This is a genomic window from Phycicoccus flavus (assembly GCF_004025965.2).
Taxonomy (GTDB): Bacteria; Actinomycetota; Actinomycetes; order Actinomycetales; family Dermatophilaceae; genus Phycicoccus; species Phycicoccus flavus.
Genome location: NZ_SAYU02000038.1, coordinates 1 through 41,788, shown reverse-complemented (window position 1 = coordinate 41,788; position 41,788 = coordinate 1). Strand labels below are relative to the sequence as shown.

Here is a 41,788-nt window from a genome sequence, read left to right as displayed (position 1 = left end):
CCCGAGGTCGCGGGCCTGCGCATCTTCGCGGGCTACGCCGGCTGGTCGCCCGGCCAGCTCGAGGGGGAGATCGACACCGGGTCCTGGTACGTCGTGGAGTCCGAGCACGAGGACGTCTTCACCGACAGCCCGGCCGGCCTCTGGCGCCGGGTGCTGCGCCGCCAGCCCGAGCCGCTGCGCTGGGTCGCCTGGTTCCCCAAGGACCCCGAGCAGAACTGAGCCCCGTCGGGCCCGGAGCGTGCCGGGCGCCCCGACGTAGGCTGGAGCCATGAGCGAGACGACGCCCCAGGACCCGAACGCCCCCGGAGCGCCGGGCGGCCCGGACGGTCCCGACGGGCCGCAGACCCAGACGGCGGTGCTCGAGCGCACCGAGACCGTCCCCGAGGTCGCCGAGCCCGGCGACCACGAGCGGTTCGCGCACTACGTCCGCAAGGAGAAGATCGTCGAGAGCGCGGTCACCGGCGAGCCGGTCACCGCCCTGTGCGGCAAGGTCTGGATCCCGGGCCGCAACCCCGACCGCTTCCCGGTCTGCCCCACCTGCAAGGAGATCTACGAGGGCCTGCGCGCCCCGCAGGACGGCGGCGACGACTGAGCCGGCCACCGCGGCGCGACGCCGACGCGCGCCGTGGATCCGGGTGTCGCGCAGACCCCCGACGACGTCGTGCCGCTGCCAGGATGTCCGCCAGCGACGTCGAGGGAGGCCGACATGACCGGTGCGTGGAGCGGACGGGCCGCAGGGGCGCTCGCCCTGCTGGCGGCGGGGGTGCTGGCGGCCGGGACCGCGGCGCCCGCGGGTGCGCGGGACCTGCCGGACGAGACCCGCACCATGCCGCCCACCGACTGCGTGGCGCAGGTCGGCTACCCCCAGAACGGCGAGCTCACCGGCTACCGCGTCCGTCAGCAGGGTGGCGAGGTCGTCTGCGTCCCGATCCGCGAGATCCCCCGGGTGGACGCCGCCAAGGGTGAGGACCCCCGCATCGACCGGGCGACCTTCCCGGCCGCCGTCGCGGCGCTGGAGGCGTGCCGGGCCGCCGGTCCCTGCGCGGCCGAGGCCGCCGCCGCCGCGTACGTCCCGAGCTCGTTCCGCAAGACGGGCACCAAGGACCCGGTCGGGCTCATCGACCCGTTCGCCCCCGACGTCGACCTCGCCGACATCCGCCGCCCCGCCTACTTCGCCCAGGCGCCCTACGCCGAGCCGATCGCCGCCGCCGAGGACAGCACCTGGACCCTCGACCTGGCCGTCCCCGCGGACCCCTACGACCGACTGGTGCGCGGCGAGACCGCCGACACCCACCTGCGCGGCTGGTACCTCCGGGGCGCCGGCGTCCGCGGTCCGGACGGGTCGCGCCAGCGGGCCCTCGTCGTCCTCATCGGCGGGCGGACGGTCGAGACCACCGCCACCGACGACCCGCGCGACCCCACGTACGTGCGCACCGCCGACGGCCGCTACGTCTACAACACCGCCGCCCGCGGGGAGGGGCTCGGCGCGCACGTCTGGCGCGGCTACCTCGACACGATGTGGCGGGCCGGCTTCGACGTCCTCACCGTCGACAAGCGCGGCCACGGCATCTCCGGGGGGCGGACCCCCGACGACCTGCTCAACCAGGGCCTGGACATGCTCCGGCTCCTCGACGCGCTCGACGACGGCGACGGCCTGCGGGTGCTCGGACCGGACGGCGCCGAGCGCGCGGGGACGGCGGCCGCCCGGGCCCTCATCCCCACGGCGCAGGAGGCGCGCACCGTCCCGACGGTCCTCGGCGGGTCGAGCCAGGGCTCGGAGACCACCGAGTTCGCGATGTGGGCCAACACCGCGCGCTGGTGCCGCTACGACGAGCCCGGCGCCCCGTGCCACGCGCCGTGGGGCCACGAGAACGTCCGGGGCGCGATCATGCTCTCGGCCATCTACAGCCCGGGCTCGTACGGCGCGCCCGGCCTGCTGCCCTCCATCGCCGCCGGCGCGCTGCGCAACCACATCATGCGGTACCCCACCTCCGAGCCCCTCGCGAGCATCGGCCGGTGGCCGGCCGTCCTCAACGTCAAGGGCCTGTGGGACGACCTGCCCGACGGCACCTTCTCGGTCTACGACGCCCACCGGCGCGCGGGCGACGACGCGCAGCTGTTCCTCGTCCGCGGCCCGCACTCGGAGGTGCAGTGGGGCGACGCAATCATCGCGCGCGTCCGGGCCCGGATGGTCGACTTCGCCACCGACGCCGTCCGGGGCCGCCCGGTGACCCAGCGCCGCTACGCCGACCTCCAGGACGCGGTCGCGGCCAGCTGGCCCGTGTACGAGCCGTCGACCGCGCCGACCGTGCTGCGCCCCGCGCGGGCCCGCTGACGCGGGAGCCCGTCACTCCACGGACAGGGTCAGCGGCCGGTCCAGCAGCCCGGACAGCCGCTCCACCTGCTCCGCCAGCGCGTCCTCGGGTGCCCGACCGCCGTCCGGCCCCCAGGTGACGACGAGCGACCCGCCGCGCACCGCCCACGTCCCGCGGACGACGCCACCGACGACGACGAGGTCCGCCTTGCGGGTCACGGCCTGCCGCAGTCCGGGCGGCACGACGTGCTCGTCCTTGGTGCCCGGCCCCATGACCCACTGGTCGTGCCCGGGCAGCAGGCGCACCGCCTCCGACGGCTCGGCGCGGGCCAGGGCGTCGGCGTGCTCCGCCAGGACCAGCGCCGGCTCGCCCCCCACCTCGACCGTGACCAGCCGGTCGGACACCTCGTCGAGCCAGCGCTCGATGCGGCGGCTCCCGGCGGAGAGCCCGCCGCCGAGCCAGGACCGCACGTGCTGCGCGGTCGCGGGCCCGTAGGCCCCGAGGTAGGCCGTGACGCAGTACCGGCCGGCCTCCTCCACGTCCCAGATCCCGGCCCAGCCCGTCGCCCGGTCGAGCCGCTGAAACGTCGGCCGTCCCGCCCGCCGCGGACCGAAGCCCATCGCGCCCTGCCAGGTGAGCGGCTTCATCAGCGTGCCCGCGCCGTCCTCGAAGGTGGGCCGGAGGTGCCGGAAGCGGCGGTGACGGGTGACGGCGGCCCCGAGCTCGGGGAGGGTCAGCGGCCCGTCCGCCAGCGCGTCGTGGACGGCGTCGAGCAGGGGCGGCCAGTCGGCGGGGCCGAGCCGGTAGTGCTCCTGCCAGCTCCTCAGCTCCCACTGCCGTCCCGCGCCGCGCAGCGCGAGGTAGGCGCCGGCGTCGTCGGGCGCGAGCACGTGGACGGCCCCGCGGAAGGCGAAGACCTGGACGAGGTCACCGGCGTCGACGGCGGCCGCGAGCTCGCCCGGCGCGGAGTCGCGGCGGCGCGTCCGCACGGCGAGCTCCGCCTTCGCCCCGTCCATCGTCGGCACGGCGCCGAGCCGCCGGACGACCTCGACCACAGAGGCGTCCCCGACGGGGTCGAGGAGGTGCCGCGCGAGCCGCCAGGCCAGCGCCTGGGGCCGGGTCACCGCGAGTCCGCCCACGCGGGCAGGGTGGCACACCGGCCGGCCCCGGTCACCCCGGCGGTGCTTTACGCGGCCTTTGCCCGGCTTACCGCTTCTTTGCCCGAACGGGACCCAGGGCTGACCACCCACGCCCTATGTTGCCGTGGAGCCGCACCGCGACGGTGCGGGCCGGACCACCCCTCGAAAGGTCGTCATGCGTTCACGCAGCCTCTCCACCCTCGCCGCCCTCACCCTGGGCGCCGCGGGGGTCGCCCTCCCGATCACCTCCGCCCAGGCCGTGCCGACCGCCGGCGTGGACTCGGTCGCCGCCGCCGAGTGCGTCACGCACACGGACGCCGTCGGCGGTCGCTCCGCGGGCGAGCGTCGGGACCCCCACGAGCTCAGCGACGCCAAGGCCGCGGCCATGGACCGCGCCCTCACGCAGGCCATGAAGGCCAAGGGCGTGCGCGTCACCGAGAGCGGCGCGGTCGCGACGAGGGGCAAGCCGGGCGGCGGCGGCGGTGGCGGGACGTTCGCCGGCGCGACGATCCCGGTCTACTGGCACACCATCACCGACGGCGCCAAGGGCCAGCTGTCCTCCTCGGAGATCAGCGCGCAGATCAGCGTGCTCAACAGCGCCTACGGCAACAGCCAGTTCACCTTCTCGCTCGTCTCCACCGACACGACCAACAACCCGAGCTGGTACAACGGCATCACCAACGGCTCCACGGCCGAGCGCGAGATGAAGACCGCGCTGCACAAGGGCGGCAAGAACGCCCTCAACGTGTACACCGCGGACCTCGGCGACAGCCTCCTCGGCTGGGCGACCTTCCCGAAGTCGACGGTCGACCCGATGGACGGCGTCGTCCTCCTCGACGAGAGCCTCCCGAACGGCAGCGCGGCGAACTACAACCAGGGCGACACCGGCACCCACGAGGTCGGTCACTGGCTCGGGCTCTACCACACCTTCCAGGGCGGGTGCAACGGCAAGGGCGACTACGTCGACGACACCCCGGCCGAGGCCTCCCCGGCCTACGCCTGCCCGACGGGCCGTGACTCCTGCGCCCGCTCGGCCGGCCTGGACCCGATCCACAACTTCATGGACTACACCTACGACTCGTGCATGGACCGGTTCTCCGCCGGCCAGACGACCCGGATGCAGAGCGCCTGGGTCACCTACCGCGCGAGCTGACCTCCGGTCGGCGACGACGTCGTCCACTAGCACGTCCCGAGGGCCCCGGCGAGTTCCGCCGGGGCCTTCGGCATGTCGCCGACCGGCCGCATATCGTGGCGTCCGCCCATGAGTACCTCCGCCGCCGGCCACCTGCCCCCCGCCTATCCCGAGCGGGCCGCCTGGGGTACCGCGGCGAAGCTGCGGGCCTGGCAGGAGGAGGCCCTCGCGGCCTACCTGGAGGGCGAGCGGAGAGACTTCCTGGCCGTCGCCACGCCGGGCGCCGGCAAGACGACGTACGCCCTGCGGATCGCCACCGAGCTGCTCGACCGCGGGGTCGTGCGGGCCGTCACCGTCGTCGCCCCGACCGAGCACCTGAAGACCCAGTGGGCCGACGCCGCGGGCCGGGTCGGCATCCAGCTCAACCCGTCGTTCTCGAACTCGGTCGGCGTCCAGTCCGGCGAGTACGACGGCGTCGCGCTCACCTACGCCCAGGTCGGCGCCAACCCCGGCCTGCACCGGCGCCGCACCGAGACCGTCCCGACCCTCGTCGTCCTCGACGAGATCCACCACGGCGGGGACTCCCGCTCGTGGGGCGACGGCATCCGGGAGGCGTTCAGCGGCGCGACCCGCCGCCTGTCGCTCACCGGGACCCCCTTCCGCTCCGACACCCACCCCATCCCGTTCGTCCGCTACGAGATGGACGAGGCCGGCATCCTGCGCTCGGCGTCGGACTACACCTACGGCTACTCGGCCGCGCTGCGCGACGGGGTCGTGCGGCCGGTGCTCTTCCTCGCCTACGGCGGCGCGATGCGCTGGCGCACCAAGGCCGGCGACGAGGTCGCGGCCCGGCTCGGCGAGCCCCTGACCAAGGACCAGACCGCCCACGCCTGGCGCACCGCGCTGGACCCCAAGGGGGAGTGGATCCCCGCCGTCCTCGCCGCGGCCGACCGGCGCCTCACCGAGGTCCGCCGGCACGTGCCGGACGCCGGCGGGCTCGTCATCGCCTCGAACCGGACCGCCGCCCGGGCCTACGCCCGCACCCTCGAGGCCGTGACCGGGGAGCCCGCCACCGTCGTGCTCTCCGACGACGCCGGCGCCAGCGCCCGGATCGAGTCGTTCGCGGCCGACGAGTCGCGCTGGATGGTCGCCGTCCGGATGGTGTCCGAGGGTGTGGACGTGCCCCGGCTGGCGGTCGGGGTCTACGCGACCTCGACCTCGACGCCGCTGTTCTTCGCCCAGGCCGTCGGCCGCTTCGTGCGGGCCCGCCGGCGCGGCGAGACGGCGTCGGTGTTCCTCCCCTCGGTCCCGGTGATCCTCGGGCTGGCGGCCACGATGGAGGAGGAGCGCGACCACGCCCTCGACCGGCGCTCCGACGCCGAGTCAGAGGCCTCGATCTGGGCCGAGGAGGAGGGGCTGCTCGCCGCGGCGAACAGGACCGAGCAGGCGCTCGGGCCCGAGGACGGCACCCGCTTCGAGGCCCTGGAGTCCGACGCGCACTTCGACCACGTGCTCTTCGACGCCAAGCAGTACGGCCAGCACGCGGAGGCCGGCTCCGAGGAGGAGCAGGACTACCTCGGCCTGCCCGGGCTGCTGGAGCCGGACCAGGTGGCCCTGCTGCTCGGCGAACGGCAGGCCCGGCAGGCCAGGAGCGGCGGCGCCCGCCCGGAGCCCGCCGGCCCCTCGCCGGTGGCGGCCCACCGGGCGCTGGCGTCGCAGCGCAAGGAGCTGAACAAGCTCGTGGCGGCGTACGCGAGCAAGACCGGGGCGGCGCACGCCACCGTGCACCTGGAGCTGCGGCGCACCTGCGGCGGACCCGAGCTCGCCGCGGCCACCGGGGACGAGGTCCAGGAGCGCATCGCGACCATCCGCCGGTGGTTCGTCGGCCGTCGCTGAGCGGACGCTGAGGACGGACCCCGACGCGTCGACGATCCGTCACACGCCCGTGACCTGCAGGACTGTCGACCGGGCTAGGGTCCCACCCCGTGACCGACACGACCCACAGCACCGCGTCCCGCCGACAGCTCCTCACGATGGCAGCCGTCGGCGGCGCCGGCCTCTTCGCCGCCCAGCCCGCCCACGCCACCTCCCCCCGCTCCGCCGGGGCCAAGGCCGGCCCGGACAAGCCGTTCCGGCTCACCGTCCTCGGGACCACCGACCTGCACGGCCACGTCTACAACTGGGACTACTTCGGCAACAAGGAGTACGACGACCGGAGCGGCAACGACATCGGCGTCGCCAAGGCCGCCACGCTCGTCAAGGCCGTCCGCGAGGAGCGCGGCGCCGCGTCCTGCCTCACCCTCGACGCCGGCGACACCATCCAGGGCACGCCGCTCGCGTACTACTACGCGAAGATCGAGCCGATCACCGAGGGCGCGGAGCACCCGATGGCCACGGCGATGAACGCCCTCGGCTACGACGCCGCCGCCCTCGGCAACCACGAGTACAACTACGGCATGGACGTCCTGCGGGCGTTCGAGGACCAGTGCGACCACCCGCTGCTGTCCGCGAACTCGGTGGACTGGGACACCGGTGAGCCGGTCTTCCCGCCCTACGTCCTCAAGCGGGTGAAGATCCCCAACGACAAGACGGTCACGGTCGGCATCCTCGGCCTGGTCACCCCCGGCGTCGCCATCTGGGACGCCGCGAACGTCGAAGGCAAGGTGCGCTTCCCCGGCATCGTCGAGCAGGCGAAGGTCATGGTGCCGCGGATGAAGGCCGGGGGCGCCGACGTCGTCGTCGTCTCCTGCCACTCCGGCGCGACCCCGTCCTCGAGCTACGGCGACGCCCTGCCCTACCCGGAGAACGCGAGCCAGCAGCTGGCCGAGGAGGTCGCGGACATCGACGCGATCCTCGTCGGGCACGCGCACGTCGAGATCCCGCAGCGCTTCGTGACGAACAAGGTCACCGGCAAGGACGTCCTGCTCAGCGAGCCGCTGTACTGGGGCATGCGGGTGAGCGTCATGGACCTCGACCTGGTCAAGGTCCGCGGCCGCTGGTCGGTGGCCTCGGCCGGCGCGACCGTGCTCAACGCCAACACCGTCCCGGAGGACGCGCAGGTGGCCGCCCTCGTCCGGCCGGCGCACGAGAAGGTGCTGGCCTACGTGAACTCCGTCATCGGCACCTGCACCCAGGCGATGTCGGCCGCGACCTCGCGCTACGAGGACACGGCGGCGATGGACTTCATCAACCTCGTGCAGGCGCAGGCGGTCAAGGACGCCCTGGCCGGCACCCCGCAGGAGGGGACCCCGGTCCTGTCCATCGCGGCGCCGTTCAACAAGGACGCCGCGATCCCTGCGGGCGAGGTCACCGTCCGCGACGTCGCCGGCCTGTACATCTACGACAACACGCTCATCGGCGTCACGCTCACGGGCGCCCAGGTCAAGGACTACCTGGAGAAGTCGGCGACCTACTTCCGGCAGGTCTCCTCGGCCGGACCGTTCACCCCGGACCAGGTGACCAACGCCGTCACCCCGACCGCGCCCAACGGCACGCCGGACTACAACTACGACATCATGGGCGGCCTCGACGCCGACCTCACCTACGACATCGACATCGCCGCCGCCCCCGGGTCGCGGATCACCGGACTCGCCTACGGCGGGGCGCCGGTGGCCGCCGGCGACTCGTTCGTCATCGCCATCAACAACTACCGGCAGTCCGGCGGCGGCAACTTCCCGCACGTCAAGGACGCCCCGGTGGTCTACAACCGGCAGGTCGAGATCCGTCAGCTGCTCATCGACTGGGTGAGCGCCCAGGGCCAGATCGACCCGCCGAGCTTCTTCTCGGTCGACTGGAGGCTCACCGCGAACGGCACCCCGGTCGTCATCACCGACTGACCGGCCCGCGGGCTCACCCCTCGCCGGGGTCGCCGCCGGAGACGGCGGCGGCCTCGACGAGCGGGCCGGTGCGGAAGCCGAGGTGGGTGACGAGGCAGATCGCCGTGTTCGCCCGCAGGACGTGGACGTCGTCGATGATCTCGTCGATGACCCGGCCGAGGTCGGCGTTGTCCCGCGCGGCCACCCGCACGACGAGGTCACCGACCCCGGTGATCGAGTGGATCTCCAGCACCTCGGGGATGGCCGAGAGGTGCGCGACCACCGGGGCGTGCCCCTGGCGCTGCGAGATCTCCAGCGTGCAGAACGCCGTCACCGGGTAGCCGAGCGCCCCCGGCTCGACCTGCGGGGCGAACGAGGCGATGACACCGCGCTCCTGCAGCCGGTCCAGCCGCGCCTGCACCGTCCCGCGGGCCACGCCGAGGGTGCGGGAGGCGCCGAGCACGCCGATGTGCGGTTCGGCGGTGAACAGGGCAATGATCCGGGCGTCGAGGTCGTCGACGCCGTCGTGTCTGGCCATGCGACACATCGTCCAGTGCGACCCCCCTCCGAGGCAACACCGTGCGCATCGTGACCACCGTGTCGTGGTGTGGTTGCACATGGTGACGACGGGGGACGACAGTGGCGGGATGACCGACACGACGACGACGTCCGACCGCATCGACCTCACCGACCAGGAGCGCGACGCCGAGCTGGACCTGCACCAGCTCAAGCAGCTCGTGGGCCTCGTCGAGTACGACGAGAGCACCGACCCGTTCCCGGTCACCGGGTGGGACGCCATCGTCTTCGTCGTCGGCAACGCCACGATGGCGGCGCACTACTACCAGAGCGCCTGGGGGATGGAGCTCGTCGCGTACGCGGGGCCGGAGAACGGGACCAAGGACCACAAGGCGTTCGTCCTGCGCTCAGGCTCGATCCGCTTCGTCGTCAAGGGCGCGGTGAGCCCGGACAGCCCGCTCGTCGAGCACCACGCGCGGCACGGCGACGGTGTCGTCGACATCGCCCTCGAGGTGCCCGACGTCGACGTGTGCGTCGAGCAGGCCCGCAGCGCCGGCGCCACGATCCTCCAGGAGCCCGTCGAGCTCACCGACGACTTCGGCACCGTGCGGATGGCCGCCATCGCCACCTACGGCGAGACCCGGCACAGCCTGGTCCAGCGCGTCGTCGACGGCACGACCTACGCCGGCCCGTACCTGCCCGGGTTCCAGGAGGCGCAGTCGACCTTCGTCAAGCGCGACGGCGCCCCGAAGCGGCTGTTCCAGGCGCTGGACCACATCGTCGGCAACGTCGAGCTCGGGAAGATGGAGGAGTGGGTCGGCTTCTACAACAAGGTCATGGGCTTCACGAACATGGCCGAGTTCATCGGCGACGACATCGCCACCGACTACTCGGCCCTGATGTCCAAGGTCGTCGCCAACGGCAACCACCGCGTGAAGTTCCCGCTCAACGAGCCGGCCGTCGCGAAGAAGAAGAGCCAGATCGACGAGTACCTCGAGTTCTACGGCGGTCCCGGCGCCCAGCACCTGGCCCTGGCGACGAACGACATCCTGCGCACCGTCGACGAGCTGCGCCGCGAGGGCGTGGAGTTCCTCGCCACCCCGGACGCCTACTACGAGGACCCGGAGCTGCGCTCGCGCATCGGCGAGGTCCGGGTGCCGATCGAGGAGCTGCAGAGACGCGGCATCCTCGTGGACCGCGACGAGGACGGCTACCTCCTCCAGATCTTCACCCGGCCGCTCGGCGACCGGCCCACGGTGTTCTTCGAGATCATCGAGCGGCACGGCTCGCTCGGGTTCGGCAAGGGCAACTTCAAGGCGCTCTTCGAGTCCATCGAGCGGGAGCAGGACAAGCGCGGCAACCTCTGAGGTCGGCATGCCTCCGGCGCCCGCCCGCGGCGATGCGGGCGGCGCCGGTGCCGCGTGGGACGATGCCGACATGAGCACGCCCACCTCGCCCGGCTGGTACGAGGACCCCGAGGACGCCGACCAGCTGCGCTACTTCGACGGCGTCGTCTGGAGCGCGCACACGACACCGCTGCGCTCGCCGACGGCGGCGAGCTCGACGATCGGGCACGCCCCGACGGTCGAGAGCGCCGCCGAGCGGGCGGCCCGGGCCGAGCGCGAGACCGCCGCCCGGCGGGGCGGGAGCTCGTCCTGGAGCGCACCGCCGGTGCCCAGCGGCACAGCCGCCCCGACCCTCCCCGACGGGGCGGTGCTCGCGCAGTGGTGGCGCCGGCTGCTCGGCCGGGCCGTCGACTGGCTGCTGACGACGGTCGTCTCGGCGGTGCTCCTCACCCCGTTCCTCGGCTCCTTCGCCACCGCCGCCCAGCAGTACTTCGACGACGTCCTCGCCGGCCGGACCGGGGGCGAGGCCGCGTTCCAGGCGGCGGTGGCCGACATCGTGCTGCCGGTCACCCTCGTCACCTCCCTCGTCGGGCTCCTCTACGAGGTCGGCTTCCTCGTCTGGCGGTCCGCCACCCCGGGCAAGATGGCGCTCGGGACCGTCGTGCGGCCGGTCGACGCCCCGGGCGGGGTGTCGCTGGTCGTCGCGCTGCGGCGCCAGGCCATCGCCCTCCTCACGGCCGCCCTCGGGCTCAACGTCCTCCTCGGCTACCTCGGCGCGATCCTCGAGCTGCTCGACCCCGCCTGGCTGCTGTGGGACCCGCGCCGCCAGTGCCTGCACGACAAGGTGGCCGGCACCGTCGTCGTCCTGCGATCGTGACCGACGGGCCGCCGCCCGAGGTCGTCGAGCTCGCCGGGCGGCTGTTCGACCTCGCCCGGTCCGGGTCCGCCGACCTGCTGGCCTACGTCAACGCCGGGGCGCCGGCCGACCTCGCGAACGGCTCGGGCGACACCCTCGTCATGCTCGCCGCCTACCACGGGCACGCCGCGCTGGTGAGCGGCTTGCTGGAGCGTGGGGCCGACGCCGACCGCGCCAACCTGCGCGGTCAGACGCCGCTGGCCGGGGCGGTCTTCAAGGACGAGCGGGCGGTGGTCGAGGCCCTCGTGGCCGGTGGCGCCGACCCCGACGCCGGGACCCCGAGCGCGCGGGACGCCGCGGCGATGTTCTCCTCGACCCTGGCCGACCTCCTGCCCCCGCCCCGCTGACCCCGGCACCGGCGCGGCCGGGCCGGCTCAGACCGCCGGACGGACCGTCCCCGTGCACTCCCCGAACCCGACGACGCTGCCGTCCGGGCCGGGGGCGGTGGCCCGCAGCGTCACGGTGTCCCCGTCCTCGAGGAAGGAGCGCTGCGAGCCGTCGTCGAGGGTCAGCGGCTCCTGGCCGCTCCAGGACAGCTCGAGGAAGGAGCCGCGGGTGCCGGGGTCGGCGCCGCTGATGGTGCCGGAGCCGAAGAGGTCCCCGGGCCGGATCGTCGCCCCGTTCACCGTCAGGTGGGTGAGCATCTGGACCGGGGACCAGTACATGTCGCGGTACTCGGGCCGGGAGACGGCGGTGCCGTTCCACTCGACCTCGACGTGGACGTCGAGGCCGTAGGCGGTGCCCGGCCCGCCGTCGGCGCCGTCCCGGCCGCGCAGGTAGGGCAGGGGCTCCGGATCCTGGCCGGGCAACGGCACCCGGGCGGCGCGGAGGGCGTCGGTGGTGACCACCCACGGGCCGACCGTCGTCGCGAAGGACTTGCCGAGGAACGGCCCGAGCGGCACGTACTCCCAGGCCTGGAGGTCGCGGGCGGACCAGTCGTTGAGCAGCACGACGCCGAAGAGGTGGTCGTCGGCGTCGTCGAGGTCGACGCGCCGCCCGAGCCCGGTGGCCGGGCCGCCGACGACGAAACCGAGCTCGGCCTCGATGTCCAGGCGGACGCTGGGGCCGAAGACCGGCGCCTCCTGCGTCGGGGGCCGGCGCTGGCCGGTGGGGCGCACGACGTCGGTGCCCGAGACGACGACCGTCCCCGCCCGGCCGTGGTACCCGATGGGCAGGTGCTTCCAGTTCGGGGTGAGCGGCTCGGAGTCCGGCCGGAAGATGCGGCCGACGTTGGTGGCGTGGTGCTCGCTGGCGTAGAAGTCGACGTAGTCGGCGACGGTGAACGGCAGGTGCATCGTCACCTCGCCGACGGGGACGAGGTTCGGCTCGACGCAGTCGCGCGCGGCGTCGTCGGAGAGGTGGTCCTGCAGCCAGGCGCGGGCCGCGGTCCACGCCGGGCGGCCCTCGGCCAGGAAGGCGTCGAGGCTGCCGCCGCGCCACACCACCGCCGACTCCATGCCCGCCCGCTCGGCGCAGGCGGCGAGGTCGAGCACGTGGTCGCCGACCCGGACCCCGACCCGGCGCTCGCCGTCCGGGCCGCCGGTGGAGAAGACGCCGTAGGGGAGGTTGTGGAGGCCGAAGGGGTGGTCGGCGGGCAGGTCGAGCCAGGTCATGGCGGTCCTTCCGGTGCGGTCAGGGGGTGAGGCCGAGGTCGGCGAGCTCGCCGAGCGGGTCGGTGACGGTGCAGCAGCCGTAGGCGGTGAACGCGGCCCGCACCCGGCGGACGGTGTCGTCGGTCCAGGCCGCGACGAGGTCCGCGACGGCTCGCGCGTCGCGGACGGCCAGCAGTCCCGCCACCTCGTCGGGGCAGCCGCCGTCCAGCGCGGCGGCCGTCGCCACGAGGACGTCGAGCAGCCCGTGGTTCTCCTCGGGGACCCCGTCCACGGGGTAGGAGCCGCGCACGGCGTGGTGCAGGCCGCCGGTGAGCCGGAACGGCACGGCCGCGGCGGCGGCGCCGACGAGGAAGCCGGCGAGCACGGCCTCGTCCGGCCAGGGCCAGGTCGGCGTCGGGCCGGTGCGGAACTTGGCCACGACGGACCGGCCCGCGGCGACGGCCGCCCGGACCTGCGCGAGGGCCGCCTCCTGCGCGGGGCCCTCGCGGGGCACCTCGAGGGCGAGCGGCGGGTCGCCGGGCAGGTCGGGGACACCCGTTCCCGGGGCCCAGGCGAGCTCGGCGCCGCGGAGGTCGACGCGCGGGTCGGCGCCCAGCAGGGTCAGTGCGCCGTCGAGCACCGCGGGGTCGGTGCCCGGGCGGGCGACGACGGCGACGTCGAGCGGGGCCGCGTCCTGCGTCCCGCGCTCCAGCAGGACGAGGAGGTCGGGGGCGGCCGCGGCCGGCACGAGCAGGGGACCGACGGCGGGGGAGTAGGCCGCGGCGCGGTGCCGCCCGTGGGCGGCGACGGCGTCCCGCAGGGGGCTGTTGCCGGGCGGGAAGACGGCGGCGTCGTCGACGAGGGCGTGGAGCAGCCCCGGGGTCGTCGACGACATGCCGTCAACCTATCGCGGGGGGACGGGGGCACGACGCGACCCCGGTCGGGCCCGGGCGCGGGCGGCGGAGGCCGCCGCCCGCGCCCGGGACGTCGCGGTCAGGACCGGCCCGGGCCGGTCCCCTCGTACCCGGCGAGGAAGCCGGAGACCCAGGACAGCGGGGCGTTCCAGTTCACCGTGATCTCGTTCGTCGACCACGAGCCGATCTCGTCGATGTAGCAGAACTGGTCGACGCAGCCTGCGAGGTTCGCCGCGGCCACCGGGTCGCCGGTGCTCGTCGCCGTGGAGTTCGGACCACCGGCCACCGTGCCGTCCGGCGGCGAGGGCAGGCGCGGGTCGAGCGAGTGCGCGTACCAGCGGCTGTGCTGCTGGTGGGACGAGACGTCGCCGTAGCCCGTGACGTAGGACCGGTCCAGGGCGTTGCGGCCGAGGAGGTAGTCCATCCCGCTCGCGACGCCGTCGGCGTACCTCCGCTTCCCGGAGAGGTCGTAGGCGGTCCCGACGACCTGCAGGTTGTTGAGGACGGCCGAGTTGGAGCCCCACACCCAGTCGCCGTCGGCCGGGTCGTAGGGCTGGCCGAACGGCTCGTCCCGCTCGGTCCGCAGGAGGCTGTCGGCGGCCCGCAGGACCGAGCGCTGGACGGCCTTGCGGCCGGGCAGGCGGCTGTCGACGGTCGCGAGGTCGAGCCGGCCCATGCCGGCCACGTCCTGCCACCAGAAGCCGTCGGCCAGGTCGCGCGAGGTGTGATGCGGCGAGGCGAGGACGGCGGTGCGGTACCGCGCGTCACCGGTGGTCAGGTACAGCTCTGCCGCGGCCCAGTAGAACTCGTCGGACACGTCGTCGTCCTCGTAGGGGCCGCTGCCCGGGTTGGGGTCGAGCGCGGGGTCCGCGGCCGGCTCCAGGAGGTCCGGGGTCCGCTCGGCGGCGGCGTAGGAGGACCGGGCGGCGGCCAGCAGCCGGTCGGCGAACGCGGCGTCGTAGGGCCGGAACAGCCGGGCGCCCTGCGCGGCCGCGGCGGCCAGGTTGAGCGTCGCCGCCGTCGACGGCCGGTGCAGGACCCGCGGCTGCGGGTCGTCGGCCGGCAGCAGGGGGAGTCCGGTCCAGTCGGCGTCGGCGACCTTGTGGTAGGCCATGCCCGCGTACTGCTCGCCGGCCGGGACCTGCATCCGCAGCATCCAGTCCAGCTCCCAGCGGACCTCGTCGAGCAGGTCCGGGACGCCGTTGCCCGCCTCGGGGATGGACAGCGTGCCGTCGGCGTAGGCGGCCGGGTCGGCGGCGCCGGTTCTCGTCCGCTCGAACTCCTGCATGAGCTGGGCGACCGAGATCCCGCCGTTGACGACGTACTTGCCCATGTCGCCGGCGTCGTACCAGCCTCCGGTGACGTCGTGGGTGCCCGAGCAGGTCCACGGCGTCGCGTAGAGCCGCTGCTTGTCGTCGCCCAGCGGCAGGCAGGGCACGGCGGTGTCGCCCCGGTTCGGCGCGACGCCGACGTGACCGGCCCGGCGCCCGTAGCCCGGCGCGAGGGCGTCGTCGATCGCGATGCCGCTGCGGTTGGTGTAGTAGAAGGTCTTGCTGTCGGTGCGCAGTCCGGCGTAGAGGTCGGACGCGATGTCGAACGGGAAGCTCGTCTGGTCCCCGACGCTCAGGGTGTACCCGCGTCCGGGCGTGCGGTAGGCCGAGAAGTCGGCGACGTGCACGGCGACGCCGGCGCTGTCCTCGACGCCCTCAGGCCTCGTCGTGCCGCGCCGCACGACGGTGCCGTCGGCGTTCCGGAGCAGCCAGCGCTGGGGCTCGGTGGCGTCGGTGACGATCGTCGCCTCCTTGGTGCCGTCGGGCAGGTAGCCGACCTGGTTCACCCGCACGGCGGAGTGGATGTCCGGCCGGTAGACCTCGGGCTCGGCGCCTCCGGTCACCGACACGTCGTCGACGCAGAACCGGTAGGCGGCGTCGTTGGTGATGTCCTGCTGGAAGGTGAGGTTGGCCTGCGCGTAGTCTCGGTCGGCGGTGAAGGTCGCGGTGACGGCCCGGGGCTCGGGGGTCAGCGGCACCTTGCGGGCGGTGAGGAACTCCGCGTAGTTGATGTCCGGGCCGCCCTGGATGACGATGCGGATGTTGGCCGCGGTCGCCGGCTCGCTGAGGATCGTCGCGGAGAAGGCGTACGTCTCGCCCTCCACCATGGGGATCTTCTGCTCGATGGCCGCGCCGTAGGCGCCGGTGCCGGCCGGGACGTCCACGCAGCCGCGGCCGTCGACGACCGCCGCGGTGGGGTAGGCGTTCCAGCCGGTGAGGCCGTCGTCGAAGGTGCCGTTGACGACCTGCTCGGGTCCGGCGGCGCCCGCGGGCGTCGCCGGGAGGGCGACGGTGAGAGCGGCGGCGGCCAGACCGGCCGCCGCGAGGACGAGTGGTCGCCGGACGGGCGCCGCGGTGGGGACACGTCGTTGTGCCATGGCGGGTTCCTTGGGTCGGGAGTCGAGGGAGGGGCCGCCGCCGGCGCCGGGCTCGACGGGGGTCGGACCGGTCCCGGCGGCGTGCAGCGATAACGGTATCGGCGCACGGCCTTCGACACCACCGGTGGCGTGGGCGGATCTCGCGGGGATCCTGCCCGTCGCCGACCTAGGGTGGCCCCATGAGCCGTGACGACGACGAGGGCCAGGTCTCCGAGGTGCAGCAGATGGACACCGCCGAGGCCGACACGCCCATCAGTGACAGCCAGTCCGTGAACGGCCAGCCGGACTCCGACTCCGGTGAGGTGCAGGAGGGCCCGGCCGGCCCGAACGCCAAGGTGCCGGGCGCCGACGACGAGCACCCCGAGGTCCGCGAGTAGCCCGCCAACCACGCCCCCGCCGGCTCGGGTCAGCCGGCCAGCGCGCCACGCAAGACCTGGGCGACGTGCCGCTCGACGTCGAGACTGTCCAGGGGGGCGGGGCTCGACGGAGCGGTCCGGTGCGGGTCCGGGTGCGGGAGCGGTCAGACCCGGCCGCGGACCGGAGTGCGCTCGATGTCGTCCGCCCCGTCGTCCGGCATCGTCATCTCGGCGCGGACCCCGAGCAGCCGGACTTCGCGCCCCTCCTCGAGGTGGTCGGCGAGCAGCGCCTGCACGGTCTCGTGCACCGGCGCGGCGTCCGAGGTGGCCGCGGGCAGCTTCCGGCTGCGGTTGACGGTGAAGAACGGCGCGTAGCGGATCTTCAGGCCGACCCGCTGCACCGGCCGCCCCTCGCGGGCGACGTCCTCCAGGGCCTGCGCGGTGAGCACCCGGACGGCGTCGCGCACCTGCTCCGGGGTCGTGAGGTTCTCCTGGTAGGTCGTCTCGCGGCTGTGGCTGCGCGCGACCCAGGGCGCGTCGTCGACCTCGGCGCTGCCCTCCCCGCGCCCGAGGGAGGCGTACCAGGGGCCCATCCGCGGCCCGAACTCGGTGACGAGGTCGGCCTCGTCGGCGCCGGCCAGCTCGTCGACGGTCCGGATGCCGAGGGCGTCGAGCCGTCCCGCCACCCGGGAGCCGACGCCCCAGAGCGCCGACGTCGGCCGCGCGCCCATGACCTCTCGCCAGTTCTCCGCGGTCAGGCGGAAGACCCCGCGCGGCTTGCCGAAGTCGGTCGCGATCTTCGCGCGTACCCGGGTGTCGCCGACGCCGACCGAGCAGTGCAGCCGGGTCGCGTCGAGCACCGCCGCGCGGATGCGGTGGGCGAGCCCCTCGGGGTCCTGCGTGTCACCCCCGACGAACATCTCGTCCCAGCCGAGGACCTCGACGACGAGGTCGAGCCCACGGACGGCGGCGACGACGCGCTCGGAGGCCTCGAGGTAGTGCGGCGCGTCGACCGGGAGGAACACGGCGTCCGGTGCCTTGCGGGCCGCGACGCGCAGCGGCATCCCGGAGCGCACGCCGTGCTCGCGGGCCTCGTAGGACGCGGTGGAGACGACGGCCCGCTCGGTGGGGTCGCCCCGGCCCCCGACGACGACCTCGCGTCCGGCCAGCTCGGGGTGACGGAGCACCTCGACGGCCGCGATGAACTGGTCGAGGTCGACGTGCAGGACGTACGGGTAGGAGCGCGCCACGGTCAGCTCGCGGGTCGCGGTCCGGCCGGGTGGGTCAGCGCCGCGGGTCCTCGGGCAGCGGGGTGCGGGCCGCGTCCTCGACGCGCGGGTTCTCGCGGGTCCCCCGGCGACGGGCGTCTTTCACGAGCGCGCGGGCGAGCCGCACCGTGGACGACGGGATGCGGAAGGTCCCCTGCGGTCCGGTCGTCGCGGTCATGGCGCCTCCTCCTGGTCGACCTCCCCATTGTCACCCGGCGGGCCCGTGAGGTCCACCTCCTCCCCGTCGCCGCGCTCGCGGTGCGACAGCTCGTCGCCGAGGCGGATCCGGGCGATCCGCCGGGCCAGGTCCCGGTCGTCGTCGCTGCCGAGGTCGGAGCCGATGAGGTCGGCGAGCAGTTCGTCGCCGATCTGCTGCTTCGCGGGGTCGTCGGCGGTCACGAGCGCGATGGCCTCGTCGAGCCGCTGCCGCCACTCGCCGCGTCCCTGCTGGCGCTGGCCGCGCAGGGCGACCCAGGCCGCCCCGCCCGACCCGGCGAGCGCGCCGGCGAACGCGAGCACCGCGACCACCCAGTCCATCGGGCCATCGTGGCGGACCGGTCCGACATCCGCCGCCGGGACGCCGCGCCGGCACCGCCCGCGAGCACGGACGGGCAGATTGTGGGGTCCGCCGGGGGCGGGCCGGGACGGACCTGGGCACGCTGCGGCGGGCCGCGGGGGAGGGGTGCCGGTGACGGACCCACGTCCTAGGGTGGCCACCAGCAGGCGCGGACGCCCGGGCACCCACCGGACGGACCGCGGAGCCCCGACCACAGCGAGGTGGAGTCCGACCGTGGCGCACTACCAGGCGATGGGCAGCATCCCCCCGAAGCGGCACACCCAGCACCGCCGGCCCGCGGGCCGGGCCGGCCAGGGCGAGCTGTACTACGAGGAGCTCATGGGCGAGGAGGGCTTCAGCAGCGACTCCAGCCTGCTCTACCACCGCAACATCCCGTCGACGATCACCGGGGCGCGGGAGTGGACGCCCGGTGACCTGTCGACGACGCCCAACCACCCGCTGACCCCGCGGCACCTGCGGCTGCACGACCTGTTCGCGGCCAAGGACGTCAAGACCACCGACGTCGTCACCGGGCGGCGGCTCGTGCTCGGCAACGGCGACGTGCGCATCTCCTACGTCGTGGCCGGCGAGCCCAGCCCCTGGTACCGCAACGGCGTCGGCGACGAGTGCGTCTACGTCGAGCGCGGCAGGGCCCGGGTCGAGACCGTGTTCGGGGCGTTCGACGTCGCGGAGGGCGACTACGTCGTCGTGCCGCGGGCCACGACGCACCGCTGGGTGCCGCGCCGCTCGACCAAGGACCCGCTGCGCGCGTACTGCATCGAGGCCAACAGCCACATCGCGCCGCCCAAGCGCTACCTCAGCAAGTACGGGCAGCTGCTCGAGCACGCCCCGTACTGCGAGCGCGACCTGCGCGTCCCGGAGGGCCCGCTGCTCGCGGAGGACGTCGGCGCCTCGGCCGGCGAGGAGTCCGAGGTCTACCTCAAGCACCGCGGCAACGGCCCGGGCGGGATCGCGGGCACCGTCCACGAGCTGCCCTTCCACCCGCTCGACGTCGTCGGCTGGGACGGCTGCCTGTACCCGTACGTCTTCAACGTGCGCGACTTCGAGCCGATCACCGGGCGGGTGCACCAGCCGCCGCCCGTGCACCAGGTCTTCGAGGGCTGGAACTTCGTCATCTGCAACTTCGTGCCGCGCAAGGTCGACTACCACCCCCTGTCGATCCCGGTGCCGTACTACCACTCCAACGTCGACAGCGACGAGATCATGTTCTACGTCGACGGGGACTACGAGGCCCGCAAGGGCTCCGGCATCGGCAAGGGCTCGGTCTCGGTGCACCCCGGCGGGCACGCGCACGGTCCGCAGCCCGGGGCCTCCGAGGCCTCGATCGGCACCGAGTACTTCGACGAGCTCGCCGTCATGGTCGACACCTTCCGCCCGCTCGAGCTCGGCGAGGCCGGCCGGGCGGTCGACGACGGCGTGTACGCCGACTCCTGGAACCGCGGGCGCGGCTGACCCCCGGCCGCGGGACGGGCGCCCGCCCCGGCCCCGCGGACGTGCGCACCGCCGCCACCCACCTATCCTGGGCACCGTGTCGCTCGCGCCCGTGACCGAGGAGGTCGTCCGGCCCGCCGAGGACGTGTCCCCCGACGTCCCGTGGGTGACGATCGTGTGGAACGACCCGGTGAACCTCATGTCCTACGTGACCTTCGTGCTGCAGCAGCACTTCGGCTACGGGCGGGCCAAGGCCGAGAAGCTCATGATGCAGGTCCACGAGGAGGGTCGGGCGGTCGTCTCCAACGGCCCGCGCGAGTCGATGGAGGCCGACACCGAGGCCCTCCACGGCTACGGCCTGTGGGCCACCTTCCAGAAGGACTCCTGATGGCGCGCGCCTTCCGCCGCAAGGGGCGCGGCGAGGACTTGCGCTACGTCGCCTCGCTCGACGCCGACGAGCGCGACGTCGTCGCCTCGCTCATGGAGCAGGTCGCCGGCCTCCTGGAGCCGCCGGAGCAGACCGCCACCGGTGACGAGGCGTTCGACGCCCTCGTCGCGGGCATCTCGCTGGACGGCGACCCCGGCGCCGGCGACGCCGGTCCGGCGCAGGAGCGCCCCGGGGACCGCGACCCGGCGCTGGACCGGCTGCTGCCGGCCGCGCACCGCGAGGACGCCGAGGCGTCGCGGGAGTTCCGCCGCCTCACCGAGGGCGGCCTGCGACACCGCAAAGCCGACGGCCTCCAGCGCGCGGTCGCCGCGTTGCGGACCCCGGGCGGCGACCTCGCGCTCGACGCCCCCGCGGCGGGGACCTTCCTAACGGCGCTCACCGACGTCCGGCTCGTGCTCGGCTCGCGGCTCGGGCTGGAGTCCGACGAGGACCTGGACGCGCTCGAGGCGCGCGCGGCCCGCCTGGACCCCGCCGACCCGCTCGGTCACGCGCTGGCCCTCTACGACTTCCTCACCTGGCTCCAGGAGACGCTGGCGTCCGCCCTGCTGCGGGCATGAGCGCGCAGCGGCGGCGGCGCGCCGGCGTCGTCCTGGCCGCGGTGGCCGCGGTGGTCCTCGGCCTGGCGGTCCTCTGGCCCGACGGGTCCCTGGTCAACCGCGGCGTCGTCGCCGTCTACGTCTTCTTCCTCCAGCGCGGGATGCCGCAGGCGGTGCTCCCGGAGCACTACGCGGCGGTGCTCAACGTCCTCGGCTTCGTGCCGCTCGGCTGGCTCGGGGTCGTGCTGCTGCGTCGCGGCGTCCTCGCCGTCACCCTCGGCCTCGGCGCGCTGAGCGTGCTCGTCGAGCTGGTCCAGCTGCTCCCGGTCCTCCAGCGCGAGGCGAGCCTGCTGGACGTCGCCTGCAACACCGGCGGCGCGCTGGTCGGCGCCCTGGTCGCGTCACGAGCGGACCAGCAGCCCCACGGTGACGAGGGCGTCGACGAACGCCGCGACGTCCGCGGCGACGACGTCGGCTGAGGTGCCGGCCGCCGCGGCGACCCGCCCGACGACCTCCTCGAGGCTCCCGCCCGGGAGGGCGGCGTGCCAGACGAGGGCCCCGGAGCCCTGGAGCACGAGCGGCGGGCCGTCCGGCAGCACCGCGGCGTAGACGACCTCGTCGGCCTCCACCCACCCGGCCTGCGCGGCGAGGACGAGGGGCCCGGTCACCGGCGCACCCGCCGGGCGCCGCGGACGACGAGGGCCCGGGTGCCGGTGCCGAGGCGGTGGACGAAGGCGAGCGCGACGTCGGCTCCCCGCGGCTCGCGGCCGAGGCGCTGACGCAGGTAGTAGCGGTTGACCCCGAGCGAGCGGACCGCCACCGACGCCTTGGCCGCCGGGCCTCGGGCGGAGCGCCACCGGGCCCGCCACTCGCCCAGCCGGTCGTCGTCCCCGGCGAAGACCTCCCACAGCGCGGCCTCGCGGGAGCCGGCGTGGACGCCGAGCTCACCGGTGGCCGCCGCCAGGCCGACGGTGGCCCCCGTGCGCTCGGCCAGGGTGCGCAGGTGACGTCGCTCGTCCTCGGTCCGCAGCGTCCAGTTGGGTCCGACGTCGGGGTGGACCCCGCCCGTGCGGGTCCGGGCGGCGTGCAGCAGGAGGAGCAGTGACTGGCCGAGCGGGCTCGGGACCGGGCAGGGCACGTGCCCGAGGTCGCGGCAGACCCGCTCGGCCCACAGCACCTCGAACGCCGCCGCGGGGTCACGGTCCATCCCGGGGAAGAGCCGGTGGACGTCGAGGAGCCCCCACGAGGAGTGGTACAGGTTCGCGGCGTGGTCGAAGGCGGAGCCGGCGCCGAAGGTCGTCTCGGTCCGCCAGCCGTGCGCGTGCAGCGCGGCGAGGAACCGGCGCACGTGGGCCGGCCGGACGAGCACGTCGGCGTCGGTGCCGCGGCCGTCGTGGCCGCGCAGCCCGGGGTCGACGGCCGGTCCCTTCACGTGGAGCAGGTCGACGCCGCAGGACTCGGCGAGACGCTGGACGGCGGCGTGGGCGAGCTCGACGCGCACCCGCAGGGGGACCAGCTGCCCCTCCGTCACGGCCTCCGACACGGCCCCCACTGTAGGTCCGGAGGGAGTCACGACACGGGAACCGCCCGAGGCTCCGCGCCCGGCGACGCCCCGCGGGTAGCATCGAGCGCGACCCTGCCGCCACACCCGGCGCCGTCCACCGCCGAGGACGTCTCGTGACCCTGCTCGACTTCGTCCGCCTCACCCGGACCCATCTGCTCTTCCTCGTCGTCCTCACCCTCGCCGGCGGGGCCGCCGCCTACGGCCTGACCCTGAGGATGCCCTCGGTCTACCTCGCCGACGCCAGCGGCTACGTCCGCATCGACGGGGCGGGCGCGAGCACGGGCGAGAGCATCGCCGCGAACTCCCTCGGTGGCTCCAAGGCCGACTCCTACCTGCCGCTCGTCACGAGCCGGGCCGTCGCCCAGCGCGCGATCACCGCGACGGGCATCGACGCCTCGCCCGAGGACGTCGCCCGACGGGTCACCGGCACCGTCGCCGAGAACTCGGTGATCATGCAGGTCACGGCCACCGGACCCACGCCGGACGAGAGCCGCCGCCTGGCCGACGCCGTCATCAAGGCCACCGCGCAGGAGGCCAACCGGATCGAGACGACCGGCTCGAACGCCAAGAACATCGTCACCATCGTGCCCATCGAGTCCGCCCTGCCCGGACGCCGGATCGCCCCGGACCCGCCGCGCAACGTCCTCATCGGGATCGGCCTGGGCCTGCTCGTCGCCTACCTGCTCGTCTTCGTCCGCCGGCAGCTCGACACCCGGCTGCGCAGCGCCCAGGACGTCGAGGCGGCCACGGGCGCCAGCGTCCTCGGCGTCGTCCCGGTGACGAGCGAGCTGCGCGTGCAGGGCGGGCGGGGGCGGCTGGACCACCTCGGCATCGCCTCGGAGTCCTTCCGGCAGATCCGCACCAACCTGCGCTTCGTCGGCGTCGACGACCCGCCGCGGAGCATCGTCGTCACCAGCGCCAACGCCCACGAGGGCAAGTCGACGGTCTCCTCGACGCTGGCCCGGGTGCTCGGCGAGGCCGGCCAGCGGGTCGTCATCGTCGACGCCGACCTGCGCCGGCCCACGCTGGCCAAGGTCTTCGAGGCCCCGGGGTCGATCGGGCTCTCGCACGTGCTCACCGACCAGGTCGACCTCGAGGACGCGTTCCAGCCCACCGACCAGGAGAACGTCCGGCTCATCACCTCGGGCCGCACCCCGCCGAACCCCAGTGAGCTGCTCGGCTCGGCGCGGATGCACGAGCTCGTGCGCGAGCTGACGGTCGACAACATCGTCATCCTCGACGCCCCGCCCCTGCTGCCGGTCACCGACGCGGGGGTGCTGTCGGCGTCCTGCGACGGCTCGCTGCTCGTCTTCGCCGTCGGACGGACGCACAAGGAGCAGGCCGAGCTCGCGGCCCGGATGATGGGTCAGGTCGGGGGCCGGGTCCTCGGCGTCGTGCTCAACATGGCCCCGAAGCGGCGGGCCGGCGGGGTCATGTACGGGTACGGCTACGGCGGCTACGCCTCGTACGCCTCGGACACCAAGACCCGCAAGGACTACGCGAAGGCGGCCTCGCGCGGCAAGCACGCCGAGTGAGCCGGGCCGGGCGCCGGGGCGACCGGAGGCCGGCGGGGCCGGTCAGTAGGCGCCGCGGCCGGTGAGCACCGCGGACACGGTGCGCCACAGGATCGCGAGGTCCTGGACCAGCGACCAGTTGTCGACGTAGTACAGGTCGAGGCGCACCGAGTCCTCCCAGGACAGGTCCGAGCGCCCGGAGACCTGCCAGAGGCCGGTCATCCCGGGGCGGACGGCGAGCCGGGTGCGCACCTCGTCGGTGTACTGCTCGACCTCGCCGGGCAGCGGGGGTCGCGGGCCGACGAGGCTCATCTCGCCGCGCAGCACGTTGAGGAACTGCGGGGTCTCGTCGACCGAGAAGCGGCGGATGACCCGGCCCGGCGGGGTGACCCGCGGGTCGTGGGCGTCCTTGAAGAGGACGTGGTCCTCGCCGTGCATGTTCTCGGCCACCTCGGGGCGCAGCCGGTCGGCGTCGACCACCATCGAGCGGAACTTCAGGCAGTCGAAGAAGTCGCCGTGCCGCCCGACCCGGCGCTGCCGGAAGATCACCGGGCCGCCGTCGTACCGGCGGATGGCCACCGCCGTCGCCAGGAGCACCGGGCTCGCGAGGACGAGGCACAGCCCGGCGCCGACGATGTCGAACGCGCGCTTGGAGACCCGGCTGGCGCGGTGCGCGCGCGGGCCCTCGAGCTCCATGAGGTGCAGCCCCGCGGCCGGGCGGGCGCGGACCCGGTCGGTGGAGACGTCGGTGAGGCTCGGGACGAGCATGATCTGCACGTTCGTGTCCTCGAGGTCCCAGGCCGCGCGGCGCATCGCCCGGGCGGAGGAGACGGCACCGCCGGCGAACAGGACGATGTCGCAGTCGGCGTCGCCGACGACCGCGGCGGTGCGGGCCGTCGTGCCGAGGACGGGGATGCCGCCGGGCGTGACGTCGGTGTGCTCCGACGGGGGGACGAGGGCGCCGACGACGGTGAACCCCAGCCACGGCTCGCGGCGCAGCACGGTGGTCACCTCGTCGACCGAGGCCGCGGAGCCGGCGACGACGACCCGGTGGCACAGCAGGCCGCGTCGCCGCAGGAGGTGGACGACCCGGCGCAGCAGGTGACGGCCGAGCAGCAGCAGCGGGACGCCGATGATGATGAGGAGGAAGAAGAACCCGCGCGAGAGCGGCACCTTGCCGAGGAAGCTCACGACCCCGATGGCGCCGGCGGCGACGAGGGAGGCCCGCACGACGAGCTTGTACTCCTGGGTGCCGGCGCCGAGCAGGTGCGGGGCGTAGCCGCCGGAGAGGGCGATGACGGCGAACCAGCCGAGGACGATCGGCGGACCGGCGGCGGCCACGAGCTCGGGGACGTCCCCGGCCTCCCGGAAGACCGGCAGGACCGCCCGGCCGAAGCCCGCGGAGAGGGTGACGACGACGAGCAGGAGGAGGTCGACGAGCATCGCGGCCACGACCGGCGCCCGGCGGTTCCACCGGGTGGAGCGTCGGTCGAGCGTCGGGGCCAGCAGCTCGTGAACCGTCATCGGGGTCGTGGCGTCGGGGACGGGGGGCGTCCCGGCATCATCACCCGGGCCCGGCGCCGGCGTGGCGGCCGCGGCGCGCTTCGGTCCGTTCGGACGACCCCCGGGGTCCGGCACCGCCCCGGGCCCGCTCACGGTCGCCCCGCGGTCACGACGCCGCCCCGAGGGCGTCGACCTCGGCCCGCAGCCGCTCGTGGAAGCGGGGCTCGGTGAAGGTCTCGGCGTGGGCGCGCAGGGCGCCGGCGTCGAAGGGGTGGGCCCGGGCGCGGGCGATGCCGTCGCGCAGCAGCGCGGGCTCGGGCGCCCGGACGTGCAGCCCGGTCGTGCCCTCGACCACGGTGTCGAGGTAGCCGCCGGCGCCGAGGGTGAGGGCGGGCACCCCGAAGGCGGCGGCCTCCAGTGGTGAGAGGCCGTAGTCCTCGACGCTCGGCGCCACGAGGAGACCGGCGTGGGCGTAGACCCAGCGGACCTGCGCGTCGGTGAGGCCGGACACGAGGCGGACGGTGTCCGGCGCCCCGGCGACCAGGGCGCGCCGCAGCGGGCCGTCCCCGACGACGACGAGCCGCTCGGAGGTCCCGCGGACGGCCTCGACCACGGCCCCGACGTTCTTGTAGGGCAGGAGGCGCGAGACGACGAGGAGGTAGCGCTCGCCGGCCCAGTCGGCGAGCTCCGGCACCGGCTCCCGCTCGGCCCCGGCGTCCATGGCGTGCGGGGCGGGCACGACGGCGGCGTCGAGGCCGTAGGTGTCGCGGATCCGGTCGCGCACCACGCGGGAGATGGCGAGGTAGCGGTCGTGGCGGCGGGCGGCCGCGGCGTCCCAGCGGCGCAGGGCCGGTCGCAGCGCGAGCAGGGCGACACCCTTGGGCGAGCGCCGCGCGGGACCACCGAGGTAGGTGTCGGTCTGGTAGAGCCAGCGGGCGGGGGAGTAGCAGTAGACGACCGACCGGCCGGTGTGCCGGAAGCCGTGCGCCCAGCCGCTGGAGGACACGACGGTGACGTCGGCCTCGACCCGCGTCGCCGAGGCCGCCGGGGCGTAGAGCGGCAGCCCGGCCCGGTGGTCGCGCCGCACCGGCCCGACCCGGTTGAGCGGCGAGGGGCGCACGTCCTGCCCGGCGAACTCGGGGTAGATCGACCCGGGCTCGTGGAGCAGGGTGTGCACCGGGGCCCCGGGGAAGGCCCGGGTCATCGCGAGGACGACCCGCTCCGCCCCGCCGCGCTGGGTGAGGTAGTCGTGCGCGATGGCCACGGTGCGCCCGTCGGGCCGCCGGTGGGTCACGAGGGCTCCTCGGCGTCGACCATCCGCGCCACGAGCTCGGCGAAGCCGACGGTGGGCGCCCAGCCGAGCTCCTCGCGGGCCCGGCTCGCGTCGCCGACGAGCAGGCTGGGGTCGGCCGGGCGGACCAGCGCCTGGTCGACGGTGACGAGCCGCTCCCAGTCCTCGACCCCCGCCCGCGCGAAGGCGGCGGCCACGAAGTCGCGGACGGTGTGCGCCTCGCCCGTGGCGACGACGTAGTCCCCGGGGGTGTCGTGCCGGACCGCCCGCACCATGGCGTCGACGTAGTCCGGCGCCCACCCCCAGTCGCGGCGGGCGTCGAGGTTGCCGAGGACGATCCGGTCGGCGCGGCCGGCGGCGATGGCCGCGACGGTCGAGGTGATCTTGCGGGTGACGAAGCTCGGCGGGCGGCGCGGAGACTCGTGGTTGTAGAGGACGAGGGAGGTGGCGTGCTGCCCCCGGGCCCGGGCGATGCCGACGGCGTGGTGGGCGAGGGCCTTGGCCGCGCCGTACGGGCTCACCGGCCGGATCGCGGTCCGCTCGTCCTGCGGTGAGTGCTCTGGCTCCCCGAAGATCTCCGCGCTCGCGGCCTGCACCACCCGCACCGGGCGGCCGGTGCGCTCCTGCGTGCTGCGGGCGGCCTCGAGCAGGACGACCGCCGCGGTGCCGTTGACCGTCGTGGTCAGCAGCGGCTCGGCCCAGGACTGGGCCACCGAGCTGACGCCGCCGAGGTTGTACAGCTCGTCGGGCGCGACCCGGTCGACGACGGCGGCGACGTCGGCCGCCGGCCCGCCGAGGTCGCACTCGTGGACGACGAGCCCGTCGGGCACCGGGCCGCCGCCGAGGTCCTCGCCGCGGACCAGGCCGTGCACCTCGGTGCCCTCGGCGAGCAGGCGCTCGACGAGGTAGCCCCCGTCCTGGCCGGTGGCTCCGGTGACGAGGGCGACGGTCACCGGGCCGCGCGCAGGACCGAGAGGTCGTGGTCGACCATCATGTGCACGAGCTCGTCGAAGCCGACGGTGGGCCGCCAGCCCAGCCGGTCGCGGGCCTTGCTCGCGTCGCCGATGAGCTGGTCGACCTCGGCCGGCCGCATGAAGCGCGGGTCCTGGCCGACCCGGTCGGACCAGTCCTCGATGCCGACGTGGGAGAAGGCGATGTCGAGCAGCTCGCGGATGGAGTGGGTCTCGCCGGTGGCGAGGACGTAGTCGTCGCCGGCCGGCTGCTGCAGCATCCTCCACATGCCCTCGACGTAGTCTCCGGCGAAGCCCCAGTCCCGCTGCGCGTCGAGGTTGCCCATGACGATGCGGTCCTGGAGGCCGAGGGCGATGCGCGCGACGGCCATCGAGACCTTGCGGGTGACGAACTCCGGTCCGCGCCGCGGCGACTCGTGGTTGAAGAGGATGCCCGAGGACGCGTGCATCCCGTAGGACTCGCGGTAGTTGATCGTCATGTAGTGGCCGAAGACCTTGGCGACGCCGTAGGGCGAGCGCGGCCACAGCAGGGTGGTCTCGCGCTGCGGCACCTCCTGGACCTTGCCGAACATCTCCGAGCTGGACGCCTGGTAGAAGCGCGTGCGGGTGGGGTCGGAGCCGCAGAAGAGGCGGACGGCCTCGAGCATGTTGAGGACGCCGTTGCCCGTGACGTCGGTGGTGACCCGCGCGTTGTCCCACGAGTAGGCGACGAAGGAGACCGCCCCGAGGTTGTAGACCTCGTCGGGCTGGGTGGCCGACATCGCCCGCATGAGCGAGGACAGGTCGGTGAGGTCGCCGGTGTGCAGGGTGACTTCCGGGACGACCTCGGCCACGAGGTCGCGCTTGGGGTTGTTCTGGCCGCGGACGATGCCGTGCACCTCGTAGCCCTTGCCGAGCAGCAGCTCGGCGAGGTACAGGCCGTCCTGACCGGTGATGCCGGTGATCAGGGCTGTGGGCATGGGGCAACGCTCGCTCTCGTCGTCGGGGTCGCCCGTCATCCTCGCAGACGGCGGACGTCAGGGGGCGGACGTGCCGATCCCGAGGCGGCGCAGGAGGTGGGCCACGTGGGCGCGTCCGGCGGCGGGCGAGTAGTGCTCCTGCCAGCGCTCGCGGGCCGCGGCGGTCGCGGCCCTGCGCACCTCTGGCGGGGCCGTGGCGCACGCGCGGACCACGGCGGCCAGGGCCGCGTCGTCGCCCGCCGGCACCACCCACGGGTGGCCGGCTCCGACGACCTCCGGCAGCGCGCCGGCGTCCGACACCACGAGGGGGACCCCGGCGCTCATCGCCTCCGCGGCGACGAGCCCGAACGGCTCGGCCCACGTCGAGGGGAACACGGCGAGGTCGACGGCGCCGAAGAAGTCGGCCCGCTCGCACCAGCCGAGGCGGTCGGTCACCGCCCCGACCCGAGCCAGCGCGGCGTCGACCCGGGCGGTCTGCTCCGCCGGGACGAAGCGGCCGTCCCCGGCGAGGACGAGGCGCCAGCCGTCGGGCTCGGCGGCGGCCAGCCGCTCGACGGCCCGGGCCAGCACGTCGAGGCCCTTGTCGGCGGAGTGCCGGCCGATGAAGCCCACCCGCACCGGCCGGTCCGGCGCGCCGTCCGCGTCCCGCACGGGCAGCGCGTCGGTCCAGTTGGGCACGACCGTGGCGCCGGGCACGGCGGCGGTCATCGCGTGGCTGGGCACGAGGACGGCCTCGGCCCGCAGCCGGGAGACCCCGATGGCGGCGCGGTGGGTGGCCGACGGCGCCTGGTGCACGTGGACGACCCGGCGCTGGCGGCCCGCCGTCGCGAGGGCGGGCGCGAGCCCGTGGCACCACAGCCAGTCCTCGCTCCCGCGGGCCGCCGAGCGCAGCGCGGCCATCGCGGCGCGCCGCTGCGCGGGCAGGCGGAGGACGGGGAACCCCCGCTGCTCGGCCTGGTCGACGACGCCGCCGGTGGCCCCCTCGGCGAGGACCGGGCCGGCGACCGCGGTCTCGACGCCGAGGTCGCGCAGCACCTCGGCGGTGGCGAGCAGCATGACCTCACCGCCGCCGACCTCGGCGTTGTTGGCCGCGAGGAGGACCCGGGTCATCGCCGGGGCTCCACGGCGCCCGCGTAGACGGCCGAGACCGCCGCCGTCATGTCCGCGCGGGTGGGCCAGGCGGGGTCCAGGCGTGGGCGGGTGGTCGGGTCCAGGCCCTGGCGGACGACGCCGGCCGCCACCGCCGCGGGGTCGCGGGGGTCGACGAGGGCGGCACGGGGGAGGATCTCGGGGTTGCCGCCGACGGGGGAGGCGAGGACGCCGCAGCCGTGGCCGAGGGCCTCGAGCAGCGCGTACGAGCAGTTCTCCCACACCGACAGCTGGACGAGGACGTCGGCGCGGGCCAGCAGGTCGGCGGCCTCGACGTGGCCGGGGAAGGTCACCGCCCCGGCGACGTCGAGGGTGTCGGCCTGGGAGCGCAGGGCCGCCTCGTCCGGTCCGGTGCCGGCCAGGGTGAGCCGCGCCCGCGGGTGCTCCCGGTGCAGCACGGCGAACCCATGGAGCAGCGCGTCGAGCCGCTTCTCCGGCGCGAGCCGGCTCACCGAGACCACGTGCAGCCCGGGCTCGCGGACCGGAGGCGTGGCCGGCCGGTCCAGGCCGTTGCGGACGACGTGCAGCGGGGTCCGGGCGCCCGGGTGCCACTTGCGGGTGATGCTGCGGGCGGTCGCCCCGGACACCGCGACCACCGCGTCGGCGCGGCGCAGGCGCGCGGTGTGCAGCGCCTCCTTCAGCCGCGCCCGCCACGCGGTGCCGTGGTAGACGAGGTCGTCGTCGGCGATGCCGTGCTCGGTGGTGACGAGCGCGGCGGGCGAGCCAAGGGTCGCCGCGGCGGCCACGACGTCGGCCCAGGACAGGTGCGAGTGGACGACCGCCGGCGCGAGCTCCCGGACGGCCCGCCGGACCGCGGCCACGGACGCGCGGACCCCGTCGTCCGGTCCGACCGGTGCGGTGCGGACGTCGGCGCCGAGGGCCCGGAGCCGGTCGGCGAGCGGCCCGGGCGGGCAGAGCACGGCGAGCCGCCACCCGGGGACGCCGACCTCGGCGACGTCGAGGACGTGCCGGGCGACCCCGCCGAGGTCGGAGACCGGCAGGACCCAGAGGGCGAGCGGGCGAGCGCTCAGAACCACTGCTCCAGCCGCTCGAGGGCCACCCAGAACCCCTCGCCGCCGTTGACGTGGCCCTGCCAGATCTCCGGGATGAACCCGGCGTCGGGGGCGAGCGCGTCCAGCTGCTCCGCGAGCACCGCCCAGTCGACCTCGCCGTCGCCGACCTGGACGCCCTCGCCGTCGACCCCGACGGCGTCGACGAGGTGCAGGTGCTCCGCGTGCGGCGCGAGCGCGTCGACGGCCTCGGAGAAGGGGATGCCGAGGAAGGTGGACGCGAGCTTGGTGTGGGACACGTCGAGGCACAGGCGGCGGCCGTAGCGCTCGGCGAAGGCGGCGGTGTCGTCGGGCCGGACGAAGAGGTTGCAGTACAGCTGGCCGCCCATGTACCAGGGGAAGGGCGGCAGGGTCTGGCAGGCCAGGCGGACCCCGGAGTCGTCGACGCGGTCCAGGCCGGCCGCCACCCGGGCGTACATGTCCGGGATCTCGTCCACCGGCACGTGCCGGTCGGAGGTGAACCCGCCGACGCTGGAGATGACGACCGGGTCGGCGTCCTGGGTGAACAGGCCCCGCATCGAGCGGGTCGTCTCGATGACCCGCTGGAGCTCCTCGACCGAGCGCTCCCAGTGCGCGTCGTCCTCGCTCGCGAGGTTGAGGATGAAGTCGCCCGCGAACAGGTCCGGCGCGTGGCAGGCGTAGCCCATCGGCAGCGGCCCGCGGATCGCGGTGGCGGGGTCGATCTCGAGGTCCTTGTAGGAGAAGTGGAACTCTAGGAAGCCCGGCGTGCAGTCGGCGGTGAGGGCCTCGACGTCGTGGTAGCGCACCGGCAGCCCCCAGGGCCGCCGGAAGGTGTGGTCGCGGCCCTTCGGCACGCCGTCGGCGAGGTCGGAGGCGTAGAAGAACTCGCCGGCGGCCAGGGCCCGGTTCGCGGTGCGCCCGACGAGCTTCGGCAGGGCGTTCGGCTGCAGGCCGCGGCCGGGACTCTTGACGTCGACGGCACCGGCGTCGATGACCTCGCCCGGTGCGATGTCGCGGGCGGCGACGAGGCTCTTGGCCAGGTTGACCCGGTTCATCATCTCGCCGGTGGACACCTGCCGCGGGCCGGTGCCGCCGAGCGCCTCCTCGACCTCGCGGATCCGCTGGACCATCTCGCGCATCTCCTCGGGCAGCAGCGAGACCTTGTGGTCGTTGCCCTCCATCGAGCGGTCGACCGTGAAGTGCTTCTCGACGATGGTCGCGCCGAGGGCGACGGCGGCCAGCGGCACGTGGAAGCCGCGCTCGTGCCCCGAGTAGCCCACCGGGCAGTCGCCGAGCTCGGCCAGCCGCGGGAGGTAGGAGAGGTTGACGTCCTTGAAGGGCGCCGGGTACGTCGACTGGCAGTGCAGGAGGGCGTAGGGGGTCCCCGTGGCGCGCAGGAGGGCGACGCTCTCGCGGATCTCGGCCTCGGTGGACATCCCGGTCGAGACGACGAGCGGGGTGCCGGAGGCGGCGGCGTGCCGCAGCAGCGTGTGGTTGGTGAGGTCCGCGGAGGCGATCTTCAGCGCGGGGACGCCGTACTCGACGAGGGCGTCGACGCTCGGCAGGTCCCAGGGGGTGCACATGACGTCGACGCCCAGGCCCGCCGCGTGGTCGAAGACCTCGAAGAGCCGCTCGGCGGGGAGGTTGAACCGGGAGAGCAGGTCGAGGGTGTACTGCGGGCCGAGGTCCTCCCCGGCGCTGCTGCCCGAGCCGCCGCGGTAGAGCGCGGCCATGTCCCGCAGCTGGAACTTCACGGCGTCGGCGCCGGCCGCGGCCGAGAGGTCGACCAGGTGCTTGGCCAGGTCGACCGACCCGTTGTGGTTGATGCCGATCTCGGAGATGACGAAGACCGGCCGGTCCTTGCCGACCTCGTGCCGGCCCACCCGGAAGACGTCGCTGCGGTTGACGGCGACCGCGACGAGGTGGCCCTGGTCGTCCAGGAGCGGGACGTGGTCGACGCTGGGGGTGAAGAGCGTCCGCACCTCGCTCGGGGCGGCGGTGGCCGGGGCCCGGACGGCGCCGGTGTTCGCGACGTCGGCGCACGGGCGGGAGAGGTCGACGTCGTCCTGGGCGGCGATCCAGCGGCGGACGTCGCCGTCGGAGATCGAGCCGAGCAGGTGGCCGTGCTCGGAGACGCAGAAGACGATCCGGGCCTTGTTGGCCGTGATCTTCTCCAGGGCGCGCAGGACCGGGTCCTCGCCGTAGACGACGTAGGGGGTGACGGTGCGTTCGATGATCATGTGGAGGCTCCGGTGACGGTGGCGGCGAGCAGGCGCTGCTCCGCGACGGCGAGGTCGAGGACGGTGTCGATGTCGACGCCCTCGGACTCGTCCATGACGAAGAGCCCCACGCGACCGCCGATGCGGTTGTCGAGCTCGTCGTAGACCCAGGTGCGGGTGAGGTACAGCGACCCGGTCTCGCGGTAGCGCAGGGTCGCGGGGGTGAGGTCCTGGCGGCGGGGGCGGGCGGTGACGTCGTAGGCGGCGGACGGCTCGGGGCCGTCGGTCCAGATGAACGGCGCCTGCGGCACGACGCCGACGAGGCTGTCGACGCCGGTCGCGGTGAACTGCGCGACGGCCCGCGACACCGTGCCCGGCAGCCGCACGGGGGAGGTGGCCTGCAGCAGCATCACGGCGTCGGGGGCGGCGTCGGCGGCGCGGGCGGCCTCGATGGCGTGCCGGACGACCGGCTCGGTCGGCGTGTCGTCCCGGGCGAGCCCGGCCGGACGGCGGAAGGGGACGAGGGCGCCGGCGGCCCGCGCGACCTCGGCGATCTCGTCGTCGTCGGTGGAGACCACGACGTCCATGGCCGGCCGGGCCGCGAGCGCCTGCTCGACGGTCCACGCGAGCAGCGGCCGGCCGGCGACCTCGCGGACGTTCTTGCGCGGGACGCCCTTGGACCCGCCCCGGGCGGGCACGACGCAGAGGATCCTCACCGCCCCATCATCCCCTCCAGCACCGTGGCCGCTGCGCGGGACGGCTCGGTGGCGGGCCGTTCGGGCGAGGGGGTGGGGCGCTCGTCCCAGGGACGCAGGCCGTAGCGGGACCAGAACCCGGCCACCCAGGACGGCGGGTCGGGGAGGAAGACGCCGCTCGGCAGCCCGGCCGCGGCGGCCTCGAGCACTCCGGTCGAGAACACGCTCGCCACCGGCGCCCCGAGCTCGCGCAGCGGGGTGCCGGACCGGTCCAGGACGATCCCCTCGGCCTCCCAGCGCGCGTGCGTGGCGCGGGACCGGCGGTCGGTCTCGGAGGGGTGCGGCCGATAGCGCGCCCCGTGGGTGCGGCAGAACTCCTCGGCGGCCCGCTCGGCGGTCTCGCGGCCGAGCTCGGCGCTGTGCAGCTGGCCGAGGAAGACCGGCGGCGCGGCGGGGTCCGGTGTCGCGGGGTGGTCGGCGGCGTCCCACAGCAGCTGGGAGCCGACGACGTGGGCGCTCACGTCGTCGCGGCCGGAGCGCCAGAAGTCGGCGTCGCCGGCGCTCCAGGCCAGCAGGGTGGTGCCCTCGGCCAGGGGAGGGGCGTGCGGGGTGAGGAGGCCGTGCTGCACCGTGACGAACCGCGACGGGTCGGTGACGGCCGTGCGGGCCGCGGCGCCGAGGGGCAGGAAGTGCCCGACGGAGAGCACCGCGGGGGCGCCGGACGCCAGGCGTGGCAGGTCCTCGTGCGCGACGCCCTGGCTCTCGCGCCACACCCACGGCGGGAGCAGGGGCTTGACGGCGTCGCGCGAGACGACGGCGACGTCCCCGAGCGGCAGGTGGCCCAGCGGCCGCAGGAGGGCGGCCAGGGAGGTCGGCGAGGTGGCGTCGAGGACCACGAGCAGGCGTACGGGGCCGGTGCCGCCTCGGGTGACGACGACGCCGCCGGGTCGACGGGACGGGCGGGCGATCTCCGCGAGGACCCCCGCGACCCGGCGGACCCGCCGGGCGAGCGGCTGCCGGCCCAGCTGCCACCGGTGCCACGCCTCGAGGTCGCGCGGGTGGGTCAGGCCGTCCACAGCGCCTCCAGGGACCGCGCGCGGACGTCGAAGGTGTGCTCGGCCAGGGTGCGGGCGCGGCCGGCCCGACGGAGGGCGTCGGCCCAGGGCCGGTCGGTGTGGGCCCGTCGGGCGAGGTCGCGCGCCTCGTCGGCGCCCGAGAAGACGGCGACCTCGGTGCCCGGCTCGTAGTGCCGCGCGACGTCGGCCCGGTCGACCAGCTGGACCGCGCCGACCCCGCACGCCTCGAAGGTCCGCATCGTGAAGCCGTCCTGGTCCCCGTGGATGTTGAGCGTGGCGGTCGCCGCCGCCATGACACCGTAGGCGTCCGGGCGGGCCAGGTCACGTCCGGCCGGCAGTCCCGGTGTGCCGAGGCGCCAGGTGCGCGCGCGGTCCACCGGGTGCTCGGACCAGTCGCGTCCGTGGGCGCGGACCGGGAGACCGGCGTCGGCGAGGGAGCGCAGCAGGGCCTCGCGGCCGGGGTAGCGCGCCCCGACGAAGACGACCTCGTCGCGGGGCGGGTAGGGGGTGACCGGTTCGTGCGGGTCGTGGGCGAGGGGGACGTGCTCGGCCCGCAGCCCGCGGGCCCGCAGGGCCTCGACGTCCAGGGGCGAGTACGAGGCGACGGGGCCGGCGAGGGCCAGGGACAGGGCGGTGTGCCCCGTGCGCCGCAGCTCGTCGTAGAGCCAGAGCACCCGGCGCTGCCGGCGGGCGGCGAGCAGGTCCCAGAAGTCGTCGTCGAAGGCGTCGCCCTTGACGACGACCAGCACGTCGGGGTCGTGGGCGGTGACCGCGTTCCTCGCCCGGCGACCGAGGGCCGCCCGGCGCCGCGCGTCGGAGGCGCCGAGACGCTCCGGCAGCTCGTGCAGGGCCTTGGCGCCGAGGCGGCCGGCCGGCCCGCGCTCGTCGTAGCGCACGGTTCGTACCTCGTGGCCCCGCCCCGCCAGCGCGCGCTCCAGGGAGCGCCAGTAGCCGTGGAAGGCGGGGCTGAGGACGAGGACCCGTGAGCGCGGCGTCACGAGGTGAGGCCGCGGCGGGCGAGCTCGTCGAGGGCGTCGTCCCACGCGGCCGCGTCCGCGCCGGGCTGCTGCCAGGAGCGACGGACGAAGTCGGCCACGGCGTCGGCGGCGGACCAGCGCGGCGGCGGGGCCCCGAGCGAGCGCAGCCGGGTGAGGTCGGCGCAGGCGTGCTCGATGTCGCCGGCCCGGTGGACGTCGAGGTGGGTGACGCCGGGGGAGGGGACGGGGGCGCCCGCCGCCGCGGCCTCGGCGAGGCCGACGAGGGTGGTGCGGACCCCGCTGCCGCAGTTGACGACCCGTGCCTCGCCGGGTGCGGGCGGGCGGTCGAGGGCCCAGGCGACGAGGGCCACGAGGTCCTCGACGTGCACGACGTCGCGGGTCTGGTGGCCGTCGCCGTAGACCGTGAGCGGCCGGCCCTCGCGCAGCATGGCGAGGAACGCCGCGAGGACCCCGGTGTACGGGTTGTGCAGGGCCTGGCCCGGTCCGACGACGTTCTGCGGGCGGATCACGGTGAGCGGCACGACGCCCTCGCCCTCGTCGGCCGCGGCCTGCTCGGCCAGCGACTTCGTCTCGCCGTAGACCGACACCGGGCGGTGCGGGTCGTCCTCGGTGGAGGCCACCGGCTGCCCGTGCCGGCAGCAGCGGGGGCCGAAGGTGGAGCCGTGCTCGGGGCAGGTGTACCCGCCCTCGCCGTAGACGGCGCGCGAGCTGAGCGAGACCAGCGCGGCGCCGTGCTCGCGGGCCCACCGCGCCGCCAGGCGGGTGCCCTCGACGTTGACCCGGTGGTAGCGCTCGACCTCGTACATCGACTGCCCGGTCCCGGTCTCCGCGGCCAGGTGCACGACGGCGTCGACCGTGCCCTCGGGCAGGGCGGCCCACGCGGCGGGGTCGGCCACGTCCCCGACGACGACCGGGCCGGGGAAGGCCGCGCGGGCCGCGCCCGCGTCGGCGTGTACCTGGGGCAGCAGCGAGTCCAGGGCGAGCACGTCGTGGCCGCCGGCGTGCAGGCGGCGGGCCAGGTGCTGGCCGATGAACCCGGCGCCCCCCGTGACGAGGACCCTCATCGCCGCGACCCCACGGGCCGGGCGGGCACGCCGGCCACCGTTGCGCCGGCGGGTACGTCGCGGGTGACGACGGCACCGGCGCCCACCGTGGCGCCGTCGCCGATGGTCACCCCGCCGAGCACGACGGCCCGCTGGCCGAGGAAGACGCGGTCGCCGATGTGCACCGGGCCGGTCCCGTGCACCCGCGAGCGGTCGCTGCGGTCGTGGTCGGTGGAGGCGACGAACACGCCGTCGGCGAGCACGGTGTCGCTCCCGACGCCGACCGGGTCGATGGAGTGCAGGTGCACGTCGTGGCCGACGTAGACGCGGTCGCCGAGGGTGATCGAGCCGCCGGCCTCCGCCTGCAGCCACACGCGCTCGTAGATCGCGCACCCCGCCCCGACGGTGATCCGCTCGACACCGCGCAGGGCGAGCGGGGCGACGATGACCGACCCCGGACCGAAGCCCGCGAACGCTCGCCGGTAGAGCGGCCCGCGGGCCCGGGCGAGGTGCCAGCGGAGGCCGGGGGCGGCCTCGACGACGCGACGCGCCGTGCTCATCGCCGGCCCCCGTGGATCAGCCGCAGCTCCTCGCGGGCGGTGGCAATCGGGGCGACGTCGCGCCCGGCCAGGCGCCGGACCCCGTTGACGGCGACGTTGGCGGCCGTCGCGACCGTGAGTGCGGTGGCGAGCCGGCGGCGACCACCCCACCGCTCCGCGTACCGCATCCGGGAGGTCACGAGCCAGGCCCGGCGCCGCAGGGGATCGGACGACCCGCCCCCGGTGTGGGCCAATTCGACGGTGCCGACGAAGACCGCCGGGACCCCGCGTCGGCGCAGCCGTCGCTGCAGGTCGATCTCCTCGGAGTTCATGTAGTACCGCTCGTCGAAGCCGCCGACCGCCCGGAAGTCCTCGGTGCGCAGGAGCAGGGCGGCCCCCACCACCCAGTCTACGGGCAGGACCACGCCGGGCACGGCGCGGGTGTCGTGACCCACGGCCTCGTGCAGGACCCGGTGGTGCCGGAAGCGTGCCAGGGGCGTCAGCCACTCGACCACCTGGTGGCCGACGGTGGGGAAGTGGCGCGCGGTCGGGGTCGGTGCGCCACGGGAGTCCCGCACGAGGGGACCCACGACGGCGGGCAGCCAGGGCCGGGCGGCCGCGAGCAGGTCGGCGAGGAACGTCGGGCCGAGGGAGACGTCGCTGTTGAGCACGAGCAGCATCGGGGCCCGGACCTGCTCCACCCCGGTGTTGACGGCCGACCCGAACCCGCCGTTCACGGCGCGCCGGACCACCTGCACCCCCGGCCGGTCCGGGAACGGCTCCGGGGAGCAGTCGTCGACGACGACGACCTGCACCGGCGGCGCGGTCTGGGCGCGCAACGCGTCGAGCAGGGCGGACGTCGGCGCCGGGTCCCCGTAGTGCGGGACGACGACTGCGAGCCCGGGCACCTCACTCGGCACGGTCGCCCCCCGCGGGGACCGGCTCGAGGCGCCCGAGGCGGACCAGGTGGGCGAAGTCCGGGCTCGCACGACGGACCTCCTCGAAGGTCCCCGCCGCCTCGACCTGGCCGGCCTTGAGGAAGACCACCTGGTCGCAGTCGCGGACCGTCGACAGGCGGTGCGCGACGATGATGACGGTCATCCGTCCGCGCAGGGCCGCCACGGTCTCGGCGACCCGCCGCTCGGTCTCGTTGTCGAGGGCGGAGGTGGCCTCGTCCAGGACGAGGAGGGCCGGTTTGCGGTAGAGGGCCCGGGCGATGCCCAGCCGTTGGCGCTGACCCCCGGACAGCCGCGAGCCGCGCTCGCCGACGCGGCTGTCCAGACCGTCCGGCAGCGCGGCGATGAGGGGTTCCAGCTCCGCGTCGCGGACGGCGGCGAGGACCCGCTCCTCGTCGATGATCTCCGGGGGCTCGCCGAGGGCGATGTTGGCGCGGACGGTGTCGTCGGGGATGAAGACGTCCTGCGGCACGAGACCGACGTTGCGCTGCCAGCCCGGGAGGTCGTCGGTGATCGGCCGGCCGTCGGCCAGGACCTCGCCGGAGACCGGTTCGTGCAGACCCAGGACGGTGTCGACGAGGGTGGTCTTGCCGGCGCCGCTCGTGCCGACGAACGCGACCGAGGTGCCGGCCGGGACGACCACGGACACCCCGTCCAGGACGTTCGTCGTGCCGTCCCGGTACCGGTGGATGGCGTCGCGGACCACGAGGCTCTCCGTCAGCGGCATCCGGCCCGTCGCGGTGGGGTCGTCGCCGGGCACGTCGGGCAGGTCGGGGTCGGTGAGGTCCGCGAGGACGAGCGTCAGGCCCGCGCGCCCGGTCCGGATGAGCTGGAGCGAGGCCATGATCCTCGTGAGGCTCGGCAGCAGCCGGAAGCCGGCGGCCACGAAGAGCGACAGGGTGGTCAGCGTCGTCGAGGAGTTGCCGGTGGAGAAGGCGACGACGACGAGCACCGCGACCCCGCCGATGAAGACGAGCTCGAAGATGCTCTTGGGCAGGTCCGCGAGGAAGGCGTTGGCGCGGCGGGCCCCGGCGTAGCGCAGGCGCGCCTCGCGGTAGCGGGCGAGGAACTGGTCCGAGGTGCGGCGGACCCGGATCTCCTTGATGCCCTGGATCGTCTCCCACGCCGTCATCGACATGTCGAGCGACGCCTCCTGGAAGACCCGGCCGACGTTCTCGGCGCGGGGCCCGACCGTGCGCTGGAAGAGGACGGCGACCACCGAGAAGTACACGATGGCCACGACGGCGGGGACGGGGTCGAGGACGAGGATGACGACGGTCAGCGCGAGGACGGTGACCGCCTCGGTCGCGACGATGATGGCGCCGGTGACGACCATGGCGTAGGTCTGTCCCGCCGACTCGGTCATCGTCCGGTTGAACTCGCTCGTGTGCCTCGACAGGTGGACCCAGTACGGGGCGGCCAGGTAGCGACGCAGCAGCGACTGGGAGGTGTCGGCCTCCTGACGGGCGAGGAAGCCGGCCATCCACCACCGGAACGCGACGCCGATGACCGCCTTGAGGATGAACGAGGCGAAGACGAGGACCGCGATGACGAGGGCCAGCCGGTCGCGCGGCGGGTTCCCGAAGACGTCGGCGAACCGTCCGAGGAGCCCGGTCCCGGTGTCGGCGCCGGTGAGCAGCTGCATGAGGGGCACGACGCTCGCGACGCCGACGACCTCGAGGAACGCCGTGACGACCGAGCCGACGACCGCGAGGAGCAGCCGGACCCGGTTCTCCGGGGAGAACAGGACCGCGATCCCGCGCGGGATGCCGAACACGTGAGTCCTCCTGGTGCGTTCCCGGGGAGAGGCCGGAACGCGACCATCGTAGGCGGGACGTGACGGGCCCGACGTCCATCCGCGACCACTCGCGGCGCGCCGCGCCTCTAGCCTGTCAGCGTGACCGACTCACCCATCGGGGTCTTCGACTCCGGCTACGGCGGGCTGACCGTCATGCGGGCGATCCTCGACCAGCTGCCCCACGAGTCGGTGGCGTACTTCGGTGACACCGCGCGCGCCCCCTACGGCCCCCGACCCATCGCCCAGACCCGCGAGTTCGCGCTGCAGTGCCTCGACCGGCTCGTCGACCACGGGGTGAAGGCCCTGGTCATCGCCTGCAACACCGCCAGTGCCGCGGTGCTGCACGACGCGCGCGAGCGCTACGACGTGCCGGTGGTCGAGGTCATCCGACCCGCGGTGCGGCGGGCTGCCGCGGCCACCCGCACCGGTCGGGTGGGCGTCATCTCGACCCGGGGGACCCACCAGTCCGGGGCCTACCTCGACGCCTTCGCCGCCGCCCCGCACCTCGACGTCACCTCCACCCCCTGCCCCCGCTTCGTCGAGTTCGTCGAGGCGGGCGTCACCGGCGGGCCGGAGATCGTCGGCGTAGCGCACGAGTACCTCGACCCGCTGCGGGAGCGCGGCGTCGACACGGTCGTCCTCGGGTGCACCCACTACCCGCTGCTCACCGGCGTCATCTCCTACGTCATGGGCGAGGCCGTGACCCTCGTGTCGTCGGCCGAGGAGACGGCCAAGGACGTCTACCGGGTGCTGGCCGACGGTGGGCTGCTGCGGCCGGACGGCCTGCCCGAGCCCAGCCACGGGTTCACGACCACGGGCGACCCCGACGAGTTCCGCCGGCTGGCCGTCCGCTTCCTCGGCGTCGGCTCCTCGGTGGGCCCGGTCTTCACGTCGCCGCCGGTCGTGCAGCGGGTGGGGATCGGATGAGGCTCACCGTCGTCGGCTGCTCCGGCTCGTTCCCGGGCCCCGGCTCGCCCGCGTCCTGCTACCTCGTTCGGGCCGAGCACGAGGGCCGGACGTGGAACCTGCTCCTCGACCTCGGCAGCGGGGCGCTCGGGGCGCTCCAGCGCCACCTCGACCCCGCCGACCTCGACGCCGTCGTCCTCAGCCACCTCCACCCGGACCACTGCGCGGACGTCCTCGGCCTCTACGTCACCCGCAAGTACCGGCCGCAGGGCCCGCTCGGGGGGCGCCTGGCGGTCCACGGACCGTCGGGGACCGCGGAACGGCTGGCGCACATGTACCACGGCATCGGGCCCGGCGGCATGGACGCCGAGCTCGACGTGAGAGTGGTCCGCCACGGGGAGCCCTTCGTCGTCGGCCCCTTCACGGTGGGGCCGGTCGCCGTGGAGCACCCGGTCGAGGCCTACGGCTACCGCGTCGAGGCCGGCGGCCGGGTGCTCGCCTTCACCGGGGACACCGACGACTGCCCGAACCTCGACCTCCTGCTCGCGGGGGCCGACGTCGCGCTGCTGGACTCCGCCTTCGTCGACGGCCGCGACCCCGTCCGCGGCATCCACCTCACCGGCTCGCGGGCGGCGGCGGCGGCCGTCCGCGCCGGGGGAGTGCGCCGGCTCGTGCTCACCCACATCCCGGCCTGGAACGACGCCGAGGTCTGTCGGGCCCAGGCCGCCGCGGTGTGGCCGGGGCGGGTCGAGCTCGCCCTGGCCGGTGAGACGCTCGTCGTCGGGGAGGACCCACCGGCGCTCGACGTGGGGGCGGCGCGCGCGATGTGGGCGGACTACGCGGCCGC

Annotated in this window: 41 protein-coding genes; 17 read left to right on the top strand and 24 right to left on the bottom strand. The window is 75.0% G+C overall.

Annotated elements, in window-relative coordinates; translation table 11 throughout:
• The 3 genes from EPD83_RS12245 to EPD83_RS12235 form a co-directional block, all read left to right on the top strand.
• Positions 1–219: YqgE/AlgH family protein (locus tag EPD83_RS12245; RefSeq protein ID WP_205859515.1), on the top strand; the 219-nt coding region annotated here is incomplete at its 5' end.
• A gap of 49 nt (positions 220–268) precedes the next feature.
• Complete coding sequence (locus EPD83_RS12240; protein WP_128367425.1) at positions 269–592, top strand: DUF3039 domain-containing protein; 324 nt, start codon at positions 269–271, stop codon at positions 590–592.
• Between the two features lie 114 nt (positions 593–706).
• Complete coding sequence (locus EPD83_RS12235; protein WP_165566636.1) at positions 707–2,335, top strand: hypothetical protein; 1,629 nt, start codon at positions 707–709, stop codon at positions 2,333–2,335.
• A 12-nt stretch (positions 2,336–2,347) separates the two neighbouring features.
• Here the strand turns inward: EPD83_RS12235 and EPD83_RS12230 are convergent, their stop codons facing one another.
• Entirely contained in the window at positions 2,348–3,454 is a 1,107-nt protein-coding gene (locus EPD83_RS12230) for a DNA glycosylase AlkZ-like family protein (protein WP_165566635.1), read from the bottom strand.
• Positions 3,455–3,629: 175 nt separating this feature from the next.
• Here EPD83_RS12230 and EPD83_RS12225 point away from each other — a divergent pair, with 175 nt between their 5' ends.
• The 3 genes from EPD83_RS12225 to EPD83_RS12215 all read left to right on the top strand — a co-directional run bounded on the left by EPD83_RS12225 (position 3,630) and on the right by EPD83_RS12215 (position 8,422).
• Positions 3,630–4,607, top strand: a complete 978-nt coding sequence (locus EPD83_RS12225) for a zinc metalloprotease (RefSeq protein WP_165566634.1) — start codon at positions 3,630–3,632, stop codon at positions 4,605–4,607.
• Positions 4,608–4,715: 108 nt separating this feature from the next.
• Entirely contained in the window at positions 4,716–6,482 is a 1,767-nt protein-coding gene (locus EPD83_RS12220; protein WP_165566633.1) for a DEAD/DEAH box helicase, read from the top strand.
• An 89-nt stretch (positions 6,483–6,571) separates the two neighbouring features.
• A complete protein-coding gene (locus EPD83_RS12215) occupies positions 6,572–8,422 on the top strand; it encodes a bifunctional metallophosphatase/5'-nucleotidase (protein WP_235950557.1) in 1,851 nt (616 codons plus the stop codon).
• Between the two features lie 13 nt (positions 8,423–8,435).
• Here EPD83_RS12215 and EPD83_RS12210 read toward each other — a convergent pair whose 3' ends face one another.
• A complete protein-coding gene (locus EPD83_RS12210; protein ID WP_128366529.1) occupies positions 8,436–8,939 on the bottom strand; it encodes an Lrp/AsnC family transcriptional regulator in 504 nt (167 codons plus the stop codon).
• A 109-nt stretch (positions 8,940–9,048) separates the two neighbouring features.
• On the opposite strand from EPD83_RS12210, the gene hppD reads away from it, so the two are divergent.
• The 3 genes from hppD (at position 9,049) to EPD83_RS12195 (ending at position 11,526) form a co-directional block, all read left to right on the top strand.
• Positions 9,049–10,284, top strand: coding sequence for a 4-hydroxyphenylpyruvate dioxygenase (gene hppD, locus EPD83_RS12205; protein WP_128366528.1), 1,236 nt, complete (start codon positions 9,049–9,051; stop codon positions 10,282–10,284).
• Between the two features lie 70 nt (positions 10,285–10,354).
• Complete coding sequence (locus EPD83_RS12200; RefSeq protein ID WP_165566637.1) at positions 10,355–11,140, top strand: RDD family protein; 786 nt, start codon at positions 10,355–10,357, stop codon at positions 11,138–11,140.
• Complete coding sequence (locus tag EPD83_RS12195; protein ID WP_165566632.1) at positions 11,137–11,526, top strand: ankyrin repeat domain-containing protein; 390 nt, start codon at positions 11,137–11,139, stop codon at positions 11,524–11,526. The genes EPD83_RS12200 and EPD83_RS12195 overlap by 4 nt, the downstream gene beginning before the upstream one ends.
• 27 nt (positions 11,527–11,553) lie before the next feature.
• Here the strand turns inward: EPD83_RS12195 and fahA are convergent, their stop codons facing one another.
• The 3 genes from fahA to EPD83_RS12180 form a co-directional block, all read right to left on the bottom strand.
• Positions 11,554–12,792 (bottom strand): fumarylacetoacetase, encoded by a 1,239-nt coding sequence (gene fahA, locus EPD83_RS12190; RefSeq protein WP_165566631.1) that lies wholly within the window; start codon positions 12,790–12,792, stop codon positions 11,554–11,556.
• A 19-nt stretch (positions 12,793–12,811) separates the two neighbouring features.
• Positions 12,812–13,666 carry a hypothetical protein gene (locus EPD83_RS12185; protein ID WP_164896317.1) on the bottom strand — a complete coding sequence of 285 codons (855 nt, stop codon included), beginning with the start codon at positions 13,664–13,666 and terminating at the stop codon, positions 12,812–12,814.
• 98 nt (positions 13,667–13,764) lie between these two features.
• Positions 13,765–16,113 carry a glycoside hydrolase family 9 protein gene (locus EPD83_RS12180; protein WP_165566630.1) on the bottom strand — a complete coding sequence of 783 codons (2,349 nt, stop codon included), beginning with the start codon at positions 16,111–16,113 and terminating at the stop codon, positions 13,765–13,767.
• 179 nt (positions 16,114–16,292) lie between these two features.
• Here EPD83_RS12180 and EPD83_RS12175 point away from each other — a divergent pair, with 179 nt between their 5' ends.
• Positions 16,293–16,490, top strand: a complete 198-nt coding sequence (locus EPD83_RS12175; protein WP_128366471.1) for a hypothetical protein — start codon at positions 16,293–16,295, stop codon at positions 16,488–16,490.
• Positions 16,491–16,633: 143 nt separating this feature from the next.
• On the opposite strand, the gene EPD83_RS12170 is transcribed toward EPD83_RS12175, so the two are convergent.
• The 3 genes from EPD83_RS12170 to EPD83_RS12160 are packed head-to-tail and all read right to left on the bottom strand — an operon-like array spanning position 16,634 to position 18,274.
• Entirely contained in the window at positions 16,634–17,719 is a 1,086-nt protein-coding gene (locus tag EPD83_RS12170) for a DNA polymerase IV (protein WP_165566629.1), read from the bottom strand.
• A 34-nt stretch (positions 17,720–17,753) separates the two neighbouring features.
• Positions 17,754–17,915: a hypothetical protein gene (locus tag EPD83_RS12165; protein ID WP_164896319.1), complete on the bottom strand. Its 162-nt coding sequence runs from the start codon at positions 17,913–17,915 to the stop codon at positions 17,754–17,756.
• Positions 17,912–18,274, bottom strand: coding sequence for a hypothetical protein (locus EPD83_RS12160; RefSeq protein WP_165566628.1), 363 nt, complete (start codon positions 18,272–18,274; stop codon positions 17,912–17,914). The genes EPD83_RS12165 and EPD83_RS12160 overlap by 4 nt, the downstream gene beginning before the upstream one ends.
• A 253-nt stretch (positions 18,275–18,527) precedes the next feature.
• On the opposite strand from EPD83_RS12160, the gene EPD83_RS12155 reads away from it, so the two are divergent.
• From EPD83_RS12155 to EPD83_RS12140, 4 genes are all read left to right on the top strand, one after another.
• Positions 18,528–19,766, top strand: a complete 1,239-nt coding sequence (locus EPD83_RS12155) for a homogentisate 1,2-dioxygenase (protein WP_128366474.1) — start codon at positions 18,528–18,530, stop codon at positions 19,764–19,766.
• A gap of 76 nt (positions 19,767–19,842) precedes the next feature.
• Positions 19,843–20,133: an ATP-dependent Clp protease adapter ClpS gene (gene clpS, locus EPD83_RS12150; RefSeq protein ID WP_128366475.1), complete on the top strand. Its 291-nt coding sequence runs from the start codon at positions 19,843–19,845 to the stop codon at positions 20,131–20,133.
• Positions 20,133–20,750 (top strand): DUF2017 family protein, encoded by a 618-nt coding sequence (locus EPD83_RS12145; protein WP_165566627.1) that lies wholly within the window; start codon positions 20,133–20,135, stop codon positions 20,748–20,750. Before clpS ends, EPD83_RS12145 begins: the two co-directional genes overlap by 1 nt.
• Positions 20,747–21,208: a VanZ family protein gene (locus tag EPD83_RS12140; protein WP_165566626.1), complete on the top strand. Its 462-nt coding sequence runs from the start codon at positions 20,747–20,749 to the stop codon at positions 21,206–21,208. Before EPD83_RS12145 ends, EPD83_RS12140 begins: the two co-directional genes overlap by 4 nt.
• On the opposite strand, the gene EPD83_RS12135 is transcribed toward EPD83_RS12140, so the two are convergent.
• A complete protein-coding gene (locus EPD83_RS12135; protein WP_164896752.1) occupies positions 21,131–21,397 on the bottom strand; it encodes a PqqD family peptide modification chaperone in 267 nt (88 codons plus the stop codon). The two genes, EPD83_RS12140 and EPD83_RS12135, sit on opposite strands and share 78 nt — an antisense overlap.
• A complete protein-coding gene (locus EPD83_RS12130) occupies positions 21,394–22,272 on the bottom strand; it encodes a nucleotidyltransferase family protein (protein WP_165566625.1) in 879 nt (292 codons plus the stop codon). Before EPD83_RS12130 ends, EPD83_RS12135 begins: the two co-directional genes overlap by 4 nt.
• Before the next feature lie 134 nt (positions 22,273–22,406).
• Between EPD83_RS12130 and EPD83_RS12125 the strand changes: the two genes are divergently transcribed.
• On the top strand, positions 22,407–23,828 hold the full coding sequence (locus EPD83_RS12125; protein WP_128367295.1) for a polysaccharide biosynthesis tyrosine autokinase: 1,422 nt from the start codon (positions 22,407–22,409) through the stop codon (positions 23,826–23,828).
• Positions 23,829–23,870: 42 nt separating this feature from the next.
• On the opposite strand, the gene EPD83_RS12120 is transcribed toward EPD83_RS12125, so the two are convergent.
• The 14 genes from EPD83_RS12120 to EPD83_RS12055 form a co-directional block, all read right to left on the bottom strand.
• Complete coding sequence (locus EPD83_RS12120; RefSeq protein ID WP_128367296.1) at positions 23,871–25,331, bottom strand: sugar transferase; 1,461 nt, start codon at positions 25,329–25,331, stop codon at positions 23,871–23,873.
• 145 nt (positions 25,332–25,476) lie between these two features.
• A complete protein-coding gene (locus tag EPD83_RS12115; protein ID WP_235950552.1) occupies positions 25,477–26,604 on the bottom strand; it encodes a glycosyltransferase in 1,128 nt (375 codons plus the stop codon).
• Positions 26,601–27,554 carry a GDP-mannose 4,6-dehydratase gene (locus EPD83_RS12110; protein ID WP_165566624.1) on the bottom strand — a complete coding sequence of 318 codons (954 nt, stop codon included), beginning with the start codon at positions 27,552–27,554 and terminating at the stop codon, positions 26,601–26,603. The genes EPD83_RS12115 and EPD83_RS12110 overlap by 4 nt, the downstream gene beginning before the upstream one ends.
• The gene (gmd, locus tag EPD83_RS12105) at positions 27,551–28,531 is read right to left on the bottom strand and encodes a GDP-mannose 4,6-dehydratase (protein ID WP_128367183.1); all 981 of its coding nucleotides are present in this window, start codon (positions 28,529–28,531) and stop codon (positions 27,551–27,553) included. Before gmd ends, EPD83_RS12110 begins: the two co-directional genes overlap by 4 nt.
• 57 nt (positions 28,532–28,588) lie before the next feature.
• The gene (locus EPD83_RS20995; protein WP_128367184.1) at positions 28,589–29,641 is read right to left on the bottom strand and encodes a glycosyltransferase; all 1,053 of its coding nucleotides are present in this window, start codon (positions 29,639–29,641) and stop codon (positions 28,589–28,591) included.
• Positions 29,638–30,717, bottom strand: coding sequence for a glycosyltransferase (locus EPD83_RS12095; RefSeq protein WP_164896517.1), 1,080 nt, complete (start codon positions 30,715–30,717; stop codon positions 29,638–29,640). Before EPD83_RS12095 ends, EPD83_RS20995 begins: the two co-directional genes overlap by 4 nt.
• Entirely contained in the window at positions 30,708–32,951 is a 2,244-nt protein-coding gene (locus EPD83_RS12090; protein ID WP_165566623.1) for an N-acetylneuraminate synthase family protein, read from the bottom strand. Before EPD83_RS12090 ends, EPD83_RS12095 begins: the two co-directional genes overlap by 10 nt.
• On the bottom strand, positions 32,948–33,646 hold the full coding sequence (locus EPD83_RS12085) for an acylneuraminate cytidylyltransferase family protein (RefSeq protein ID WP_128367999.1): 699 nt from the start codon (positions 33,644–33,646) through the stop codon (positions 32,948–32,950). The genes EPD83_RS12090 and EPD83_RS12085 overlap by 4 nt, the downstream gene beginning before the upstream one ends.
• Positions 33,643–34,701: an RNA-binding protein gene (locus tag EPD83_RS12080; protein ID WP_128368000.1), complete on the bottom strand. Its 1,059-nt coding sequence runs from the start codon at positions 34,699–34,701 to the stop codon at positions 33,643–33,645. The genes EPD83_RS12085 and EPD83_RS12080 overlap by 4 nt, the downstream gene beginning before the upstream one ends.
• Positions 34,689–35,699 carry a CgeB family protein gene (locus EPD83_RS12075; protein ID WP_165566622.1) on the bottom strand — a complete coding sequence of 337 codons (1,011 nt, stop codon included), beginning with the start codon at positions 35,697–35,699 and terminating at the stop codon, positions 34,689–34,691. Before EPD83_RS12075 ends, EPD83_RS12080 begins: the two co-directional genes overlap by 13 nt.
• Complete coding sequence (locus EPD83_RS12070; RefSeq protein WP_128367265.1) at positions 35,696–36,763, bottom strand: NAD-dependent epimerase/dehydratase family protein; 1,068 nt, start codon at positions 36,761–36,763, stop codon at positions 35,696–35,698. The genes EPD83_RS12075 and EPD83_RS12070 overlap by 4 nt, the downstream gene beginning before the upstream one ends.
• Positions 36,760–37,302, bottom strand: coding sequence for an acyltransferase (locus tag EPD83_RS20990; RefSeq protein ID WP_128367266.1), 543 nt, complete (start codon positions 37,300–37,302; stop codon positions 36,760–36,762). Before EPD83_RS20990 ends, EPD83_RS12070 begins: the two co-directional genes overlap by 4 nt.
• A complete protein-coding gene (locus EPD83_RS12060; protein WP_235950550.1) occupies positions 37,299–38,189 on the bottom strand; it encodes a glycosyltransferase family 2 protein in 891 nt (296 codons plus the stop codon). Before EPD83_RS12060 ends, EPD83_RS20990 begins: the two co-directional genes overlap by 4 nt.
• A 1-nt stretch (position 38,190) precedes the next feature.
• Positions 38,191–40,014 carry an ABC transporter ATP-binding protein gene (locus tag EPD83_RS12055; RefSeq protein ID WP_165566621.1) on the bottom strand — a complete coding sequence of 608 codons (1,824 nt, stop codon included), beginning with the start codon at positions 40,012–40,014 and terminating at the stop codon, positions 38,191–38,193.
• Positions 40,015–40,134: 120 nt separating this feature from the next.
• On the opposite strand from EPD83_RS12055, the gene murI reads away from it, so the two are divergent.
• Together murI and EPD83_RS12045 are read left to right on the top strand one after the other, a co-directional pair.
• Positions 40,135–40,962 carry a glutamate racemase gene (gene murI / locus EPD83_RS12050; RefSeq protein ID WP_165566620.1) on the top strand — a complete coding sequence of 276 codons (828 nt, stop codon included), beginning with the start codon at positions 40,135–40,137 and terminating at the stop codon, positions 40,960–40,962.
• Positions 40,959–41,788: MBL fold metallo-hydrolase (locus EPD83_RS12045; RefSeq protein WP_165566619.1), on the top strand; the 830-nt coding region annotated here is incomplete at its 3' end. The genes murI and EPD83_RS12045, both read left to right, overlap by 4 nt.

Bases quoted from the DNA above. Each gene is read 5' to 3' on its own strand.
- EPD83_RS12090 (WP_165566623.1), bottom strand. From the start codon at position 32,951: ATGATCATCGAACGCACCGTCACCCCCTACGTCGTCTACGGCGAGGAC.
- EPD83_RS12160 (WP_165566628.1), bottom strand. From the start codon at position 18,274: ATGGACTGGGTGGTCGCGGTGCTCGCGTTCGCCGGCGCGCTCGCCGGG.
- EPD83_RS12145 (WP_165566627.1), top strand. From the start codon at position 20,133: ATGGCGCGCGCCTTCCGCCGCAAGGGGCGCGGCGAGGACTTGCGCTAC.
- EPD83_RS12175 (WP_128366471.1), top strand. From the start codon at position 16,293: ATGAGCCGTGACGACGACGAGGGCCAGGTCTCCGAGGTGCAGCAGATG.
- EPD83_RS20990 (WP_128367266.1), bottom strand. From the start codon at position 37,302: ATGAGCACGGCGCGTCGCGTCGTCGAGGCCGCCCCCGGCCTCCGCTGG.
- EPD83_RS12225 (WP_165566634.1), top strand. From the start codon at position 3,630: ATGCGTTCACGCAGCCTCTCCACCCTCGCCGCCCTCACCCTGGGCGCC.
- EPD83_RS12210 (WP_128366529.1), bottom strand. From the start codon at position 8,939: ATGGCCAGACACGACGGCGTCGACGACCTCGACGCCCGGATCATTGCC.
- EPD83_RS20995 (WP_128367184.1), bottom strand. From the start codon at position 29,641: ATGACCCGGGTCCTCCTCGCGGCCAACAACGCCGAGGTCGGCGGCGGT.
- EPD83_RS12235 (WP_165566636.1), top strand. From the start codon at position 707: ATGACCGGTGCGTGGAGCGGACGGGCCGCAGGGGCGCTCGCCCTGCTG.
- EPD83_RS12165 (WP_164896319.1), bottom strand. From the start codon at position 17,915: ATGACCGCGACGACCGGACCGCAGGGGACCTTCCGCATCCCGTCGTCC.
- EPD83_RS12200 (WP_165566637.1), top strand. From the start codon at position 10,355: ATGAGCACGCCCACCTCGCCCGGCTGGTACGAGGACCCCGAGGACGCC.
- EPD83_RS12220 (WP_165566633.1), top strand. From the start codon at position 4,716: ATGAGTACCTCCGCCGCCGGCCACCTGCCCCCCGCCTATCCCGAGCGG.
- gmd (WP_128367183.1), bottom strand. From the start codon at position 28,531: ATGCCCACAGCCCTGATCACCGGCATCACCGGTCAGGACGGCCTGTAC.
- EPD83_RS12180 (WP_165566630.1), bottom strand. From the start codon at position 16,113: ATGGCACAACGACGTGTCCCCACCGCGGCGCCCGTCCGGCGACCACTC.
- EPD83_RS12240 (WP_128367425.1), top strand. From the start codon at position 269: ATGAGCGAGACGACGCCCCAGGACCCGAACGCCCCCGGAGCGCCGGGC.
- hppD (WP_128366528.1), top strand. From the start codon at position 9,049: ATGACCGACACGACGACGACGTCCGACCGCATCGACCTCACCGACCAG.
- EPD83_RS12070 (WP_128367265.1), bottom strand. From the start codon at position 36,763: ATGAGGGTCCTCGTCACGGGGGGCGCCGGGTTCATCGGCCAGCACCTG.
- EPD83_RS12120 (WP_128367296.1), bottom strand. From the start codon at position 25,331: ATGACGGTTCACGAGCTGCTGGCCCCGACGCTCGACCGACGCTCCACC.
- fahA (WP_165566631.1), bottom strand. From the start codon at position 12,792: ATGACCTGGCTCGACCTGCCCGCCGACCACCCCTTCGGCCTCCACAAC.
- EPD83_RS12140 (WP_165566626.1), top strand. From the start codon at position 20,747: ATGAGCGCGCAGCGGCGGCGGCGCGCCGGCGTCGTCCTGGCCGCGGTG.
- EPD83_RS12185 (WP_164896317.1), bottom strand. From the start codon at position 13,666: ATGTCGTCGACGACCCCGGGGCTGCTCCACGCCCTCGTCGACGACGCC.